Origin of the sequence: Mesorhizobium sp. M2D.F.Ca.ET.226.01.1.1, assembly GCF_004022705.2 — a bacterium.
In the GTDB taxonomy this organism is placed as follows: Bacteria; Pseudomonadota; Alphaproteobacteria; order Rhizobiales; family Rhizobiaceae; genus Mesorhizobium.
This window is the reverse complement of sequence record NZ_RZOY02000002.1, coordinates 670,129-727,799: the sequence shown is the minus strand read 5'-3', so window position 1 is coordinate 727,799 and position 57,671 is coordinate 670,129. Positions and strand designations below refer to the sequence as shown.

At 58.5% G+C, this 57,671-nt stretch carries 45 protein-coding genes and 9 pseudogenes (1 of these 54 running past the window's edge); 16 read left to right on the top strand and 38 right to left on the bottom strand.

Features of this window, described 5'->3' with window-relative positions:
* Window positions 1–775 precede the first annotated feature (775 nt).
* Window positions 776–1,513 (top strand): LuxR family transcriptional regulator, encoded by a 738-nt coding sequence (locus tag EN869_RS07315; RefSeq protein WP_127225496.1) that lies wholly within the window; start codon window positions 776–778, stop codon window positions 1,511–1,513.
* Window positions 1,514–2,043: 530 nt separating this feature from the next.
* On the opposite strand, the gene EN869_RS07310 is transcribed toward EN869_RS07315, so the two are convergent.
* On the bottom strand, window positions 2,044–2,325 hold the full coding sequence (locus tag EN869_RS07310; protein ID WP_126097359.1) for a DUF2285 domain-containing protein: 282 nt from the start codon (window positions 2,323–2,325) through the stop codon (window positions 2,044–2,046).
* Between the two features lie 116 nt (window positions 2,326–2,441).
* Here EN869_RS07310 and EN869_RS07305 point away from each other — a divergent pair, with 116 nt between their 5' ends.
* A complete protein-coding gene (locus tag EN869_RS07305) occupies window positions 2,442–2,675 on the top strand; it encodes a helix-turn-helix transcriptional regulator (protein ID WP_126097360.1) in 234 nt (77 codons plus the stop codon).
* 479 nt (window positions 2,676–3,154) lie between these two features.
* Here EN869_RS07305 and EN869_RS07300 read toward each other — a convergent pair whose 3' ends face one another.
* The gene (locus EN869_RS07300; RefSeq protein WP_126097361.1) at window positions 3,155–3,421 is read right to left on the bottom strand and encodes a DUF2285 domain-containing protein; all 267 of its coding nucleotides are present in this window, start codon (window positions 3,419–3,421) and stop codon (window positions 3,155–3,157) included.
* 109 nt (window positions 3,422–3,530) lie between these two features.
* Here EN869_RS07300 and EN869_RS07295 point away from each other — a divergent pair, with 109 nt between their 5' ends.
* The gene (locus EN869_RS07295) at window positions 3,531–3,749 is read left to right on the top strand and encodes a helix-turn-helix transcriptional regulator (protein WP_029354714.1); all 219 of its coding nucleotides are present in this window, start codon (window positions 3,531–3,533) and stop codon (window positions 3,747–3,749) included.
* 739 nt (window positions 3,750–4,488) lie between these two features.
* On the opposite strand, the gene EN869_RS07290 is transcribed toward EN869_RS07295, so the two are convergent.
* The 7 genes from EN869_RS07290 to EN869_RS07260 form a co-directional block, all read right to left on the bottom strand.
* Window positions 4,489–5,187, bottom strand: a complete 699-nt coding sequence (locus tag EN869_RS07290) for an OmpW family protein (RefSeq protein WP_126097362.1) — start codon at window positions 5,185–5,187, stop codon at window positions 4,489–4,491.
* Window positions 5,188–5,225: 38 nt separating this feature from the next.
* Window positions 5,226–7,388: a prolyl oligopeptidase family serine peptidase gene (locus EN869_RS07285; RefSeq protein WP_126097363.1), complete on the bottom strand. Its 2,163-nt coding sequence runs from the start codon at window positions 7,386–7,388 to the stop codon at window positions 5,226–5,228.
* Between the two features lie 213 nt (window positions 7,389–7,601).
* The gene (locus EN869_RS07280; protein ID WP_126097364.1) at window positions 7,602–8,516 is read right to left on the bottom strand and encodes a hypothetical protein; all 915 of its coding nucleotides are present in this window, start codon (window positions 8,514–8,516) and stop codon (window positions 7,602–7,604) included.
* A 365-nt stretch (window positions 8,517–8,881) separates the two neighbouring features.
* A complete protein-coding gene (locus tag EN869_RS07275) occupies window positions 8,882–9,658 on the bottom strand; it encodes a hypothetical protein (protein WP_126097365.1) in 777 nt (258 codons plus the stop codon).
* A 6-nt stretch (window positions 9,659–9,664) separates the two neighbouring features.
* Window positions 9,665–10,087: a hypothetical protein gene (locus EN869_RS07270; protein ID WP_126097366.1), complete on the bottom strand. Its 423-nt coding sequence runs from the start codon at window positions 10,085–10,087 to the stop codon at window positions 9,665–9,667.
* Between the two features lie 334 nt (window positions 10,088–10,421).
* Window positions 10,422–10,739 carry a hypothetical protein gene (locus EN869_RS07265; RefSeq protein ID WP_126097367.1) on the bottom strand — a complete coding sequence of 106 codons (318 nt, stop codon included), beginning with the start codon at window positions 10,737–10,739 and terminating at the stop codon, window positions 10,422–10,424.
* A gap of 29 nt (window positions 10,740–10,768) precedes the next feature.
* A complete protein-coding gene (locus EN869_RS07260) occupies window positions 10,769–11,878 on the bottom strand; it encodes an XRE family transcriptional regulator (RefSeq protein ID WP_126097368.1) in 1,110 nt (369 codons plus the stop codon).
* Between the two features lie 140 nt (window positions 11,879–12,018).
* Here EN869_RS07260 and EN869_RS07255 point away from each other — a divergent pair, with 140 nt between their 5' ends.
* Window positions 12,019–12,693 carry a hypothetical protein gene (locus tag EN869_RS07255; RefSeq protein ID WP_126097369.1) on the top strand — a complete coding sequence of 225 codons (675 nt, stop codon included), beginning with the start codon at window positions 12,019–12,021 and terminating at the stop codon, window positions 12,691–12,693.
* A gap of 453 nt (window positions 12,694–13,146) precedes the next feature.
* A complete protein-coding gene (locus EN869_RS35025; protein WP_245458613.1) occupies window positions 13,147–13,464 on the top strand; it encodes a hypothetical protein in 318 nt (105 codons plus the stop codon).
* Window positions 13,465–14,183: 719 nt separating this feature from the next.
* Here the strand turns inward: EN869_RS35025 and EN869_RS07245 are convergent.
* The gene (locus EN869_RS07245) at window positions 14,184–15,377 is read right to left on the bottom strand and encodes a TlpA disulfide reductase family protein (RefSeq protein ID WP_245458614.1); all 1,194 of its coding nucleotides are present in this window, start codon (window positions 15,375–15,377) and stop codon (window positions 14,184–14,186) included.
* Window positions 15,378–15,487: 110 nt separating this feature from the next.
* On the bottom strand, window positions 15,488–15,763 hold the full coding sequence (locus tag EN869_RS07240; RefSeq protein ID WP_126097371.1) for a hypothetical protein: 276 nt from the start codon (window positions 15,761–15,763) through the stop codon (window positions 15,488–15,490).
* Between the two features lie 331 nt (window positions 15,764–16,094).
* On the opposite strand from EN869_RS07240, the pseudogene EN869_RS07230 reads away from it, so the two are divergent.
* Window positions 16,095–16,416 (top strand): annotated as a pseudogene (locus EN869_RS07230) (hypothetical protein); the annotation flags it as partial.
* On the opposite strand, the pseudogene EN869_RS07225 reads toward EN869_RS07230, so the two are convergent.
* The 4 genes and pseudogenes from EN869_RS07225 to EN869_RS35640 all read right to left on the bottom strand — a co-directional run.
* Window positions 16,413–17,312 (bottom strand): annotated as a pseudogene (locus EN869_RS07225) (aldehyde dehydrogenase family protein); the annotation flags it as partial. The pseudogenes EN869_RS07230 and EN869_RS07225 overlap by 4 nt on opposite strands.
* Window positions 17,303–17,928 (bottom strand): annotated as a pseudogene (locus tag EN869_RS07220) (type II toxin-antitoxin system HipA family toxin); the annotation flags it as partial. The pseudogenes EN869_RS07220 and EN869_RS07225, both read right to left, overlap by 10 nt.
* A 269-nt stretch (window positions 17,929–18,197) precedes the next feature.
* Window positions 18,198–18,749 (bottom strand): insulinase family protein, encoded by a 552-nt coding sequence (locus EN869_RS35645; RefSeq protein ID WP_335930839.1) that lies wholly within the window; start codon window positions 18,747–18,749, stop codon window positions 18,198–18,200.
* Between the two features lie 49 nt (window positions 18,750–18,798).
* Window positions 18,799–18,855: pseudogene (locus tag EN869_RS35640) on the bottom strand (hypothetical protein); the annotation flags it as partial.
* 604 nt (window positions 18,856–19,459) lie between these two features.
* Here EN869_RS35640 and EN869_RS07210 point away from each other — a divergent pair.
* From EN869_RS07210 to EN869_RS07190, 6 genes and pseudogenes are all read left to right on the top strand, one after another.
* Window positions 19,460–19,798, top strand: coding sequence for a helix-turn-helix transcriptional regulator (locus EN869_RS07210; protein ID WP_167509389.1), 339 nt, complete (start codon window positions 19,460–19,462; stop codon window positions 19,796–19,798).
* A complete protein-coding gene (locus EN869_RS07205) occupies window positions 19,788–21,104 on the top strand; it encodes a HipA domain-containing protein (protein WP_126063913.1) in 1,317 nt (438 codons plus the stop codon). Before EN869_RS07210 ends, EN869_RS07205 begins: the two co-directional genes overlap by 11 nt.
* A gap of 1,200 nt (window positions 21,105–22,304) precedes the next feature.
* Window positions 22,305–22,490 (top strand): hypothetical protein, encoded by a 186-nt coding sequence (locus EN869_RS35020; RefSeq protein ID WP_245460175.1) that lies wholly within the window; start codon window positions 22,305–22,307, stop codon window positions 22,488–22,490.
* Between the two features lie 54 nt (window positions 22,491–22,544).
* A pseudogene (locus tag EN869_RS35015) lies at window positions 22,545–23,078 on the top strand (IS21 family transposase); the annotation flags it as partial.
* Between the two features lie 10 nt (window positions 23,079–23,088).
* Window positions 23,089–23,399 (top strand): annotated as a pseudogene (locus EN869_RS35010) (ATP-binding protein); the annotation flags it as partial.
* Window positions 23,400–23,591: 192 nt separating this feature from the next.
* Window positions 23,592–24,221 carry a hypothetical protein gene (locus tag EN869_RS07190; RefSeq protein WP_126097373.1) on the top strand — a complete coding sequence of 210 codons (630 nt, stop codon included), beginning with the start codon at window positions 23,592–23,594 and terminating at the stop codon, window positions 24,219–24,221.
* 403 nt (window positions 24,222–24,624) lie between these two features.
* On the opposite strand, the gene EN869_RS07185 is transcribed toward EN869_RS07190, so the two are convergent.
* Together EN869_RS07185 and EN869_RS07180 are read right to left on the bottom strand one after the other, a co-directional pair.
* Window positions 24,625–25,098 carry a hypothetical protein gene (locus tag EN869_RS07185; RefSeq protein ID WP_126097374.1) on the bottom strand — a complete coding sequence of 158 codons (474 nt, stop codon included), beginning with the start codon at window positions 25,096–25,098 and terminating at the stop codon, window positions 24,625–24,627.
* Between the two features lie 98 nt (window positions 25,099–25,196).
* On the bottom strand, window positions 25,197–25,652 hold the full coding sequence (locus tag EN869_RS07180; RefSeq protein WP_281015810.1) for a transposase: 456 nt from the start codon (window positions 25,650–25,652) through the stop codon (window positions 25,197–25,199).
* A 793-nt stretch (window positions 25,653–26,445) separates the two neighbouring features.
* Here EN869_RS07180 and EN869_RS07175 point away from each other — a divergent pair.
* Window positions 26,446–26,961 (top strand): DUF2285 domain-containing protein, encoded by a 516-nt coding sequence (locus tag EN869_RS07175; protein ID WP_245329899.1) that lies wholly within the window; start codon window positions 26,446–26,448, stop codon window positions 26,959–26,961.
* Between the two features lie 787 nt (window positions 26,962–27,748).
* On the opposite strand, the gene EN869_RS07170 is transcribed toward EN869_RS07175, so the two are convergent.
* From EN869_RS07170 to EN869_RS07140, 7 genes and pseudogenes are all read right to left on the bottom strand, one after another.
* Complete coding sequence (locus EN869_RS07170) at window positions 27,749–29,224, bottom strand: NAD-dependent succinate-semialdehyde dehydrogenase (RefSeq protein ID WP_126102500.1); 1,476 nt, start codon at window positions 29,222–29,224, stop codon at window positions 27,749–27,751.
* A 405-nt stretch (window positions 29,225–29,629) separates the two neighbouring features.
* A pseudogene (locus tag EN869_RS35635) lies at window positions 29,630–30,355 on the bottom strand (pitrilysin family protein); the annotation flags it as partial.
* A 549-nt stretch (window positions 30,356–30,904) separates the two neighbouring features.
* Window positions 30,905–32,209 (bottom strand): annotated as a pseudogene (locus tag EN869_RS07160) (pitrilysin family protein); the annotation flags it as partial.
* A 1,950-nt stretch (window positions 32,210–34,159) separates the two neighbouring features.
* Window positions 34,160–35,470 carry a HAMP domain-containing sensor histidine kinase gene (locus EN869_RS07155; RefSeq protein ID WP_167509388.1) on the bottom strand — a complete coding sequence of 437 codons (1,311 nt, stop codon included), beginning with the start codon at window positions 35,468–35,470 and terminating at the stop codon, window positions 34,160–34,162.
* Between the two features lie 14 nt (window positions 35,471–35,484).
* Window positions 35,485–36,144, bottom strand: a complete 660-nt coding sequence (locus tag EN869_RS07150; RefSeq protein WP_126097376.1) for a response regulator transcription factor — start codon at window positions 36,142–36,144, stop codon at window positions 35,485–35,487.
* Between the two features lie 619 nt (window positions 36,145–36,763).
* Window positions 36,764–37,198 (bottom strand): annotated as a pseudogene (locus tag EN869_RS07145) (helix-turn-helix domain-containing protein); the annotation flags it as partial.
* A gap of 244 nt (window positions 37,199–37,442) precedes the next feature.
* Window positions 37,443–37,901 (bottom strand): response regulator transcription factor, encoded by a 459-nt coding sequence (locus tag EN869_RS07140; protein WP_245458615.1) that lies wholly within the window; start codon window positions 37,899–37,901, stop codon window positions 37,443–37,445.
* Window positions 37,902–38,655: 754 nt separating this feature from the next.
* On the opposite strand from EN869_RS07140, the gene EN869_RS07135 reads away from it, so the two are divergent.
* The gene (locus EN869_RS07135; RefSeq protein ID WP_126097377.1) at window positions 38,656–39,777 is read left to right on the top strand and encodes a DUF418 domain-containing protein; all 1,122 of its coding nucleotides are present in this window, start codon (window positions 38,656–38,658) and stop codon (window positions 39,775–39,777) included.
* A gap of 1,558 nt (window positions 39,778–41,335) precedes the next feature.
* Window positions 41,336–41,548 carry a cold-shock protein gene (locus EN869_RS07130; protein WP_008874821.1) on the top strand — a complete coding sequence of 71 codons (213 nt, stop codon included), beginning with the start codon at window positions 41,336–41,338 and terminating at the stop codon, window positions 41,546–41,548.
* 228 nt (window positions 41,549–41,776) lie between these two features.
* Here the strand turns inward: EN869_RS07130 and EN869_RS07125 are convergent, their stop codons facing one another.
* The 6 genes from EN869_RS07125 to EN869_RS07100 form a co-directional block, all read right to left on the bottom strand.
* Window positions 41,777–42,247, bottom strand: a complete 471-nt coding sequence (locus EN869_RS07125) for a MucR family transcriptional regulator (protein WP_024505385.1) — start codon at window positions 42,245–42,247, stop codon at window positions 41,777–41,779.
* Window positions 42,248–43,141: 894 nt separating this feature from the next.
* Window positions 43,142–43,684, bottom strand: a complete 543-nt coding sequence (locus EN869_RS07120) for a tetratricopeptide repeat protein (protein WP_081714429.1) — start codon at window positions 43,682–43,684, stop codon at window positions 43,142–43,144.
* Between the two features lie 53 nt (window positions 43,685–43,737).
* Window positions 43,738–45,801 carry a type III secretion system export apparatus subunit SctV gene (sctV, locus tag EN869_RS07115; RefSeq protein ID WP_024505383.1) on the bottom strand — a complete coding sequence of 688 codons (2,064 nt, stop codon included), beginning with the start codon at window positions 45,799–45,801 and terminating at the stop codon, window positions 43,738–43,740.
* A 232-nt stretch (window positions 45,802–46,033) separates the two neighbouring features.
* The gene (locus EN869_RS07110; RefSeq protein WP_024505382.1) at window positions 46,034–46,924 is read right to left on the bottom strand and encodes a hypothetical protein; all 891 of its coding nucleotides are present in this window, start codon (window positions 46,922–46,924) and stop codon (window positions 46,034–46,036) included.
* A 117-nt stretch (window positions 46,925–47,041) separates the two neighbouring features.
* Window positions 47,042–47,284 (bottom strand): nodulation protein NopA, encoded by a 243-nt coding sequence (locus EN869_RS35005; RefSeq protein WP_224570034.1) that lies wholly within the window; start codon window positions 47,282–47,284, stop codon window positions 47,042–47,044.
* Between the two features lie 71 nt (window positions 47,285–47,355).
* Window positions 47,356–47,685 carry a hypothetical protein gene (locus EN869_RS07100; RefSeq protein ID WP_081714433.1) on the bottom strand — a complete coding sequence of 110 codons (330 nt, stop codon included), beginning with the start codon at window positions 47,683–47,685 and terminating at the stop codon, window positions 47,356–47,358.
* 1,348 nt (window positions 47,686–49,033) lie between these two features.
* On the opposite strand from EN869_RS07100, the gene EN869_RS07095 reads away from it, so the two are divergent.
* A complete protein-coding gene (locus EN869_RS07095) occupies window positions 49,034–51,148 on the top strand; it encodes a hypothetical protein (RefSeq protein WP_245454733.1) in 2,115 nt (704 codons plus the stop codon).
* 525 nt (window positions 51,149–51,673) lie between these two features.
* On the opposite strand, the gene EN869_RS07090 is transcribed toward EN869_RS07095, so the two are convergent.
* The 8 genes from EN869_RS07090 to sctN all read right to left on the bottom strand — a co-directional run.
* Window positions 51,674–52,477, bottom strand: a complete 804-nt coding sequence (locus EN869_RS07090; protein ID WP_024505378.1) for a hypothetical protein — start codon at window positions 52,475–52,477, stop codon at window positions 51,674–51,676.
* Between the two features lie 356 nt (window positions 52,478–52,833).
* Entirely contained in the window at window positions 52,834–53,871 is a 1,038-nt protein-coding gene (locus tag EN869_RS07085) for an EscU/YscU/HrcU family type III secretion system export apparatus switch protein (RefSeq protein WP_024505377.1), read from the bottom strand.
* The gene (gene sctT / locus EN869_RS07080) at window positions 53,868–54,686 is read right to left on the bottom strand and encodes a type III secretion system export apparatus subunit SctT (protein ID WP_024505376.1); all 819 of its coding nucleotides are present in this window, start codon (window positions 54,684–54,686) and stop codon (window positions 53,868–53,870) included. The genes EN869_RS07085 and sctT overlap by 4 nt, the downstream gene beginning before the upstream one ends.
* Before the next feature lie 8 nt (window positions 54,687–54,694).
* On the bottom strand, window positions 54,695–54,970 hold the full coding sequence (locus tag EN869_RS07075) for an EscS/YscS/HrcS family type III secretion system export apparatus protein (protein ID WP_024505375.1): 276 nt from the start codon (window positions 54,968–54,970) through the stop codon (window positions 54,695–54,697).
* Window positions 54,971–54,972: 2 nt separating this feature from the next.
* On the bottom strand, window positions 54,973–55,638 hold the full coding sequence (sctR, locus tag EN869_RS07070) for a type III secretion system export apparatus subunit SctR (protein ID WP_029354851.1): 666 nt from the start codon (window positions 55,636–55,638) through the stop codon (window positions 54,973–54,975).
* Window positions 55,631–56,659: a type III secretion system cytoplasmic ring protein SctQ gene (sctQ, locus tag EN869_RS07065; RefSeq protein WP_095769044.1), complete on the bottom strand. Its 1,029-nt coding sequence runs from the start codon at window positions 56,657–56,659 to the stop codon at window positions 55,631–55,633. The genes sctR and sctQ overlap by 8 nt, the downstream gene beginning before the upstream one ends.
* An 89-nt stretch (window positions 56,660–56,748) precedes the next feature.
* Window positions 56,749–57,261, bottom strand: a complete 513-nt coding sequence (locus tag EN869_RS07060; protein WP_032899688.1) for a hypothetical protein — start codon at window positions 57,259–57,261, stop codon at window positions 56,749–56,751.
* Window positions 57,237–57,671: the final stretch of a type III secretion system ATPase SctN gene (sctN, locus tag EN869_RS07055; RefSeq protein WP_024505372.1), read on the bottom strand. It continues 924 nt past the right edge of the window; only the last 435 of its 1,359 coding nucleotides appear in the window; its start codon lies beyond the right edge, outside the window; the stop codon is at window positions 57,237–57,239. Before sctN ends, EN869_RS07060 begins: the two co-directional genes overlap by 25 nt.

Genomic DNA, 57,671 nt, shown 5'->3' with positions numbered 1-57,671 from the left:
CTGTTGCCCAACGACCAGGACCTCTGTGCGGCGCGCCCTGCGGGTGTACCTCCCCGCCGGCAGGGCGCCCTTTTTGACCCACGTAATCAGTATCATTATGGCCCGTGCGGAATCGAGGGTCTGGTAAAGGTCATCTGCACGTTCCGATGCAGATTGAGCTTAGACGTGCCCTTTACATCATTGCAGCGGGCCACGGTCGCCGGTTCCAAAGTGCGGCAATGCCGATGATTATCTTCCTTCACATCACAAAGAGCAGAATAATCATTGCGGTGAATTTTATCACGTCAGGTATATAAAAGGACGATACTCACACGCCACCCCGTTCACAAGGAAAGGCATTTTAATATTGTTGAGACGATTTGCCTATCAAAGAAAAGAAAGCATCGCAACACTTCTTTGCGGATCACGGCGCCCCGGGTGGGGGATGAGCGGCTATCCGAATTGTTATGCTAATGCCGACCCAAATTCCTGCAAAAGCTGGGGTCAATGATGGCTTTTGGTCAGCGCAGGATGATTTCTCCTGGTTTGGTCGGTGCAGGGGCGGTCATGATTTAATGCATGGAGATTCTCTGATTGAGCTGTTGAGATCATGAGGCGTCTGCCAGACGCCCATCGGGTGAGCCCAGCATGATTGGGATGACCGACGAAGATCGAAAGTGTGGCAGCATTCTGGAGCCCGGTCAGCCCAGCGACGCCCGCGGATTCAATCACGTTTGTCGGGACATACACGACGCAGCCGGAAGGCGTGCAGAAAGAGGAAGAATCGAGCGCGACGATGACGAGGGACATGCCACTTGTTTTCGAGACATTCCTAGAAAGACTGTCACAGAGTGTCGATGAGGCAGATTTCCGGGATGCCATGGCTGAGGCGGCCGGACGACTTGACCTAATCTTCTTTGCCTACCTCTCCTTGCCAGCACGGCCTTCCGGCAAACCGAGGCTAATTTCAAACTGTCCACCCCGCTGGACCAGACAGTATCTGGAAAATCAGTATGAGAAACTCGATCCTGTGGTCTTGCGTGCTCGAAATGGCGGCTGCCCGTTTCACTGGGGATCGAATTTCGGAGGCGATAAAATGTCGCCGGCTCAACAGCAGCTATTCGATGAGGCGGCTCAATTCAGCATCTGCTGCGGTTTGACGATCCCAATTGTCGATCTCCGCGGCCGCATCGCTGCGGTTACTTTTGCCGCCGATGAGCCTCGTCCAGTATTTCTTCGGGTCGCTGAGCGGTACGAACAAGCTCTTCAACTGATGGCGGCCTGCTTTCATCGTTGCGTTCGCCGCAAATTGCCGAGCGATCGAACAGTGGATGGGATTTCGCTGACATCCCGCGAATATGAGTGCCTGAGGTGGGCAGCGCGGGGTAATTCAGCCTGGGTGACCGGCCGCATCTTGGGTATCAAGCCACGCACGATCGCTTTTCATTTGGACAATGCCAAGAAGAAGCTAGGCGTGCGAACCCAAAATCAGGCTATAGCCCTTTTGGGGTCCGAAGGGTCCTCAATTCTCTGAGAAGCTTTCTGATCCCCTTGTGCTCGGGCCATTCGATCGCACGCCTTGTATCGAGCGTTGACTGGATGCCAAGATCTTCTGTTCCGCCGGCTCGGGCGATGCAGCCGTATTCTTCCAGTCCGCGCCGGTGCTCATAGTCTATGGGTGCTCGAGCGGGTGTTTCGTCGCTGACGAGCTAGTCGTGCGGTTATATAGTTTCCGAGGATGGCCCGCTTGCATACCTGCCTGCCGGTAATCTCTAAACCCTTAACTTAGGGCGATGGCTGTCGGTTATGCGGCTTGAAAGCGAAGAGGTGGACCCTTCGTCGAGCGCCGGCACGATATGGAGTGCTGCTCCGGGCTAATACCCATCCAGACAGAGCGGAACCTTCTATCACGTCAGACGCTCGGTTGCCAAACCCGATTTCCTGGGAACTTAATTGTGCTCGCCACTGGGGCCATTTTGCCGGGGCTGTAGTGCAGGTCCCGATCAGCCTGACCGTGGCTGCCACAGGAACTGCCTGCTTCTATGACCGAGCACTGCGAATTTGTCAGCTGGCGAACAATTCCTTGTAGCCGCTCGTCACCATCCAGTTCGCACGGTCGAGATGACTACGAAGCGCCTTCCTGGCGCGCTCCGGTTCAAGTGCCGGATCAATGCCGAGGATCAGTTGGGCCATTTCCTCTTCGGGCGCCTCATCGGCTGAGGCGTCCAGGAGCCTCATATAGATGGTAAAGTGCGCCCTGTCGTAGGAGGTAAGACGGTCAGACCAAGGGACTTCGTCGAGCAGTGTTGAGCTTTGAGTCCTATCTGTTCCCGGTGATCGATTCATGTCTGCCGCGAACCTCGCATGTTGATCGCTGGATGCAAGGCAGAATATCCCAAAATGGGATAATCCGAAACGGGGATTAGTCGCTGAGCCGGTCTCTACCTGACCGGTTCACCTAAATGCCCAAATCTCTTCGATCTCCCCGCCACCAGCGGTTTCTGGCCCAGTTGATCTCACTGCGCAATGTCAAAGGGCTGACGCAGGCGCAGGTGGCTGAGAAGCTTGGTCGTCCGCAATCTTTCGTGGCGAAATATGAGGGTGGCGAGCGGCGTCTCGATATCATTGAGTTTCTCGACGTAACTGCGGCCCTCGATGCTGATCCGTGTGAGATTCTGTTGAGCCTGCGCACGTAGTGGGCGCCCGCGCCCTCACCGCGCGTGCCGTGTGCCGGTGGATTGATCCCCGCTTTTCTTGGCTCTGGCGTCTCGACCATTCCGCTGCGCCTCCTAGCGCGTCGTTAGACTCTCGCAATTCTCTCTGTTTGTGCCTTTCCCAGCAGGTGGCGCCGTATCCTTCTAGGCCCGCCGCGGCGTCCCGCAACCCTTAGCCAGCTGTGAGCTTTCAGTAGGTCGTCCATCCGGTCCTCCGGATGCGGTGCGGCTCAGACGGCGCGCCCCTTCCTGTCATGACTCGCCGCCGCACCGCTTCCTGGGAAGCAGCCATTGGCGAGCGGAGGACAAAACGATGAGACCAGCGAAGCGCAGGGCCATCCGCGCCGACTGGAAGTCCTCGCGATCATCTTGGAGCGGCATTCGCGCTGTGGTGATGCGTCGATGCATGGTGGTTGCGCTACTTCGTTGCTTGAAGCGAAGCGACCGCACCGCCCATTTCGTCAATTGGCGAACAAATCCTTGTAGCCGCTCGTCACCACCCAGTTTGCACGGTCGAGATGACTGCGAAGAACGTTCCGTGCGCGCTCCGGTTCGCGTGCCGGATCAATGCCGAGGATCACATGGGCCATTTCCTCTTCAGTGGCGTTGTCGGCTGAGGCGTCCAGGAGCCTCATATAGGTTGTAAAGTGGTCCTTGTCGTAGGGCGTGATGCGGTCCGACCAGGGGACCTCGTCGGCGAACGGCGTGTTCGATCTGGGCTGCAACATCGCTAATTCTATCTCCGGCCGATGGACCCGCGAAGCCCTGTGCCTGCTAAATGTGGATTACATATTATAGTTGATAAACTCAAGCCGCCTGATCCGCTGGCTTGCGTGCATGGATATGCGCAAGTTGGTCGGACGGAATGTGCAGAGGATCAGGCAAAGGAAGCGCCTGACGCAGGAGCAGCTTGCGGAGATTTCCGGGTTCAGTCAGCAGTACATCAGCGGCTTGGAGAAAGGCCGAAGAAATCCGACAATTATCACGATCTATGAACTGGCATTGGCCCTCGGCGTCAGCCACATGGATCTGGTTCGGCCCGACAAACAGGCCTGATGCCCCCGCCCTCCAAGTAGCTGGCGGCCTGATGGCGCGCGCCGGGTGCTTGTGAGCCCACGCTTTTCTTAGGTCCCCCGGCAGCCCCTGCCATTTAGCTCGCCCTCGCGCGGGCGCACCCTATTGGACAGTCGGCCGCTGCGTTTTTGTCAGCTTTTCCTGGGACGTGGGGTGGTCGGCATTCCCTTTTAGGCCCGCCGCGGCCTGCCGCAACCTTCGCTCTCGCTTCAGGTCCTTCTCTTGGTTACGGTCCTTCGGATGCGGTCTGCCTCTTTCAGCGGGCCTAATCGCTTTCTGTCGCCCGCCCCACGGGGACAGGCACGCGAGACTAGTATGGAGCGTTGCGGTTAGCGCGCGAACAGCAAAGGAACCGAAAAAACAGGCAACTGTCGCAGCATGGCTGAACCAGCCATCGTGTCGGCATCTAGGAGTCGCGTGTTCGCCTTGCGCTGACACGAAGCTCAGACATAACGTCCGGGAGACGATGCTGGCAAATAGTCTGGCTGAAGCATTCCACCCACAATACCAAAGCCCGTCCCGATCCAAAGCGCTTCTAAGCCCTCCATCTCAGGCGCGAGGCCTGCTGGCCAGTGCACCTTCTTGGTCCGCCGGAAGAGAGCCCCGCCCTCTCGACAATCGGCTTCATGAGGTCTCGCCCTGCAGTGTCGACCGTAAAAAAGGGCGCGCGAGGCGCCCTTCATTTAAACCGGCAGTCGGGAAGCAGACTTCACTCTGATATTCAAAAGCGGTAGGTGACACCTGCGCCTATCAGCCAGGGATCGAGCTCCGCCTTCCCCGTCAGCTTCGCGCCGGCCACCGTGACGTCGAAGTCCGGCTTCAGGAAAAGCTTCTTCACGTCGAAGTTGAGGCCCCAGTGCTGGTCCACCATGTAGTCGAATCCGACCTGCAGCGCCGTGCCGAACGTGTTCTTCACCTTGAGAGCATCAGCGCTGCCAGTGTCCTGGTTGTAGAAGATCGTGTAGTTCACGCCTGCGCCGACATAAGGTTTGAACGCGCCGAGATCGGTAAAATGGTACTGCAACGTGAGCGTCGGCGGCAGCAGCCAAACTTTGCCGATGTTGCCCAACCCTCCGATCGTCCCTTGGCCCGCGATGTTGGCATAGGTGGTACCGAGTATGAGTTCGGCGGCGATGTTGTCGGTGAAGAAATACGAGATATCGAGTTCCGGCGTCACCGTGTCCGAATACGAAAGACCGGAGCCGGGAAGCGTATCAACGTAGCCCAGATCTTTCGTAACGACGCCCAACGCCCGCAGGCGGATCTGCCAAGGGATTGGCGCTTCGGTGACCGAGGCTCCCGTCTCCGCCAGGACGGTCTCTGCTTGCGCAGGCTCCGCGGCGACGGCCTGCTGTCCCACCATGATCAGGGCCACCGCCGCTGCTGTTGCCCGCGCTACGCCCATTCGCGTTCTCGCCATGAGATTCACTCCTTGATGTTCAGAAAGGATGCACTGCACTATTTCGTCTCCTGCTCGAATGAATTGTTGATGGACCTCAAATGCCCCACTTGCGTTGCAACGCGTTCCGCCGTCTCCGGAAGGTGATCGTTGAAGCCGATTGCGCTGCGGAGAAAATTGGTGCCTAGACTGATGAATGCGGCTTGCTCCCGATTGTCCTCGCCGCAGCCGTGCCCGCCTGCGCTGGCCTCGTAGAAGTAAGCGGGATAGCCAAGAGCCTGCAGTTTTGCGGCCATCTTGCGCGCATGGCCCGGATGGACGCGGTCGTCGCGTTTCGTGGTGGCGATCAGGATAGGCGGATAGGGCTGTCCCGGCGCTGCGGCGTGATAGGCGGAGATTTCCTTCAGGAAAGCCCAATCGTGAACCTTGTCCGGATCGCCATATTCGTCGATCCAGCTCGCGCCCGCCAAGAGCTTGGTGTAGCGACGCATGTCGATAAGCGGTGCTGTGCAGAACAGAGCCCCGAAATGCTCAGGATAGCGGGTCAGCATGTTTGCGATCAGCAGGCCGCCATTTGAGCCACCCTCGGCGGCAATCCGCCTCGGCAGGGTGATGCCCCTTCGCACGAGGTCGGCGGCAACGGCGGCGAAATCGTCATGGGCGAGACGCTTGCCCTCCCTGCGCCCGGCTTCGTGCCAGCGGGTGCCGAACTCGCCGCCGCCGCGGATGTTCGCCTCGACACACGTGCCGCCGCGCTCGAGCCACAGCTTGCCCAGCGGGGAGTTGTAGTAGGGCAGGAGTGATACGCCGAACCCGCCATAAGCGGAAAGGTGAATCGGAGCATCTCCGTTCCCGTTCGCCGGACCAACCTGCGTATAGGGGATCAGCTCATGATCGATAGAGACTGCCTCGTGGCGCGTGACCACCAGTCCGGATGCATCGAAATTCTCCGGGCTGCGCTTCAGGATTGCTGAAGCGCTGAGAGACGGCGCGGCATTGAGATCGAATAGCAAGAGCTGCGGCGGCGTGATCGGATCCTGAGCACAGACCAGGACCTCTCCATTGGCCTCGTGAACTGCCGCATCGAATGACCAGACGTGGACAGTCCCTTCGGCGGGCAGAGTGTCCAGGACTCGGCGCGTCCATTCCTGGTGGCCGGGAGTGAACATCTCGAAACGCGGTACGAGATTGATGAGGTAAGAGATAATGAGCTTCCCGTCATTCCAGAAGAATGACTGCAGGGAGCGCCTTTCCCCTGGTTGAAACAGGGTCTCAAATCGGCGTCCGCCGGCGAGGAAAGAGCAAAGCGAGATGACGATCAGCGCGTCGGCGGGATGGGTGGTGCCTCCCACCGTCCACGGCTTGCGCGGCCTTACCGCCAGCCAGTCGCCGAAGACCCGCCACGACGCGTCACGAGGAAGATCGATCTGCCTCCTCGGCCCGCTCCTGTCGCCGATCCAGCTGATTTCCTCGAAGAAGGCCGGCTTCTCGATGAACCAAAGGCGCTCGCTGCGGCCGGTGCGGTCCGAATGACCAGACACCTTGAGGCTCTCGAACCCGGCCTCGAAGATTACCGGTGTGGTGAGGGGATCCGCGTCACGCTTCCACAGTCGCACGGTGCGCGCATAGCCGGAGCGGGTGGCCATGCCATTACCAAGCGCACTGGAAAGCAGAAGCGTGTCAGGGTCCAGCCAACTAACGTAGCCTTTGGCCTCGGGGAGATTGAAACCGTCGGCGACAAAGCTCAGAGAGATCAGGTCGAATTCGCGATGCACGACCGCGTCGCTGCCGCCGCGCGACAGGCGCAGAACGGCTCTTTCCCGTCTCTCCGGCTCGATGGACGCGCCGTCCCAGATCCAATCCTCTCCGTCGCTAGCCGCGAGAGCATCCAGATCGAGCAGTAGCTCCCATTGGGGATCCGCCTTCATGTAGGCGGCAAGGGTGGTCCGGCGCCACAGTCCGCGTGGATTTCCGGCATCTCGCCAGTAATTGTGGAGGTACTGACCATGGCGCGCGATCAGGGGAAGGTTGTCGCGATTGTCGAAAATGGCTGTCAGAGCCGCGCGGTCGCGCTCGAACTGCGTTCCACCGAAGTGCTTTAGGGTCTTTGCCGACTGGCCGGCGGCCCAGGCAAGTGCCCGCTCGCCCTCTACATTTTCAAGCCAGAGATAGGGATCGTCGTCGGGAGCATCCAGCGTTGGACGGACATCAAATGCGTTCATGTCCGAACGACCTGAGGAATGAAAGTGGAATGGCTTCCGTTTGATCGGGAACGCTCAGTGTTGGTAGCGGCGCCCACATGTTCGAAAAGCGTGATCATTGATGAGTTCTTCCAGTCGGTGCGGCATCGCAGTGCTTTTGCGCATAGGACCGCAACCGACGTGCCAACTGGGAAAATCGTTTCGGAACAATGCGATCGCTCTGGAAGCGTTGTGTCACATGTCCGACATCGTCGAGAATCCGACAACGAGTGCTCCTCCTAATCCCGGGTCAACTCCGGCGCCAGTCGGTGACACCGTGCAGAATTCGAGCAGACGAGCGCCCCCAAGCTCGCGAAGCGCATTGAAATACGTGAGCACTGTCAGATACGGATCGGCGGCATCTTCCCCTTCTTGCGTCGGGCTGGAAGTCAATGCCTGCGCGCCTGCCAGCAGGGTCTGCATGCTCCGAAGAAAGAGGAGTTTAAGCCCGCGACCCTGACTCGCCACACCGACGTAGAGGCGGGCTGGCTCTCGTGCCGATGGCACAGTGCTGGCGAAGAAGCTGTCGGTACGGTGGATGCCGGGTGGCGGAAATACGGCCGTCTCCGAACGATCGAACAAGGCTGCGATCTGTTTCTCCGCCCTTCGGACGGTCGCGGTCGAGGCGACGATTTTTGGACGAATGAGTCCATGAAGACCCGGCCGCGACGACAGCAGGTCGATCGCTGTTTCGTAGAGTGCGGCCGCCGTTCCAAGCGGGCCAGAGATCAGGTGCAGTTCGTCCTGGATGACAAGATCCGGCGGATCGAGCCGATGCCCGTTTCCGAAGGGGCGACCTTCGCCTGGCTCAGACGCGCCGAAGAACCCCTTGTCCGGATCATGCCGATCTACGTGTCCAAAGAATGCGCCGCTCTTGCCAATCCATGGAAGGGAGGCAAATTTGTCCACCGTGGCGATGAGAAATGCGGGAAGACGGCGGTAAATTGGCTCGTCCACCACGAGCACCGGCAGGTGTCGATCCCGCGTGAAGTCGCATTCGGCGTTCTCGCATTTGAGCACTAGATTCTGCGGAGCTGTCCTGTTGGGCGTGAAGTGGAAGCTCTCTGGCTTGAAGGGCTCACCACACCAGGGACATGCCTTCAGTGGCACCGGGGTTTCGTCTTAGGTCTGCTCTGGTACCGCTTCAGCCAGGTCGTCGCGGCGTCCTTGCCGGAAGAATTTCGCGGCTGGATTGTTCGGTGAGGCTGCGCCGCCCACCCAGAGTCCAATCTCGATCGGCCATTCGCCAAGCGTCTTCCGGCCATTGTCATCATGGGTCCGCAGGAGTTCGAGCGCGCAGACGAGACCAGCGGCGTGAGCAGGCGTAACGTGTAGCGCATGATGACGCTGATGCCCGCACCCAGCACGCCAGATCCGCGGAGCCGCCTCGGCACAATCGCATAGGCGGCAAGTCCAAGATATGCTTCCGTCTTGCCGCCGCCGGTCGGAAAAAAAGCAGGTCGACGATCTCGCGCTCACCACTGTTTCGGTCGGTCACGCCAACGAGATTGAGGAGGACGAAGGCTAGCTGGAACGGCCGCCATGTTGGCGGGTCTACATCGCCCGGCAGCTTCTTCTGCCTCGCGCCGGCGGTTGGCCATCGCCATCGCCGTATTCATCAGGCCGAATGCTTCACGCGCCATCGTATCACGCTTAAGGAGATCTATCCCATCGCGAATCCTGCTGCCGGCGGTGTCAACATTTTCCAGAAGCGCCTGGCCCGTCTTTAGCCGTCTCGGCGCAAGCCCTGTCATCAGTCCTTCCTGACTCCGCCGCCACTCGGCGTAAAGTTCAGGCAGTGAATCCAAGGCTGCACTGACCGCTTCGGCTCCGGAAACGGCAGCCCGAGCGAGAGCCTCCATGCCGAACTCGACGCCATCGCTCCTTGCCGGGACGACACGTTCCACCTCCTGCTGCGGAAGGAAATCGGTCCAAACACGCGTCACGGGGAGCGGATCGTTCGTCGCGTCAAGCCGTTCTTGCCAGCCTGCAGATGTGTTGCGACCAACGGCATATTCGCGGACATCGCGATAATGGAGATCGCCCAGCCTAAGGTCGAAATCATCGGACTGGTAGGTGGACAGGTCGCTGCGCGGATAAAATCCATCCGCACATTCGAGCTCGATCCGGGTCTGGAACGCGTAGGCCACGTCCTTGTACGGAGCCTTTGTGCTCCGTCGACGGTTTACCAAGAAGACGGTGATGACGCGCAGACGCTCTTCAGCCCCCTCCGGAGTCTTTTGACGGAGCACACGGTGTCAACGGCGACTTCGATGCCGCCGCCCGGCCTCTGAGTCAGCGCTTTCCGGCAGCAGGATTCCGGACTGGTTCCGAGTGACGTCGAGGACGATCGCGGCTTCGCCGGGAACCCGAACCCAACGGAGGTTCTCGGGCTTTTCTGGCTTTGGCTTGCCCTTTCCCGACAGTTCGGGAATGAGGAGCGCATCGGGCAATGGGGGCTCCGTCTTATAGTTCCCCCATGTTGCGCGCAGCGTGACTTGACTCACCGTTTGCGGAAGAACCACCGTCAACCCTATCGACGACGGAAGAAACCTGTCCCGCGGTGGTTGGTCAGTCGAATCCTTCTCCTCGACCTCCCCCTCGACAGCGGAGTCCAGCATCTCACTGGCGAGAAGGTCGTCGGCGGTTTCTTCGATGGTTTCCTCGCCGTCAGGTATCACAGGCGCAACACCGTCGTAGGCGGGAACGATAAAGCCCCCGGCGTCCCAGCGATTGCTTCTCGGTCAAACTTCGCGTGCGAGATTCTGATCAAGGTCAGGATTCGGGCCGACTAGGTCGCGGCGGAGGATGTCGATCAGCTTGTTTCGTACCTCGAGCGAATTCGTCATGGTGTCGGTCTCTCAAGGTAAAGCTGCGCAGCGTCTGGTCGAGCCATTTTTGGGTATAGGCATCTTTAACAGGACCTTCGGACGATGGCCGATATCGGCGAGGAGCCGCTCCAACGAGACCAGTCTGTCGCGCAAGCCGAGGCGCAGCCCAACGCGAAGACTCGCCTTATCCGGACCGCAAAGGAGCCAAGCGTCGCTGCGCGTGATGGTGTGTCCAGAGCATCTGCTCTCCGGCGTCCAGAAAGCGCATATGGTCGTCACGCAATAGCGCGCTCGCGCGTTCAATGTCGCTGACCGGATGTACGGCTTTAAGTGTCTCTCTCAGAACATTAGCTTCGATCTGCTGTTCGGGCCGCCGCCTCTGGAGCCCTGTCTGGGTTTCGATCTCACACATCTCGACCGTCTCCACCGGGTACCCGCTCGTCAGCGCCTTCCATGCCGACACACGCCAGCACTCGATGATGACGTTGGTATCGACCAGCAACGAACTTCGGTGCCGCGGCATTCACCCGCCTACAACTCGTATGGCGCTTCCACGCTGTGAACTGCAAAGAGGTCCGCAAGATCGTCGATCGAGATGCCGAGCAGGTGCAATACGCGCCTCATCGCCACACGACCCTCATTGACAGCCTTGCCGATCACCTCGACGAACGTCGGGGAGAACAGCGGAAGCAGCGGCTCTTCGGCGGGCTTGCTACGGCCGTTGTTGCGAAGGCGATCTTCGGCGATACCCCTGCCAATATCCTTGTCGATCCAGTCAAGGCCGACCAGCCGCCAGCGCAATGCGGAAGCCGTGACCCTCAATTCATCTGCGACCGCGTTCAGCCGTACGATGAGTTCGTCGCCTGCCAATTCGGACCAATCGCCAACCTTGCCAAGCACAGTTGAAGGCATGAGGAGAGCCGAGGCGAAATTGTCGGCGAGTTGCTCGACCCGGCTACGTTTCTTGGGCACGACATCTTCGACATGATCCGGCGGCATCGCGTCCCAGGTGAGGATGTGGAAAAGCTCGTGAGCGAGGTCGAAATGGCGACGACCCGCAACCTCGCGGCGATTGATCAACACGACATCCAGTTCCGGCAGGCGGCAGGCGGCGCCCGACACGCCTTCGATCGGATCAACCATCAGGACCAGCATTCCGAGATCCCGCTCCATGACCTCGGCGAGGCGAGCGGCAGGCACGTTTCCTAGCTTATATTCGCCGGCGAACCGGTCGCCCGCAGCCGATGCATCCTCGTAGCTGGATTCTTTTGAAAGACCGAGCGAGCACCTCAGCAGCGGAGCTTCCCTGCCCACTTGTGGCGCGAGCGTACGGAATGCCGCGATCACGCGGCCCGCGTCTTCTTCGTAACCCAGTAGGGCACGACCGATGACGCCGTTCTGACGCCAGGAGAACTTACCTTCGCCGACGAGCAGAAACGGATCGGTGAAAAAGTCCAGCGGAACGCGAAAGATTTCGACGGCGCGAACGAGTTCCTCGGCCGAAAGTCGCCGCTCGCCCGTCTCGATGGCGGAAATGGTCTGGCGGTCCTTGAAGCCGAACAGACGCGCGGCCTCCTCCTGCGAGAGGTTGCGCTGTCTGCGCAGCGCTTTCAAACGGATGCTGATGGTGGGAGTCGACATGTCGCACCTCCGCAATCGCTATAATCTTGCGAATTTTGAAATGCAAGGATATGTCGCGATTTGGACCAGCAAAGCCCCCGTGAGGATCGTGGCTGGCCGTTGATCGGAAACGAATCGGAGGCACCTTCAGGTAACGCACGATGAATTTCACCATTTCCCTTTCTGATGCAGCTCGTCACACTATTACGCTTGCCACACTGGAAGCCTATGTTCTCGGAGATGGTCGTCCGCGCCGAACAAAGCTGGAAACGCTGGGGTATCTTTGGGGCTTCAGTCGCGAGGACTCGAAAGGAACGACCCATTTCCATGTCGATCTTATGAGTCTCAGCATTTCAGCCGAGCGATCACGGAACAGCGTGAAGCCCAACAATCAGGCTGTCCGCCTGAAGAGCGAACTGATGGATCGATGGGCACCACACTTGACGCTCATCGGTGATTTCCACAGTCATCCCTATGAAAATCTTGCCGAGGTACGGGACAGTAGTGGATTCGAGTTTTCGGATGCTGACGAAGCAGCATTTCTAGACGACGACTTCCTGTGGGAGCGGGCTAACAGCCAGCCAATCATGCTGGCAATGACAATCTGCAAGCTGGCGCGGGTCCATGAAAAGCATGCCGCTGAGACCATACGCTCGAACATTGCGCATTTCGACGTGGGTGAATTTCGGTTCTGGTTGAATGCCGCTGTTGGATTCCTAGACGCCTCCGGGTCCAGACGCTGCACTGGGAATCGGCCTTCAAACGTGGAACTCAGAATTGATTCTCGCTTCTACAATTTCTCGAGAGACAGGCTCGTCGTTGCTACCGTGCATTGATTTCCTCGCCTTCTCCTATGGGACCTTAAGTTTCGTGCGGAAAAAACGATTATCAAGAACTCGCCGACGTAAGTCCGGAAATTGGCACGCTACAGGGAGGCCTTACGGTTGGAATGATAATGACACTAGAGCTCATCTTATGACTTGCGAGTCGGTTTCCGATGTAACTACGCGAAATATCAATTCGTCACAGCTATGTCCCTGTGGTTCATGACGGCGGTTTCGGGGGACTATTCTTTTGCAGAACGCTTCTTCGACGCGACACCGCCGAGTGGAAAAATCTCTGAGCGTGTTTCCGCTCCAGAAGAGACGTTGGTTGGAGCCGACGCAAGCATTCTAGACTTCATCCGAGACGCCGACCAAAGGCCGTGTCGGCTAGTTGTTTCCTGACGCCAGACCGAAGGTCTCGTCAGCATTTCAGACATGCAGAAATTGCCAGTGCGAGCAGCGTCCATGGCGGATGCGATAAGGAGACGCTTCGAAACGCCGGGCCGCTGGCTGGAGAAGCTTAGCGCCGAAAGAAGAAAGAAGATTTCTCAAGTGATCGCCGATGCGAAGAGTGATGATGGATTTGTGGACGAGATCCTATTCACTCAGTTCTGCGACAAATCTGATGTTGTTCGAAAAGGAATAGAGCTCCCCCGGAGCGCGACATCGGCCGCCGACGTGTTCCGGCGAGCTGAGAAACTTAGAAATGCTGTTGCGCATGGAAATGACTGTGCCTGGCTCCTTCCGCCGCGAAAAATATCGCAGTGTTGGTCACAGATATGATGATTTTCAAAAGGGAGATTGATGGATAGAAGGCTTGCTCTGCACAGTTGCCTTTTTGGTGCGTTGGGAGACTGTCGACAGCGCGGCCCTTGCGTGTTGGATAAAGCCGCAAACCGGTTGCAAGAAATTCCGTTCGGATCGACGAAAATGACGGTGGCCGCCATCCCATGCACCTGCATCATGCCATTCAAGGCCGAGGCTCTGGTCGAGGTCACCTCATTGAGGATGACGGCGGCCTGAATTGCCTGGATCAAGCAGCCAACCGTGGTACGCGACACCTCATTTATTGAATTGAGGGTGGGTCCGGTGTTCCGGCATTGAAGTCCTGATATCAATTGTGCGACAGGCTGCCTCATCGAACCGCTGGCGGAGGCAAGCGTGGGCTGCAGTACCAGATCACAGGCATGCCGCCAGCGAGGCCCTCCCATGTGCTTAATGGCCATGCCGCCAAGATCGAATTCGCTACCGGCATGAAACCTTGGTGTGGTGGAGGTGTTGAGAGGCACCTGCGCCAGGCTGGCGAACGGTTAGTAGCGGGCAAAACCCGTAGCTCAGCTCATAGCCCGCCTAAACAAAGGCGGGCATCGTACAAGGCCGCAGTCCTTCGGACTTAGGTCCAAAAGAGCGGCCCAGGTGATTTCGCAAGCCGGGCGGGGTTTGCGCCGTTCGCATCAAGAGCTGTCCGCCCGGCCAGTTCTGTCCCTCACATAAGCTGGCGGTCAGCCGCAAACGGTATACCAGCTGTCGAATCGGCCATTGTTTGGAACCGCACACAGAGCGCCGTAACAAACCTTCTCACCCTTGAAGTAGGCCAGGAACTGCAGCAAATGGGATATTTCGCGCTGTTCATCTTCGTCCCGGATAAGCTCCGGACCGCCCTGCGACTTCAGTGCCAGTTCGATCAACTCGATCGCCCGATCTTTGTTGCCGCTCTCGTGATAGTAGAGGGCTGCCAAACGATAGGGCAGGAGCTTACGTTTGTCGCTTTCCGGGGGATTCAGTGCCAGGATGTGTTCGGACAGCTGTTTTCCCATCGCCAAGCGCTCAGCAGACGGAAAGTGCGAATGGTCATAGTTCGGAAAGAAGAGCTCGTCTAACGCCGCAACCATCCAATTCTCGGAGTTTCTGTTGATCGCGTCGCGAACGAATTGGCGCATGACGGGCAAGCCGACCTGCATGTCCTTCATTTTGTGAAGCAACAGATTCACATGAGAACGGCGGAAACCGAGGTTGTCCGGCATCAAGGCGATGCCTTCTTCGATCGCCGAGAGCGCCGTCCTCCAATTCTTTTTCTCCACCGCCGCCCGATATCTGTCATTGATCGGCTTCTTCAGCGCTTGTTCGCGCGCTATGGGTTCGCCTTCCGCGATCCGCTCCGCATCGGCGGATTTTGCTTTATCGCTGGTGCGCCAGCTGCCGTTAAGCACCTTCGGCAAGACCTCATCGAGTTCCGTCGGTGCACCAATAAAGGCGATGCAGCCGTCTCGGTCGACCACGAAACTGGTGGGAATCCAGAAAGAAAAGCTGGGCTCCATCCAAAGCTTGTCCATTTCGCCTGTCGAGTCGAATGCGATCCGATAGTTCAGATTCGGGAACTTTTCCGTCAACCAAGCGTCCAACGTGCTTCGGGCCTCATCGGCCGTTGGAGCGCGTTCACTAGCCGCGACTCCTACGATCTCAACGCCGCTTTCCCTGTATTTCTCCTGCAGCTGCATCAGATGGGGCATCCCGTCCACACACGAACCGCACCAAGTTGCCCAAAATTCGACGATGTACACTTTGCCAGGCTCGAAGCTGGTGAGGGGCTCGCCACGCAGCCAGGTTTCCGCTTGAATCGAAGGAGCCGGGGACTCGATCTGCAACACCACGTTGTTCTCCAAAGCCGTTGTCAAAGGTTGTGAGATTTTCTGCACGAGCTTATTTCCCTCTCAGAGACGGCACACGGTTCAGGGGAGAGAACATCCTCGTCTGCTCCATTGCATACCGTCCTGCTGCAAGCGTTGCAAGGTCCATGCCAGCGGGCTCAGCGCGCAAGTGCATGAATATGCTTTGAAAAACCTCCGTAGTGCCCGGATGGCGGTTGGATTGAACCTGACAAATTTCTGCCTTTGTCAGGTTTTGAACGCGCATTGCCCGTGTTTCGCGCCGCCAGAAAAGCGTGGCCCATCCGCACGATCCTGAAGCCCAAACCGTCGAACCCGTGCGACACCGCCGCAATCATGTCGCGCCATGCATCGATGCCAAGCGCCTCGGCGTTGAGCTCGCAGCACGCCAGAGACATCATCGACGAGACGTTCAAGCTCTACCCGGGAACGGGAAAACGGCCCGAGGTTTGGCCTTGGTCGGGACGGCCGAACGGCAATATCGCCGAGAGGGAAAGACGCAGAAGAAGATCATCACACCCGGCGAGCCGAAAGTGTCGGCAAGCCATCGCAGAAGGCAGCAAACATGCAGGCCCAGACGTATCGCTGGGCGATCTGAGGGAGTGGCATACGTCGCGCGCCTGGTGCAGAAATTGCTCGCATCATGCCGAAGTAAGGTCGGCCGCGCTAATCCGCCGGTATGGCAAAGGCGCGCTATTCAGCACGGTCGAGGGCACTTGGTTGCCCGGGAATTGAACCGGCTCATCACTGGTCAGTGACAATGCCAGCGAGTTCATCTCGAACGCCATCCTCTCCTGCGCGGATCAGAACCGGTCGAATGGCATTCCATGCGCATGGCAAGCATCGCTATCGCCTGTGGCGCGCCGACTGCAACACCGCGCGGCCGCACTCCCAAATCGCCTGGCAGACATCGGCCGAGTTCGCCACCACCTTCAACCCGCGACGGTCGCTCGCGCTGCGCTATGCGAAAGGTTCCGCGCCAGCGCCCGTCGCTTCACCCGCCCAGCAGCGCACAACCCACGCCGGAAACGAACCCAAAACTGGAGAAACTCGGGGCGACGTCATTTAGATTCCACCCATGCAGAGGTACTTCATTCCGAGGTAGTCTTCGAGCCCGTGGCGGGAACCCTCCCGCCCGATGCCGGACTGCTTCAAGCCGCCAAAGGGCGCCGCTTCCGAAGACATACGCCCGTATTGATGCCAATCATGCCATCCAATGCCTCGGCCACGCGCCAGACACGCCTCAGGTTCGAGGCATGGAAATAGGCGGCGAGCCCGTAATCGTGTCGTTTGCCTCACAGATGACCTGATCCGCATCGTGGAAGCGGATGATCGGCGCCAACGGCCCGAAAGTCTCCTCTTGCGCAACCGCCATGATGCTGGAGATCTCGGTGAAGACTGTGGGTTTGAAAAAGGTGCCATCCTTGCCGATATGTTCGGCCGCGCATCGAATTATCCCACCTTTGGCAACGGCATCTGCGATGTGGGACTCGATCTTGGCCAAAGCATGCATGTCGATGAGTGGTCCGACGTCCACTCCCGGAGCGAAGCCGTCGCCAACCGATAAGTGCCGGACTTTCTCCACGAACTTCTCGACGAACTCATCGTGAACGCTCGATTGGACGTAAAGCCGGTTCGATGAAACGCGCAAGTCTGGCCGGCATTGCGGAACTTCGCCTGGATCGCGCCGTCAACCGCAGCGTCAATATCCGCGTCATCGAAGACGATGAAGGGCGCATTGCCGCCGAGCTCGAGGCTGACCTTCTTGATCTGGTCCGAGCGCTGGCGCATGAGCAGTCGGCCAACCGCGGTGGAGCCTGTAAAGCTGATCTTTCGGACCTTGGCATTGGAGCAGAGTTCGCGGCCCCACGCGACCACCTTCGGTCGCATAGACCCAGGTTGACGACGACGTCAGGAAAAGCCGGCTTGCTGCGCGAGGGCAAACATTGCACCTAGCCGTGCCACGCCACGATCAGATCGAGCGCGGCTTCGTTGCGTGCGGGTTCTGTGGTCAGTGGAGGGCGGAGGAAAAAGCGCTCGGCGTGCTCGCCCTCGCGATACCGCTGGTTCGCGCCGGCAAGCGCCCATGTCGCGTCGGCAGCGCCCTGGGCGCTGCCGTATTGTTCTATGAGGCGGTTCGCGATTGCCTCGCGCATCGTCTCGCCGATGGATGCCGCGTGTTCGCTGCGCAGGCGGAAAGCTTCGAGGAAGCGCTGGCGCATCGAGGAGACGTCGATCCGGAATTCTCCCATTCCATCATCGACAACCGCTTGAGCGACTGATGGGTGGTCGGGAGCTGCGTTCTGAATGATTTCCAGCAAGCGCAAGCGCGTGCGCTGTATTCGTCGCCCGCTCAGGAACAGGCGGCCATCCCGGGTCGGGCCGAGAAGCACAGCGCTCGCCGCCGAGAGGTAAGCGTTGGGATACAGGTATTTGGCGATGGCGTGCTTGAGTATCATGGCCTCGATATCCTCCCCGGCATCGAGATAGATGCCGCGCATTAACTGGACGAGCTTGCCCGTTTCAGCCTGATAGTGGCTGCGGGTTTTATCGATGTTTTCACAACGAGGTGAAGGGCCATTTCTAAAGTTCCCTGAGATACGGGAAAGCTAGCATAATCATCATATTCAAGAGTTTCTAACTTTCCCGTATTTGGTATACGCAAAAGTTAGAATACTTTCTCGGAACGACGGCATTCTTCGGGGCGGGAAATCGAATCACGGGAGAGAACCTGGTCTGCGAGGGCGCGCAGGCAGTCTCAAGGCGTTCATTCTGCCACACCATAATCGGATCAGCCACACGTAGTTCGGCGAGTCCTTCAGCTATTGTAGAGCGTGGGATTATTCGCTGTCACGGGCCAACGCCCGGCCGAAAGCAGCTTCTTCGCCGCCGCCCTGCCTGGTCGAGGATCACCTGCTCGATGAGGGCCGGGCGGCGCTGGATGTAGTCCATGCCGAGTTTGTCGAGCTGCAACCCGACAAGCGTGGCGGAAATCGACCTGGAGGAACCCAGATTGTCGATAGCATAGGCGCCGATCAGATACTTCTTGCTCGCTTCGAGTTCGGCCGCTGTTGGGCCTGTGTCCACCAGCTCGTTGATTGGTTGTGTTATCAGGTCGAGCGTCTCGGCCGCCCTGTCGGCGCGCGTCGACGTCGTCACGACAAGCATGTTGGAATGCTGGTAGCCTTCCAAGCTGGACGAGACACCGTAGGCAAGGCCGCGCTTTTCGCGCACTTCCTGGAACAGACGTGAGGTAAATCGTGAGCCTCCGACTATATCGTTCATCAGCTGTCCCGCGTAGAATTCCGGGTCGTTGCGTCCAATGGCGGGAAAGGCCAGCTGGAGCGAAGTCTGGTGGAGGGCGTATGCGACCTGCGTCCGCTCGGCGCTTCGGGGTGACATCAGGTACGGGGGCGAGCGCCTGTTTCTGAGGCAAATCGCCGAACAGCTGGTCGAGCCTTGCTCTCAGGGCTTTGGCATCTATGTCGCCTACGACCGCCACATGCAGCCCGTCGCGGGCGAAAGCGGCTTTGTGGAAGGCGCTTAGATCGGAGGGCGTTACGCTGGTCAGGCTCCCTTGGGCGGTCTCGAATACGCCGTAGATTCCGCGCCGCCAGGCCAGCTCGGCGATCGCGTGAGGTTCGCGCTCATTGGCAATGATTTCGGAGAGAAGCTGGGCGCGTATGCGGTCGAAAAGTGCTGGTATAGCCGGCTGCGAGTCCCGCCGCCGAGGATGTCGGCCAGTAGTCGAGCGCCTCGGCCTCGCACCAGGGACCGCCCATCGAATGACTCATGCGAGGCGTCTCAAGGCTGTCCGCGATCCAGCGCCAGATCTCCGCCTCGCCCGAGGCGCGCAGAGCTGGCCGGTTGTGCAGGAGCCGTAGGCAATATTCGCCTTCCTTGTTCGGACGTGTAACGCTTGCGTCTCCCGTCGCATTCTACCTGGCTTTCCGAACGTAGCCGTGATGCGAACTCTTGCTGCATATAAAGTCGAATCAGGGGGATTGAGTCATACGATACGGAGTCTTGACTTTGGCAGTCGCTCTGCGACATTACCTATATAAAGGTCGAAAGATGGTGATATGGATCATGCATAGGTCACGGAGACCCGAATGACGGCAGCGCATAAACGCACCTATTCGCGCTACGCGATGGAAGCGCTTGGCCTTTTCGGTAAGACCATCCGGCTGGGCCGGATGCAGCACCGATTAACCGCACAGGAGTTAGCCGAGAGAATCGGTGTTTCACGCAGCACCCTGCAGCGCATCGAGAAGGGCGATCCCAAAGTCGAAATCGGACTGATGTTCGAAGCTGCTGCCATTGTCGGTGTGAAGCTGTTCGATGCCGACGGCAATGGCATCACAGCCCTCACAGGCCGCATTGACGGTCGCATCGCGCTGCTGCCGAAGCACGTCTACAAGGCCGGCAAGCAGATCGTCGATGAGTTCTAAGGTCCCCAAGTACGACGAAGCCTATGTCTGGGTCTGGCTGCCGGGCGAGACCGCGCCGGTTGTCGCCGGGCGGCTATATGCCCATGACGGACTCGTCAGCTTCAACTATGGCAGGAGCTTTCGTGAACTGGGCAGCGCGATCCCGCTTTATCTCCCGGAACTGCCCCTGAAGGCAGGCGAATTGCCTTTGCTTCCTGGCCTAACCATGCCGGGATGCATCCGCGATGCTGCCCCCGATGCCTGGGGACGACGGGTTATCCTAAACCGCAAATTCGGTGTGAAGGGCGATGAAATCGCGCGGCTCGATATTTCAGAACTGACGTTCCTGCTGGAATCAGGCTCGGACCGCATCGGCGCGCTCGATTTTCAGTTTTCGCCCACGAATTACGAGCCGCGCGCACTGGCCAATGCCACTCTCGAAGAGCTTGTCCAATCGGCGGAGCGGGTAGAGAAAGGTATTCCGCTCACCCCCGAATTAGATCAGGCGCTGCATCACGGCAGCTCGATCGGCGGCGCAAGGCCAAAGGCGCTGATCGAGGATGACGCCGTCAAGCATGTCGCGAAATTTTCCTCGTCTGCCGACCTTTACAGCGTCGTCAAAGGAGAATTCATAGCCATGCGGCTTGCCGCCTTGTGCGGCATCAGAGCGGCATCCGTCTCGCTCGTTCGCGCCGCAGGCAACGACGTGTTGCTCGTCGAGCGATTCGACCGGATCAAGGTCACGGGCGGCTGGCAACGCAAATCCATGGTCTCAGCGCTGACGATGCTCGCGCTCGATGAGATGATGGCGCGTTACGCCAGCTACCAGGATTTGGCGGAGATCATTCGCCACCGATTCACCGCGCCGTCGGAAACTCTGCGCGAGTTATTCAGCCGCATTGTCTTCAACATACTTTGCGGCAACACCGACGATCATGCCCGCAACCATGCGGCATTCTGGGATGGGGCTAAGCTCACCCTCACGCCTGCGTACGATATTTGTCCGCAGGCCCGCAGTGGCCAGGAGGCCAGCCAGGCCATGCTCATCAGCGGCAATAACCGCATGAGCCGGATAGCGTCCTGCCTTGAAGCCGCGCATCACTTCCTGCTCAGCGCGCCGGAAGCTCTTGCGATTGTTGAAGGCCAGCTCCGATGCATTGCGGAGAATTGGCCGCGTGTTAGCGAGGAAGCTACGCTATCCGGCACAGATCGCAATCTGTTCTGGGGCCGACAGTTCCTCAATCCCTACGCTTTTACGGCGCTGGAAGGAAGCGCCGACGTTCTCCGCGCTCTGGCTGACGAACTACGCAACAGTGTTCACGCCTGATCCGGCGCTGGATTTCGGACAAGCTCGGCAAGCGTAAGACGCCCACAATATGGACAACCCTTGCCGTGCCAGGACGAAGATTGAACAAACGGCTCTTCAACAGTGACAACGTGCACTGCGGAGAGATGTGGAGCTGACATCGCAAAAGCCCAAGACGCGCGACTTCCCGCGATACAACTCCACATAACTGAGCGTCTACAAGCGGTGCAGCCAGCCAAACATCCAGCCATCAAAGCGATGATCGTCTGATCTTTTGCCGATGACATCACGTCGGGGAAGACTTGTTCGAGCGCTTGCCGCTTCATATCGATACCGGCCTGGGCGTAGCGCATCGTTAGTTCAGCCCGAGTGGCCTGGCCATCGACTGATGGTGGCGATGTCAACACCCGCCTTGACGAGGTGGATGGCCGTCGTGTCCCGCAAAGGGCGATGATGGATGCTTTTTTCCGCCAGGGTGGTTCCTTCGCCCGCAGCCATGTGTGCGCAGCAAGTATCGAACACCGAACCGGGTGAGCAGTGTGGGGCGGTCGTTGCTTTGCTCGGCGGGACAGGGCGATACCAGACGAAGGTCACAATCGAAGAGTCAGGATCCCTGAACTCGTGCATCCGTATTGAACATCAGCGAAAACAGAGCGTAATCCCGCTGTCCAGAAGGCGTGCGGCGGTCGATACGCGCCAGGACGCTCTTGATTTCCGGGCTCATCGAGATATTCGACAGGTGCCACCCACGCGCTCTCTTGAAGGGAAGTGTCACCACCAGTTGCAGCGTATCCTAATATTCGGGGTGCTCCGAAATCAGGAACCGCGCAAAGGCATGCATCGCCGCCAGCCTTGCATTGCGGGTCGCAACTGCCACGCTCGACCTCAAGTGATGTGAGAAAGCTGCCCATCCTGTCGGTATTGATGTCGGAGACCGCTTCTTTCAAGAATATCTTCCCGCTCTCCCGCGGCATGAGCCCGTGGCATGCTTCGGCCCAATGCTGTGGATTGATGTTTCTTCATGCCACAACCTCGCTGACGAGACCGCCGAAAGGCCCTTCAAAGCGGTCGGTGGCGATCTCTCGCAGCTTTGGAAGGTAGTGCATTGATTTTTCGTGGAATGGGGACCCTGTTTAAAGGGTGATTTTCGTCCAAACGGGACCCTTTAACGATGGGGTCATCAAGATGCCTCCGGCTTGATCGGAGGCATTTGTGTTTTGGATGTTGGTTTTAGAGACGATTGCAAAGATACGTCGGCTGTCGCTGGTCCAGGGGAAGTCGATCAAGGCGATCTGCCGTGAGCTGAAGATCTCGCGCAAGGTGGTGCGCAAGGTCCTGCGTTCTGAGCAGACGGAGTTCCGCTACGAGCGCAAGCACCAGCCCTCCCCGCATGGGAGCCTGGCGTGAGACGCGGGACCGGCTGCTGTCGGCGAATGCGGCCAAGCCGCAGCGGGAGCGGCTGCCGGTCGCTTCGACGGCTTCCATTGCATTCCCCCGTCGGTGTCGAAGACCTGCACGGTGCGCTTCGACAACAACAAATACTCGGTGCTGTCGAGTGCCGTCGGTCGGCCCGTCGAGATCCATGCTTATGTCGATCGGATCGCATCCGCCAGAGGATGGCGTGGTCGTGGGAGAACACGTTCGCTCCTTTGGCCGCAACGAGGTCGTCTACGATCCCTGGCACACGGCGCGCGCCGTTCCTTAGCTGGGTCCTGCGGTCGGCAATGGAGAAGGTGCGGCGCAGCTCAAGGCGGTTGATGACGTCGACCGGCAGATGGTGTTGATCCTCACCTGGGTGCTGACCGACGGATTGAGCGCGGTCGAGGCCGCCTGTCAGGAAGCCATCGAGCACGGTGCATCGTCGGCGCCGGTGATCCTCAACATCCTGGCCCGCAGCCGCGATCCGGCGCCGGGCACGATCCTTTCCATTCCCCAGGCGCTGAAGCTAGCTCACGAGCGGTCGCCGACTGCGCCCGCTATGACAGTCTCAGGAGGACAAACAGCCATGGAACGCACCGAGGTACTGGAACTGATGGGAGCGCTGAAGCTCTACGGAATGCGCAGAGCCTATGACGAGATCATGGGCGCGTCGCCATCAAGCGACGGCACGAGCCCAGGATTGTCGGTGATCTCTTGCAGGCCGAGATATCGGAGAAGCAGGCCCGCTCCATCAAATACCAGTTCGCTGTCGCCAAGTTGCCGCTGGCCAAGGACATCGACGACTTCGACTTCGCCGACACGCCGGTCACCCCCTGATGCGCGATCTCGCCCGGCGGCGCCTTCGTCGCCGATCAGCGCAACATCGTCCTGGTCGGCCGCCTTCACGGGTCACCCAACTCGCGCGGAAGGTCGACCGCATTGCGACGGGCGCGTGTCGACTTCCCAACAATGTCAGACAGGAGGCACAACGCTATCGGAGCGATCGCATTGCCCGAAACGATTTTCCCAGTTGGCACGACAATTGCGGTCCTATGCGCAAAAGCAAACTAGACCTGAGAGCCGCACCGCATGAATGTAGCCTCCCAATATCTGCCGCTTGTGGCGCATCACGAAGCCGGGCACGCGGTGGCCGCCATCGTTTTGCACCGTCAGGTGTTCGACGACGACCGTGAACTCCCTGCTTTCTCAAGTGTTAGTATTTACCCCGACGCCGGTGACGGAGAGTGCGGTGGTGTTGTCGAAGGCGCGGGTTTTTATTCAGCGCAAGGAGTCACCTCGAAGCGAAAGCCGATTTTCGAGGACGATATGGATCGATATTTGAAACGCGATTGTGCGATCCAAGAGATAGTTGCGTGTCTGGCAGGTCCTTTTGCAGAATCCGCATTCGAAGGCTATCTGGACCCGCGCGATATGGCGATGAATGCGTCCGATGGGAATGACGGGAGCAGCGACTACGCGGATGCCAAGCGAATCTATGGTGAGTTGCGGTTCCTGATGCCGCGCCGCCCCCGTTGGAGGCGGATCGAAGATCGCACGGCCCGGCTAGTACTCGATCACTGGTCAGCCATCGAAGCATTGGCCGCGCATTTGCTGGTCAAGCATGATCTCCAATTCGATGAGGCTCTGACGATTGTTGCGCCGCATCTTCCGCCCATGCCAGCAGCTACGCCGCCAGAGCGTCATCCGCAGCCTGCTTGATCAGCCATTCGATGTGATTTGACCACATCTGCAACACCTCGCGCCTCTCCTTGACGTTGCTAAAGAGATTGTAGATTTCGCCAATGTCTCAGGGACGACGCCTTGTGTTCACTATGTGCTCGATGACGTGTGGCAATACCTGCCGCCTGCCGAGATTTGTCGCGAGCGTCCTGCGCAGATCGTGAAGGGTCCCGTTCTCCAAAGCCACCCCGTCAACATTGACCTTGCCGTCTCGAGCCTTCTTGCCCTTCGCGTAGCCTGAGAAGTGGCTTTTTTTGTTGACCCTGGCAGGGAAAACAAACGTGTCATTAGTCTTCGGTGCCGACTGGGGGACCGACACCGCCAGTGTGGACAGCGGAATAAGCGTAGGCTCTTCGTTCTTCGTGCGGTCACCCGATAGTTCTCATGTTCCGGCTTCAAGGTTGAGTTCAGACCAATGCATCGCGGCAACTTCCGTACGCCTCTGTCCGGTCAGCATGAGCAGCTTGACGATGGAGCCGAACGAATAGCCGATATCGCCCGGTTCGGGCTCACAGCCCGTCCATATAGCCGCCAGTTCGGCATCGTTCACCACTCGCTTGCGCTTGACGATCGGGGCCGGATACCTAATTTTCCAAACCCTCGCGGGAAACCGCGATGAGCCGTTGCGGCGGTTTGCGATACCAGTTGAAAATGCCCGCATATACCAGAAGGCCGTGTTAGCCCTTTGCGGGTGACCCCCGGCGACGATCTTCTTGGTGATGTTAGCAATGTCGGTGTCGATCACATGGTGGATAGAGCGACTCCCGAGGGCAGGCACAAGATACCGGTTCAGGCTGGCCTCGACCAGTGCGGTGTTTTGAGGGTCGTTACTCGGCGGCCTGGAGGTGATCGCCATCGCCGTCCTCGGTATCGTCAGCGCTGATATGCGCCTGATCGGCAAGGAAGGCTGGCAGTTCCGATGGAGCTATGCTGGAATTTGGGCGACGAGGCTGATCAAGCGGCGCTCTGCGGCTTCGTTTCGATGACCTGGATTCCGTCCAGGAACCTGGCACCTGCGATGAGTTTCGGCAACTGATTTTGTCCTTTCAATCGTCGCCACTTCCTGGCCGCGGCCAACAGCTTGAAGACCATCAGCTGGGCGGTTTTCGAGGATAGCGAGCCCTTGGTGCGAACCGTGCGATAGCGAACGGTTGCAAAGACGCTTTCGATGGGATTGGACGTTCGCAGATGATCCCAGTGTTCGGCGGGGAAATCGTAGAGCGCCAGCGACGCATTCTGATCTTTCGTCAGGCAGTCGACCGCCTTGGCATACGCCTCGGCCTCCATCTCGATCGCATGCGCAAGCAATTTGCGCGCGCCGCTGCGAAGTACATCCGTCAGGGTATCATCGATTTCGTCGGGCTGACGAAGGCGAACAATGTGTTGATAGTCTCGTTCATGGCGTATCACTCTCCTTGAGAGGTACTGGCAGGCTTCATCACCCGCCTCGATACGCCGCTCTCCTCAAGCCGCCATCATCCAGTTTCCGCCATGGCTCCCCCTGATTGATCCGCTTCACCTGTGCAACTGCACAGGCTGCCCTAGCGGGGAGATTGGCCTCCAATGGCGAAAACTTGCCGCAGGAGACCCTCCGATGACCGTGCCTATGGCGCCGCCGCTACGACAACTTGCCGACAAGCAGCGTGCGATCCACTGCCGCGCTACTGCGCCTTCAAGGGACGTCTGGATCGCGACGCAGGAGCCGATGACCGTTACGGGATCAATTCCAGGTCGCGCTGGCCGTCGCTGTGCCAGTTCGACGGTCTGGTGGCAATTTGGGCACATCTTCTGTCGCCGACAGTGGCGATGGCTGACGCTTCAACGAAACGGGGTCTTCGACGTCTGCTGCCTTCGCCGATGCTTTGCGAAGTGGCATAATGTTTCGACGCACGCAGGCGCGGGCAGGGGATGTCAGTCATGAATCTCCTGACTGGCGCGGATCAGGCCGATTGGCGGGATGAAAGATCATACGACTACACCGCTGGCCTGACGCTGCGGGAGTGGGCTTGGGAGTTCTTACGCCGCAATCCAGCGTTCCAGCGCGATCTGACCGCTGCGCGCCAGCATTGCAAGACTTGGTCTCTCCAATCCTTTCTCGATATGGTCGCGTCGGCCGGCGACCTGTCACGCTGGGGTGTTCTGTTTCGCGGAGTCTTGTGGCCGCGCTTCGGTCGTATTCTGGTGTCCGCTCTGGTGCGTCCATGTGCTGCCGGTCATTGCGGAACGGTTGCCTGCCTCGTCGCCGACACCGCCGTTCGAACTCTCGGCATTGCCCTGTCGTGCAACCGTCCTGCTGGCGCCCGACAAGAGCCAGCATGTTCTTCTTCGCAATGCGGACCACGCGCTGCAGCTCGCCGTCTCGGGCGCGAATATCCTCCACCCTGTTTGCCTGCATACGCAAGCCATCTGGCCCGCGGTGCTTTTAAAGCATCGACTGAGGGGACTGGAGTGCCTCAATGCTCTCAGTCTAGGGCAACAGTTGCCCCCCCGCTTGTTTGCGCCGGAAAAGCGCGGCGTCCGTTTGTCCTTCGTTCTTCGTGCGCTCGACGGTTCGCTCGCCGGAGCACCTCATCGCGAGCTCGCCGAAGTTCTCATCGGTCAACGGCGCGTCCATGCCGACTGGGCGGATCCTCGCGATCATCTGCGCGACCGCATCCGTCGGGCCGTCTCGCGTGGCCGCGCGCTCATGAATGGTGGCTACAGAGATTTCCTAATTTGAAAAGCGACAGTCCGCGCTGTGCGTCGGTGGATGAACGTTCGCTCGCAGCTGTACCCGTCACCAACAGTTCGCCCGCCGACAGGACTGCATGGCGCCTTGCAAGGTGCGCTCTGGTCTAGCTTGTCGATGCCGCAATGAGATGGGCGAGGGTGCCAAGGCGGTGGTTCATTAGGGCCGGCCTCGACCTGGACGCACATCATTGGTCGGAAAGCGGCGTGCACCGCAATGTCGCCATAGCAGCCAAGATCCTTTGAGTCCGGACCTGCAGTCCTGTTGGACCGGCGGGTGCAACAATATGGAGGGATTTGAGGCCTCACACCGCTCCCTGGTCGACAGCTCGGTCAGACATAGCACCCACCGCTTGATTATGGAAATGGTGTGCCTGGAGTGCAGCGAGTAGCGGCTTGCTGCGCACTGTCCTAAGAACAGCAGTCATGACCCGTCTGGGGGTCTGCAACACGACGATTCAACCGCTTGGGCATTGTCGCATATCCCCACAATGTAGAATGCGCAACAGGGCAAAAGCTGATCCATCGGCGGTTTATCAATGCTTTTTGGCTTGGCACGGCACATGCAACGCAATCGGCAAAAGGCGCACGAACTGAGTGGCCCATCGGCCCTAGGAGCGCTGACTTATGCCCTCCCAAGGCATGTCCGGCCCGGCAGCGAGCTCAGTCTCCTGCCGGGCATCCGTGTTTCAGGTCAACGGCGTTTGGAACTTCCAATTAGGTGGCGGCATTGGCCGCAGGCCGCCCCCCGGTGGGGCGGAGAGACAGTGCAGCAGGTTTCAAATCCCGCCCATGCAAAGATATTTCATTTCCAGATAGTCCTCGAGGCCATGACGGGAACCCTCCCGCCCGATGCCGGATTGTTTGATCCCGCCAAACGGTGCCGCCTCCGAGGACATGCGTCCCGTGTTGATGCCAACCATGCCATATTCCAGAGCCTCTGCCACACGCCAGACCCGCTTCAGGTTTGAGGCATAGAAGTATGCGGCGAGGCCGTAGATCGTGTCATTGGCCTCGCGCACGACCTGATCCGCATCGTTGAAGCGAATGATCGGCGCGAGCGGCCCGAATGTCTCCTCTTGCGCGACTGCCATGACGCTGGAAATCTCGGTGAGGACCGTGGGTTCGAAAAACGTGCCATTCTTGCCGATACGTTGGCCCCCACATCGTATTGTGCCGCCTTTCGCAATGGCATCTGCGATGTGAGACTCGATCTTGGCCAGAGCATGCCTGTCGACGAGCGGTCCGATGTCTACTCCGGCACCGAATCCGTCGCCAACCGACAAGTGCCGGACTTTCTCCACGAATTTCTTGACGAACTCATCGTGAACGCTCGATTGGACGTAAATACGGTTCGCCGAAACGCAGGTCTGGCCGGCATTGCGAAACTTCGCCTGGATCGCACCGTCAACAGCAGCGTCGATGTCGGCATCATCGAAGATGATGAAAGGTGCGTTGCCGCCGAGCTCAAGGCTAACCTTCTTGATCTGGTCAGAGCACTGACGCATCAGCAGCCGCCCGACCTCGGTCGAACCGGTGAAGCTGATCTTGCGGATCTTGGAATTGGTGCAGAGTTCACGGCCGACGCGATCACCTTCGGACGCATAGATCAGGTTGACCACGCCATCGGGAAAGCCGGCCTGATGGGCAAGGGCGAACATTGCGCCAGCCACGAGCGGCGTCTGTTCAGCGGGCTTGAGCACGATCGTGCAGCCCGCAGCCAAGGCCGGCGAGATCTTGCGCGCCACCATGGAGGCCGGGAAATTCCATGGCGTGATCGTGCCAACAACGCCGATGGGCTGCTTGATCACTAGCATTCGGCGGTCTGTCGAGGGTGCCGAGATCGTCTCGCCATAGACGCGATTGGCCTCCTCGGCATACCATTGCAGATACGCCGCCGCATGCGATACCTCTGACACGGCTTCGGCAAGCGGCTTGCCCATTTCCGCGGTCAGAATCGCGGCGAGATCGCCTGCATGGTCGATGATCAGCTGATGCCATCGCCAAAGAACGTCGCTACGCTCTCGGGCAGTCAACGCGGCCCATCCCGACTGCGCAACATAGGCCTTGTCTACCGCAGCACGTGTCTCCTCCACGCCCATATCGGGAAGCTCTGCCAAAACTTCGCCGGTCGACGGATTGACGACCTCGAACGTCTTATTGCCAACCGGTCTGCCGAGTGCCGGCAGGCGGTCGATGGCTCCAAACAGGTGCGGGGATTTCAGACGGCGGATCATCGGCAGGCACAGGGGCAATACCGGATTCCTCCTCAACGCAGCGAACATCCAGGTCGACAGGCCGTCGGTGTGTATTCTGCACCAGCGGGTTCGTCCTAGGGCCTCGGCAAAGCAGTTGGTAGACCAAACATACGACAACAGTTCCGTTAGTTTGAGTGCCCGCGGTTCATCAGTTGATGGATTGAGCAGCCGGATGTTTGCTTCATCCACCCGCTGCCTGCTGGTGGCGTGCGAGTGTATTCTGCAAAAGGCGGCATGCATGCTGAGGAGCGCCTTTTCGGCGAGAGGCCCCTGGACCGCCAATGCCGCGCAAGGCCCGCGAAACGACTCCGCGGGTCTGCATGATCTGCTTGGCCCACCGGCCTCCATATTCGCTCTTCCCACGAGAAGCCCCAAGGAAGAAGGAAGGCGAGATGAGTTTCTTTACTCATCCTTGCCGCCCAGCGGCGGGCCGACCACCAAAATGGCGGGCTCGGCCGAAAGCAGCTTCTTGGCCGCCGCCTTGACCTGTTTGAGCGTCACCCGACCGATGCTGCGGGCGCGACGCTGGTTGTAGTCGACGTCGGCATTTTGAATCTGCAAATCCAGGAGCCGGTCTGCAATCGAGCTGGTCGAGCCCAGACGGTCAATGGCATAGGTGCCGATCAGGTGCTTCTTCGCCGCCTTGAGCTCGGCCCCGGTCGGTCCTTGCTGCGCCATCTGCTTTACCACCTCTCGCACGATGCTCAGCGTTTGGGCGGCGCAATCCGAGCGTGTCTCTGTCGTAACCAGAAGCTTGTCAAGGGTCAGTTCAGAGCTGACGTGATAGGCAAGGCCGCGTTTTTGGCGTACCTCCTCGTAAAGGCGGGAAGTCAAGTATGAGCCGCCAAGGATGTCGTTCATCAGCACGGCGGCGTAGAAATTCGGCGCGCTACGCTTCACGCCAGGCCAGGCCAACGTTAGCGAAGTCTGCGGCAGGTCGTAGTTCTCCTCCACCAGTTGACCGAGTTTCGGCGCGACATCGTAGACGGGGACGAGGGTTTGTTGCTCAGGCAAATCACCAAACAGCTGGTCAAGCCTTTCCCTCAACGTGTTCGCGTCAATGTCACCCACCACGGCAATATGGAGCCCGTCGCGAGCGAAAATGGCCTGGTGGAAGGCGAGGAGGTCGGACGGCGTGATGCCGGCGAGGCTCTCTTTTGTGCCTTCTCCCGGCCTTGAACAAGGATGCGCGCCGTAGATCGCGCGCAGCCATTTGCGCTGAGCGATTGCGCCAGGGTCTCGCTCGCTGCCGACGATGCCGGAGACAATCTCGGCGCGGACGCGATCGATCGGCCCCTGGTCGAAGCGCGGCGCGTTCAGCGCGAGCCGAAGCAGGCCGAACGCGGCGTCCTGCTTTTTGGAAAGCATGCACACCGATCCGTAGATGTCGTCGCTTTGCGCGTCCAAACTCATTTCGGCGCCGGCATCGTCGAGCTTCACCTGGAAGGCATCGCTGTCGTAATGGCCAGCGCCTTCGATGAACAGGCCGGCCATCAGTTTGGCCATCCCCTCCTTCCCGACCGGGTCCTGCGTGGTGCCGCCGTTGAAGGCAAAGCCGATGTTGACGATTTCCACTGTGTGGTCCTCCACCAGCCAGGCGATGATGCCCTTTTCGGACTTCACCTCCTGGATGTTCATCGCAGCATGGGGCTGAGCGCCGAGCGTCATCTCTTGATTCTCCGTCTTGGGCAAGAGATAGCCCGTGGTCGAACGGTCGAACGCGAGATAGCGGGCGGCAACTGCTTTGATTTGCGCGGCGGTAACCCTGCGGATGCGAGACGGCCGTTCCTCGACATCTTTCACGGTGCCGCCGGTGGCCAGCGTCGAGCCGTAGATGCAGGCGAGGTCGTCCTGGTCGTCTTCGGCAAAGATCATATCGCGCACAAAGCGCTCCTTGGCCTTGCCCAGTTCCTCGCTGCTGACACCATCCTTGGCAATGCGAGCGACTTCGGCAGCGGCCGCCGCTTCGAGATCGGCCAGCTTGGCATCGCCGCGCGGCGCGCCATAGATGGCGAACCTGGTGTCGTCGAGCATGGTGCCCTGGAAATAGGCGCAGGCGCTGGAAGCGATACCTTGCTGGACAGCGAGCGCCTGGTAAAGCCGGCTGCGGTTACCGCCGCCGAGGATTTCGGACAGCAGGTCGAGCGCTTCGGCCTCGCCCGGCTTGGCGGTATGGTAAGACGGCACCACCCACTGCGTCGAAAAACTGGGCACGCTGACGCGGGCGTCGGAGAGCGTGACGGTGCGCCTGGTGTTCTGCTCGGGCTCAACCGGCCGGATGCGCGGCGGCAGGTCGGGCCCGCGCGCCACCTTGCCATAGGTCTTCTCGGCCAGCACCTTCACCGTTTCCGGCTCGACATCGCCGGCCACGATCAGCACGGAGTTGTTGGGCCAGTAGTATTTTTCATAGAAGGCGGTGGCGTCGACGCGGTTCAGCTGCTCGATCTCCTGCATCCAGCCGATGATCGGGATGCGATAGGGCTGGTTCTGCCACAGCGTCGCGTCGATCTCCTCATGGAGCACGTCCTGCGGGTTGGTGTCGGTGCTTGAGCGGCGCTCCTCGATGACCACGTCGCGCTCGGTCTTGACGACATCGTCGGTGAGGATGAGGTTTCGCATTCGGTCGGCCTCGAAGCTCATCATCAGCTCGAGCGCCGACGGCGCCACTGTCTGATAGAAGGCGGTGTAGTCGGAGGAGGTGAAGGCGTTGTTGGAGCCGCCGATCTCGAACACTGCGCGGTCGAATTCGCCGCCCGCATGGTTGGTCGTCGCCTTGAACATCAGATGCTCGAAGAAATGGGCGATGCCGGATTTGCCCGGCGGCTCGTCGGCGCTGCCGATCTTGTACCACACCATGTGGGTGACGATCGGCGCCCGGTGGTTGGGAATGACGACCACCTCCATGCCGTTGTCGAGCACGAAATCCCTCGCCTTGCCGTCCTCCCATGCGACGGGGATCGGAGCCGGCCCCGCGCCGACCAACTCGGACGCAACGGACGTCCTGCGAAGCCCATGAGTGCGGGGCTTGCTTGGTAGTTCTGGTAGGGAGAGTGGGGTTATGGGCTGCGTTCCTGGCAAAGTGATCTGTTCCTCATTTTGAAGGATCTATGTCTCCCGAACGCCTATTGGGAGAAAGTGGATCGGCACGCGACGCCGAGCCACATGAGCCGTCAGCGTGTTGCTGGGCCTGACGCGAGCCTCATCTTTGGATGCGTCCGGGAAACTTTCGGCATGGTGAGGCCATGGGAAGTCTGCTCGTTATCCATTGGGTGTTTGCGGATACCTGAGCATGCCCCGTGCCAAGTAAGAAAGCCCCGATTCGCAAGGTTTGATCCAACCTTGATACTTGCGATATCCGACATTGTCGGGCATCCGACAGAAAGCGCCTTTCGCCGGCGCGCCGGCTATGACGCTCGCCTCCTCCGGCGTGACGACGATCCTTTGGCGGGCGCCGCGCACACCGATCTGCCCGCCTATCAGCACCGCGACATCGAAGGACAGCGCGATCGTGACTGGATGGGTCTTACGCAAACATGCAGCAGTGCCACCGCGATCAGGACTTCATCCGCCCCACAAAGACCCGAGCGCGAGGGACGACGTGTAAGGCAACATGTCATCCTCGATAATGATGCCGCGCATAAAGAGGTAAGGTCCCTCGTCGTACCGGCGAGCCCCTTCGCTGGGTCTCGCGAGGGTCTGGTTTGCGAACGTCGACCGACAGCATCACGGCATGGGCGGCCCCATCGGTAGGCAAGCATTGACCGTGCCATCAGCGTTGAGGCAGCGCAGAGCCCAATTTCCCGGTGCCAGCCGGTACGTTGGAGCTTCAACTGTGGCCAGCCAAGCGGGCCGAGGCCGTGAAACTCCTGATACCCTGGACGGTCCGGATTGCAACGCACGACGCCTTGGTCTCGCGCCAACGTCCATTGACGCTCAGCGAAGCATCATGCGGACGAGCTGGGAAAGCTTGGCCGGGCCGGCGCCTTCCCAGGCGCACGGGACGCGCGACGACCCATGTGGACCTTGGATTTCACTACGCACTTACGCTGCTTTGGCCTTGTCAGCAGCCTGAGCATAAAGCGTGCTCAGCTTTCAGGGCGAGCCTCTTTCATGTTGATAGCATCTGTCGTCATTCAGGATCGCCCCATTTTCGCATGCCGCTTGCAGCTTTCAGACTGTTGTCAGCCAGGGCCGCCATAAAGGGTCTCGTTTAACGCATTCGGGAGGCTTCATGACTCGACCACATTAATTTCGGGCGGTTCGCCGGCGCTCCGAATGGCACTTAACACCAGATCCTCTCCAAACCCGTGATGATCCAAGAGGAAAACGAAAAATCCCTAAATCAGAAAAAAGCACCGATACGGTCGGCTCCAGGCTGATGAAATTGCGGTCTCACTGGCCACGCACGATACTTGCGATGGCGATGGCCATTGCAAAGGCCGGTCAAGCACCCAAGACGCTGACAAGCACGCCTCCGACCAAAGCTCGATCGTTGGCAGCCTTTCTAGCCGTATACTTGGGGCATTTTGGGCCGGCGATCCGGACGCCGATTAAAACCTGCCGGTCGTCTAAATGGAATGGTTGGTCCGGGTCCTTACTGGACCTGCGCCAACCCGATCGGGCCGGCGCACAGGGGCACCCAGACAATTGGACACGTCGCCTTTGCGCGGCGGCTTGCACTTTCTCGGATGGCCTCTTTTCTCCCCGGGCGAAATCGAGCGAGCGGTGAGGCGGAGCCTTCGATTTTGCCGATCATGTCGTGTCGCTTCGATCGAACTGCTCAGACGATGATAGCGGCATTGATTGCCGCGGCCGAAATGCGTTGTGTGAAGTACGATTTCTACGCCGTATACATACTGCCGTACAGTTCGCCATGTCAGCAGCCTTGCCAGCAATCCGCCCTGTGTCCAAATGTCGTCGAATTCACCGGTGTCATTGAGGAATTCGTATGATCGCCTCGAAACCATCATTGCGACCGCGGGCGGGCGACGCAAGCTCTAGACTGCCACCGATCCGCTGGATAACCATGTTAGCGATATGTAGACCAAGGCCTGAGCCCGCAGCAGGAGTAGCACCACGACTAAATCGCTTTGTAAGCCCTTCGAGGTCGGGGAGGGGCACCACCGGTCCGGCGTTTGCAATAGCGATGGTTCCATCAGTTTGGACGGAAACTGTTGTCGGAACAGTGGGCAGTCCATGTATCAGCGCATTCTCGATCAGGTTACGAAGGAGGATCCCAAACGCATCGACATCCACTTTGCGCATCAAAGTGGGGCAGCCGTCGACGTTAAGATGCAGGCGTCCGGCATATTGCGGCTTTTTCCTCAGGTCGTCGATTTCCAGCCGAACCGATCGGACAAGATCGATCGCGTGATCCGCCATGCCAACCCCCGATTCGGCTTGAGCGAGCTGAAGCACTTTTTCGACAAGGCGGCCAAGGCTCGACAGCGCTTGCTCGATGCCGCGCGCACGCATTTTGGCCGACCCATTGGGAAGCTCGGCCACTAATCTCTGCATCTGAGCGATTGAACCTGCGATCGGCGTGCGCAGTTCATGCGCACTGTTTGCGGCGAACTCGCGTTCGGCCTCGAGAGCCGCCCGCAGACGATCGAGAAGCCGATTGACGGATGCCGCGATTGGAGCCAACTCTGCCGGGAAATCGCCCAAGTCCATTGGTGACAGATTGCCGCCGTCGCGCGATCCGATCTGCTGTCGCAGTACCTCGATTGGCCGCAGCGAGCGCCGGATCACGATCCACCAAACAGCTAAGCTAAAGGGCAGGAGCACGAGTGTCGGAAGGAAGACAAAAAGTGCGCCCTTCGCGATTGTGGTACGGCGGCCATGAAGCGGTTCGGCCAACTGATGATACACGCCGTCTTGGATCTCCTCTGTGTAGACGCGGTAATCAGCGTTTCCCCAAAAGCCGTTACTCAGGGGAGCATCAGGGAAGGGCTGCTGACCCTCTTCCGGTTCAGAAATAAGCACTATCCCGTACTTATTAATAACCTGCTCACGATAGGTAAAGTACTTTTCGTAAGTGGGAAAGTTGTTATTGTATTGATCAACGTGTTTTCCATTCAAGACCTTGATCAGCTCTGGTTGTCTGTACTTTGCGCTCCCCTGGAGCAAGTCATCCGAACTTTCGTTTACATAATTGCAAAAAATGAACGCAGCCATGGTTGGGGCGGCGATCCAAACCAGGAGCGTTGCCCCGCCTAACCACGATAGCAGCTTTCTCGTCATGCTGTTCGAGTTCGTCATGTGACCACGAGCCTGTATCCGGAGCCACGCACGGTTGCTATTCTATCCCCGCCGATCTTCTTGCGGAGCCGGCTGACATAAACCTCCACTGTGTTGCTCTCGAACTCCGAATTGAATGAATAAAGCGCGTGCTCGATCCTCCCCTTTGAAACGACCGAACCGGGCTGGCGTAGAAGGCAGTCGAGCACCGCCCATTCGCGTCCAGACAGGTGGACCTCCTGCCCGTCGCGGAAGAGGCGTCGCTCGGCTGCCTGTATGGAAAGCGTCCCAACCGAAAATTGCGGCTCCGGAAAATGCCCTTGGCGACGTGCCACTGCACGGATGCGTGCCGAGAGTTCCCCCAGATCGAACGGCTTGACCAAATAGTCGTCGGCGCCAGCGTTGAGCCCCTCGATGCGATGCGAAATCCGATCGCGGGCTGTCAGAATGATGACCGGCGTTGTATCAAGCCCCTTGATCAGCTCCCGCAGATAGTCGATGCCATTGCCGTCCGGCAGGTGAACGTCGAGCAAAATAACGTCGTAGCCGGCCACAGCTGCATGACCGCGCGCTCCGGACAGGCCCTCGGCCCAGTCGACCGCGTGGCCACCAGCCACCAAATGATCGTGCACAGCACTTCTAAGGTCGTCGTCGTCTTCAATGAGCAGTATTCGCATCAGGCTGCCGAGCTCCGGTATGAGGGCAAGGCTCCTGCCTTATTGATCGAAGCTGACAGTAGGCTGAACCGGCGCCAGCGAATATCTGGGGGCTTTCAGGCTGCTGTCAGCTACAATTGCAAGAAAGGGGTCGTTAACAAAGCCAAACGAAGAGCCCCTATGAAACCCCTCCTGATCTCGGCACTTTTGCTCAATGTGACCACCGGCGGCTGTACACTGGTTGGCGGGCAATTCGACGTGGCGGTCAACGAATGGCAGCCGCGCCACGCGTCAATGTCCAGGCTTGAAACTGACAGGTGTCTTAAATACGAGGGCACCGTAGCGGGTGCCTCCAGTTATCGAACAGTGCCTAGCAGGTCAGAAGTGCACTTTGACCATAGGGGTCGTCCGTATTTTCGGCGCTCGCGAACAGAGTCGACGGTCAATCGATGCGCCACTGCCAGAGTCTGGAACGGTCAAGTGTTTGTTATCCCCCGTCCGGGCCATATTCTCTGCCGAGGACCAAGAAGGCCCTATTTTCGGTGCCCACGAACAGAGCCAACGGTCAATCGATGCGCCACTGCCAGGGTCTGGAACGGTCAAGTGTTTGTGATCCCCTGTCCCGGCCGTGTTCTCTGCCGAACTCGCCCTTGTAGTCGGCACACCAAAGATCGTTAGGGCGACAGCCGTTTGAAAGTGGTGTCCCCGTCGCCCTGTTGCGCCTGCGCTTGCGGCGCTCGACCATGCCGTGGCGGTCGAGCACGGCATGCACGGTCGAGATCGCGGGCCGGTGCACATCCGGATACAGCCGGGCCAGCCGCTCGCGTATCTTCGGCGCACCCCATGTCGGCTTGTCTTGCTTGAGGCGCACAATCAGCTTCTCGATTTGAAACGGAAGCTGATTGGCGTGGCGATAGGGCCGCCGCGATCGGTCCGTCAGCCCCTCCAGGCCGCTGTCGTTGTAGCGCGTGAGGATCTTGTAGCCGGTCTTGCGCGAGATATCGAACTCCCGGCAAAGCACCGCCATCTTCTCGCCGTCCAGCAGCCGGGCGACGAACTTCAGCCGCTCTTCCATGACGTTACACTCCTTCCAAGGCACCTTGCTCTCCTTGCAAAGGGCCGAAAGTTTAACCCATCTATCCGGAATGAACTGTCACCCATCTCTCGGGAAGGGCAGTCATGGCCAAGGCAACTGGAAGCCGAATTTTCTTTTAGAGTATGAATCAGCGCCGTCTGCCGAAAAGCGCGTCCACGATCTTCCCTTTTGAAACGACCGTGCAGGGCTGGGGCAGACGGTAGTCGAGCACCGCCCATCCGCGTCAAGTCAGGTAGACCTCCTGCCCCTCGCGGAAGAGGCGTCGCTCGGCTGCCTGTATGGAAAGCGTCCCAACCGAAAATTGCGGCTCCGGAAAATGCCCATGGCGACGTGCCACTGCATGGATACGCGCTGAGAGTTCCCCCAGATCGAACGGCTTGACCAAATAGTCGTCGGCTCCAGCGTTGAAGCCCTCGATGCGATGCGAAATCCGATCGCAGGCTGTCAGAATGATGACCGGTGCCGATTCAAGTTCCTTGATCAGCTCCCGCAGATAGTCGATCCCATTGCCGTCCGGCAGGTGAACGTCGAGCAAAATAAGGTCGTAGCCGACCACAGCTGCATAATCGCGCGCTTCGGACAGGTTCTTGGCCCAGTCGACCGCGTGGCCACCAGCCACCAAATGATCGTGCATAGCACTTCCAAGGTCCTTATCGTCTTCAGTGAGCAGTATTCGCATCATGCTTCCGAGCTCCGGTATGAGGGCAAGGCTCCCATCTTATTGGTCGAAGCTGACAATAGGCTGAACCGGCGGCAGCGAATTATTTGGGGAGCTTTCAGGCTGCTGTCAGCTACAACTTGCAAGAAAGGGGTCGTTAACAAAGCCAAACGAAGAGCCCCTATGAAACCCGTCCTGACCTCGGCACTTTTGCTCAATGTGACCCCCGGCGGCTGCATCAGCAAATTGATTTGGGAAACAGGCGCGCCGGTTCTAATGACCGACGCAGGCCGAGGTCTGGAACAGCTGGACCAGCGAACGGCGTCTTCGGTTTTTCAGGCAACAGCCACATGGAAGAATATGATTGGCTCGACCATGCGCCGAGCTTTGTCGAACGGATTGGTCGCGGGCGCACCACCACAGATTATGGCAGGTTTACGCCCTGGCCTTGACACCCGGGGTGATCGTCACCGGCGGAGCCGCGGCGTACTGATCGGATATCCAACGTCGCTGAGTCTCTCGTCGGTGCAGTGGATCTCTCGGCTTAGCCATCATGCAAAAAACGACGGTTCCGCGACACCACTTTTCAGGTCCGTGACACAGGCTTTGTGAGCCGATCTGTTGTTCTTACCCCAGGCTAATGGCTGAACAGCTCTGTCGCCGGCTCGATGCGCCAGATGGCGCGATGTTTTGAACCCTTTCACGAGGCGACGGCAGCAGCCGACCGGCTCTCCTATCGCGGCTCCCGCGATCCACACACCCAACAAGGGAATCTACCATGGTAATGAAGGCACCGGTTGCCGACGCTAGGAATGGGTCGGTAGTAGATCGGCTGGTCGGCATCGACCTCGCTCGGGGCCTGGCTGTCTTCGGGATGTATGCCGCCCATCTCGGTCCCGACCCCGGCGAAGGAGGACTAGTCGGGTTTCTGATGGAACTAACCCATGGGCGGCCGTCGGCCCTGTTTGCCGTATTGGCCGGTTTTTCAATCCTCCTGATTACAGGTCGCAAGGCGCCGAAGTCGGGGATAGCCGGTAGACAGGCCATCGCCAGAGTCGCAATTCGTGCCCTTGTTTTGCTCGCGCTTGGCTCAATCCTGGGCTGCCTCGGTACCCAGGTCGAAGTCATCCTAGAATACTACGGAATTTGCTTCTTGTTGGTATTGCCGCTCCATCGGCTCAGCGCATATCAGCTGGGCTTGATCGCTGCCGCTACGGCATTAGTTCTCCCGCAAGTCCGTTCCTCCCTTCTGTCGGTTGCCCCCAACCTCCTCGACCCGGTCTTCAACCTCATGGTCAACGGCTACTATCCCGCGGTGACCTGGGTTCCTTTCCTCATCGCTGGCATGGCCATCGCGCGCCTTAATCTTAATACGCTAGCAGCGCATTGGCGCCTTGGTCTGGCGGGGGTCGCGCTGGCCGTGTTGGGCCATGGGGGATCCTTGCTCGCGCTGAGTTCCCGCGCTTTGACTGAAACCTCCTTGTGGTGGTCTGACGTTGACGGCGCTTTTGAGCCTTCCAAGTCGTCATTTATAGTCAAGTCGTCATGGATAGCCGCACCTCATAGCGAAACGACGCTTTCGATCGTGGGCAGCACCGGTTGCGCAATGATCATCTTGGCGGCTTGCATGCTCGCTGTGGATGCGCTCCCGCGTCTGCGAAAGCTGGTCTGGCCAATAATCGCAGTCGGCTCGATGTCTTTGACGGCCTATGTGCTGCACATTGCGGGAATAGCCTATCTTATGAAGATAAACATTTTCAAAGACGAGAGCCTGTCCACGCTCTTTGGCTTCGTTGTGGTTATCAGCACTTTTGCGGTGCTTTGGCTGCGCGTCTTCCAGCGAGGACCGGTGGAAGTGCTGATGGGTAGGGTCGCAGATCTCGCGCGTCACATCCGCTGAGCACCGCCGCGCCCCGGCCTCCCGATCACATTACGGACAAGGTGGGGCTTTGTCCAAAGCTTGTTCGCGGCAGGGGAGGGTACTTCCTCCCACCCTGCCGCCTTGTTGATGGAAGCTAAAACGGTCGCGCAGGCGCTAGAGTTGCATCGGCATAATCAGCTTAAACTCGCGAAGTTAAACCCGCGGTTGGTCTATCTCGGCCCGCCTCACCTGAAAGGCTAAGGTATCCGTTTCGGTCAAGGGTTTTAGGGGCCATTTTCGCTGCGCCTTGAGGAGAGCGTTTGCTAGGATGAGGAGCTTTCGCAACAAGATGATGACCTTTGCGGGTTTGCCTGCCGCCTTTAGCGCCTGGTATTTTGCCTTGAGGTCGGGGTTGAAGCGCAGGGCGAAGGCCGGGCATGTAGAGGGCCTGGCGAACATTGGCCCGGCCGCCCCGGATGAAGGCGCGGCCGCTCCATTTTGCCGAGGCCGGCGAGGCTTGCGGCCTTTGGTTCCGAGTTCCGGCATGTCGATGGTGAGTGTGCAGGCGGTGGCATCCGATGCGCCATATGCTGGTCAGGATTTCGCGGCGCTGGACAGCGTCGGGATCGGCTTTCATGAGGGTAAGCATCGTCTGATCGATATCGCTGAGTTCACGTGGATCTGCTTCCAGCCACTCGTTGTTGTGGCGCCTGAGCAAGGCAAGCGGTCAAGGTCTGGCTCTGGTGCTGGCTGCGGTGCGATCCCCGCACGGGCCAGGTGCCGATCGTGTCGACGATCCACCTCGCCGCGGCCAGAGAGCTGCTACTCTCTTCCGCTGTTCATTCTGGCCTCTTCGCAATGAATGTCATAAAATCACCTGTCGCAATTAATGGTTTTTGATTTGGCTCCAACAGCTGGCAGATATCGCCGAGAGTTCCGCAGAGAGCGTCGAAAGTTTTGGCCGCCTTCTTCCGCAGCCGCGCCTTGAGTTTTGAGCAGACCTGTCTTGATCGGGTTGAGATCGGGCGAGCATGGCGGCAGGATCAGGAGCCAGTGCCCCTTTGGCCAACCAGTGGGCGGCGCGTACCTTGCCGACAATCTGGGGTTCCGAACCCGACAGTTGGTTTTCAACCCGACAGTGGCCCGCCTCAGAGCAGGCTACCGCCCTTCGGAGCAGGCAGAAGCTAATCGAGGTTCGCGGGTTCCGGTTTGAATGTGCAGGTCGCTGCGCGCCTGATCTTTCGGTCTGGCGGCACATGACAAAAACCCTCATTTTGGCCGACGATACCCGGTCAGGAGCGGGTATCGCAGTCGAGAAGCGACCCGAGCACGTCCACAAGATGTGCCGAGTTTGCAAGGTGTGTCATTGTTTCTGTCAACGTTCGAGCGACAGCGCACGACGAAACGTCTGGCATACGCCTCGTCTGGCACGCGCCTCGTCTGGCACGCGCCTCGCATATGTTGCAGTTGCTGCTGGAGATCAGGCGATCGAGTGGGCCTTGCAATTTTCCGATTTTGATGCGCCTAAAGTCTCGTGTACAAATCAGGCTGGCGTGAATGGCCTGCCTAAGTTGCGACTTATTACAAAGGAATGGATATGGCGACTGGAACGGTGAAGTGGTTCAACAGCACGAAGGGTTTTGGTTTTATTCAGCCTGACAACGGCGGTCAGGATGTCTTTGTCCACATTTCCGCTGTTGAACGAGCGGGCCTGTCGACCCTTAATGAGGGCCAGAAGATCAACTACGAGGTGGAACAGGATCGCCGCACGGGAAAGTCCTCTGCAGGCAGCCTCAGCAAGGCTGGCTAACGGTCCGGGAAAGCCTTGGCAAGGTTCGTCATCGCCGGAACGCATTGACGGCTCGAAACCCGGGCCGGAGCATGCAAGTTAATGCCGCGGCAGGGATTGCTGGAGCCATCATGAATTACTCTGGAAATGAGGCTCTTGGACGGGAAAGGCGGGGCTCATCCCCGCCCTTTGATTCCGCGCAGATTGGGCCAACGGCTGCTGCGCGTCCGAACGACTGTTGATACGGATTTAGGCTGCGACCTTCTTGCGGGTCCGTTTCGCCGGCGCCGTGGCTGGGGCTTCCGGCTCTTTCGGTTTGCGGCCGAGTCCCATGGTCTTGGCCAAGGCGGAGCGCGCAGCGGCGTAATTCGGCGCCACCATGGGATAATCCGACGGCAGACCCCATTTGGCGCGATATTCGTCTGGGGTCAGACCATAGTGCGTCGCCAGATGGCGCTTTAGCGATTTGAATTTCTTGCCGTCTTCAAGGCTAATGATGTAGTCCGGTTCGATCGACTTTTTGATCGGGACAGCAGGTTTTTTTACAGGCACAGGCTCTTCTGCCGGTATGAGTCCAGCCGTGCCGTTTAGAGCCCCGTGCACTTGGGCGATCAGGGCAGGAAGCTCCCCCGCCGGGACGGGGTTGTTGGAGACGTAGGCTGATACAACATCGGCAGTGAGCTCGATGAGGATGTCGGTCTTGTGGGGTTCTTCTGTCATAAACTTCTCCGGGCAGCTTGAAACACAGTTGGGCGAAGTGTCGCTTCATAGTGGCGGTTGCCGCTGAAAGCAAATGGATCGACGGGTGCGCTGCTCCTCCACCATTGAAGTCTCGGCGACGCATCCCGTCATCGTCCATCGCTAAAGGCAGCGTATTGAATTATGGGAGCGGTCGCGCCCGCCCCACCATAGCGATACAGCAAGACAATCAAAAAAGCCGGTCTTTGCTTGGCCCCAAATCTTTTCTCCTTTCGTGAACGCTGAGCTGCCAAGCTGCTACAGTTCACCTCGCGGGGCAACCGTGCACAACACAGGAGTCGCCCGAGCGATACATTCTTCACTTGCCGCTTATCAGCGCTGGTGATTGCACTTTGCAGCCTGCCTCCGGACCCGCAGCGCTCACGCTGTTGGTTTTGCGCCTGCAGGCGTCGGAAGTCGGATCGCCGCAGCTAATTTCCTCAGGCGGACGAATTCAACAAATCGATTGTTTGGATCGAAGGCATCCACACCATCGATGCCTCTAGAATAGGATCCAGCTACAATCACCGTGCTGTAATGGCAGGGACGGCCAGCACAAGCGCGACACGATCCGGCGGGTCCATCGCTGCGTTACGTATTCATGGCTACTGCATCGGGCGCTCGGTCGACCGCCTTAAGCCAGGTCGCCGCATTGCGAGACGGTGACCGGCGAGGGAGAGGGCGCTCTGGCAACGAAGCGAGGCGGGTGGCCTTGCGGGTGGCCGCGTGATGTCATCCGGCTCTCCTGCCGATCTCTGCCGGCCAGATCTGGAGCAACTGTTTTGCATAGATATGGCTCTCTTCAGGGGGCCATCTATGATGGGAGCCGAGCGCGTGTTCGAGCCGGGGAACAGGCTGCGCATGCACTGTGCCCACCTATTGCGATCGTGCTAACCTTGGTTGTTTGGACTTGCCGTTAAAGGCAAGCGACAGATTGAAGTTATGCTGCACCATCTGATTGCCTGGCTCGTTTTCGAGAGCTCGCCGATACAGGGCCTGTGCCGCGTCATGCCGCCCCTCAATGTCCAAAATCACGCCCTTCGCATTCAATGCACGTACGTTTCCTGGGGCTGCAACCAAGACGCTGTCGAGCACCTCAACCGCTTCGTGCGGGCGCTTCTGGCCCACCAAGGCATTTGTAAGTCGTATCGCCGCATCAACATTGTCCGGGTGCTGCTTCACCTCATCCCGCAAAGCCCGCTCTTGAACATCCTGACCAACTTCGCGCAAAATGCGTTCGCGCATAGCCGGATCGATTTGATCGGCGCTGAGCAACTCGGGGGAAGATGTCTCCTGCACGGAAAGAGCCGGCTTTTGCCAGCTGGCGCAACCGCCCAAAGGCAGAATGGCGAGTACGGCAAAAAGAAGTGAGTTCCGGCGCAGAAACATAGGCGATGGAGAAACTGTATTACTATTCATGTTATCTCTCAGTTATCGGGGAGGCGCGTGGCGTTCAGTTAGGAAAGGTGGGACTACTCTAACAATCCGCTGTTCGATCCGTGCGGGAGTGTGACGGATCCTGCGGGGCGAATTGTAAAGTCGGAGGCGAGGTCTTGATAAGACAGCACGGCGAGATCAACCCCGTTTCGCGTCAGAAAGCCGCGGACGAAACGTCGGACATCCATCGACGTCAACAGAATAGGGCGGGTTTGACCCGGTTCTGCGTTCGAAAGGACCTGACGTATCTGTGATAGCATCGCTTCGCTTTGCCGATCCTCCAGTGCGAGATAGGGGCCTGCATCCGAATCTCGAACCGCGCCACGCATCACATCCTCGCTCTCGCGCTCGACGACCAGGGCGGACACGATGCCCTCCGTGTTGGCATGGCGGTGGCAGATCTGTCGCTTCAAACCAGAACGGACATATTCCGTCAGCAGGGCAACGTTCTGCTCACGCTCGCTCCATTCGGCCAATGCCTCCAACACGAGACGGGTGTGGCGGATTGGGATACCTTCCTCCAGGAGGCGGCGCAGAACATCGGCAATCCGAGGAATCGGCGTCGTGCGTAGCACCTCTTTCACAAGCTCAGAATATTCCTGCTCCATTCGGCCCAGGAAATGTCGGGTCTCTTGGATGCCCACCAATCGCGGTGCGTAGCGGGTCAACGCTGCATGGACGCGCAAGGCGAGGAGTTCGCCGGGAGCCCTATGCTCCGTGCCGGCGCCCGTAAGGGCCTTTGCAGGGGTATGTTCAACCGGGAGTGTGTCCGTTTTCGGCTCACGTCTAAGGGGGACACCGCTCGAGTCGACGTGCGCTACATCGGCTCGGAGCGCCATCTGGTTTGGATCTAAGGCGTCCTGTTCGACTGGCACGCCCTCGACATCAATTCGGAATTGCGATTCAGGCAGCTGCTCGTCAACCAAGACAGGGATGCGAGGAACGATAATGCCCAGATCGGCTGTGACCAGGAGCGAAACGCGCCCAATATGTTTTTGCAATTCGGCTTGATCGACCGCCTGCATAAGATCTGGCGCTAGAAAAAATGCGATCGGGAATTCCTTCGCAGGCGCGGCTTGCTTAGGCTCCGCTGCAGTTCCACCTTTCGCATCGGCAGTGCCGGCGCCCAGCACATCAGCCTTGACAATGCTTACCGCAGCGAACACTGCGGCCAGCATCAGAAAGACGGGGAGGGGAAACCCAGGAACGAACCCCATTACAACCAGGACGCCGGCCGCCAGTCGCAAGGCTCGAGTGCTGGCCGTGAGCTGACTGACCATTTCTGTACCGAGGTTGATCCTCGCCGTCCCAGTCACACGGGTGACGATGGTCGCCGCAGTAATGGAGAGCAGAAGGGCCGGAATCTGCGATATCAATGCATCGCCTATCGTCAGCAGAGTGTAGTGATGCAGTACCTCGCCGAAGGACATGCCCTTGGAGAGCAGGCCGATCGAAATTCCACCCAGCATGTTGATGCAGATAACCACCAGCCCGGCGATGGAATCGCCCTTCACAAATTTCATCGCGCCGTCCATCGCGCCATAGAGTTGGCTTTCCTTCTCCAATTCGGCGCGCCGCCGGCGGGATTCGTTGGCATCGATGTGGCCGTTGCGTAGCTCTGCGTCGACCGCCATTTGCTTGCCCGGCAGAGCATCCAGCGTGAAACGCGCCGCCACTTCTGCCACCCGTTCGGCACCCTTCGCGAGGACCATGAATTGCACCATGGTGACGACCAGAAATATGACGAAACCCACCACGATATTGCCTGAAATGACGAAATCGCCAAAAGTATGAATAATGCTGCCGGCCTCCCCCTCGGCCAGGATCAGTCGCGTCGTTGCGACCGTGAGCGCGAGACGGAATACAGTGGAAATCAAAATAACGCCGGGCAAAGAGGAAAAATCAAGTGGAGTACTGACATACAGGGCAACCATCATCAGCAGTATGGCCAACCCCATATTGAATCCTATCAGGGCGTCGACCACCACGACCGGGATAGGCATGACCATCATCGCGACAGCCAGAAGCAGCATCAACGCAACCATTAAATCCGGGCTGGCCGGCGCACGCTTGATGAAGTCACGCAGGACGTTGGCCATCGAGACACCTTTGCAATCGGTTGAGACTTACTCTGCTGTTACGCCATGAAACGTGGCTTTCGAACTCCGAAGGCGCCTCAGCCTTGGCCAGCGCGTGACCCTGCATGAGAGCCACAAGCAGGCGCGAAATGGCTGGGCAGCAAATGTTTCCAACGCAGCCAGCTTGTCAGCACCGAGCGCGACAGGATGTTTGGCTGGCCATAGAGTGCTGCTTGATGGGGCCTGCGAGCTTTCAATATTGGAGAGCAGCAATGCGGCCATTCCTGCTCAGCAGCACACGGCTGTCCTCAATACGTTCGACCACCCATCCATCAGCCAAAATGGCGCCGACAAAATACTTCTCGCTGTCGATGACAATATATGGTTGGACCCCATGCCACACAGCTTCGACCGCGATTGCGGATGGCGCCTTCTCCTCTTTGATGAGCACTCCGTTCACCAGTGTTAGAGTACCCTTGGTGCGACGATCGAACGATTGCTGAAGCTTCTGCCAGCTGATGACCGATTCAGACGTGACGGTGCCTTCGGCGGTCACAACACCCTTTGCCGACCCAATCTTGACGTCGAGAAGACCCGCTCGATCGACTTCCTCCTGCAGCTCTTGGGCCGCTGCCTCCGTAAGTTCATTGTCAGCGCGGTGACTGATCGTTCTGGACGCGACTTCAGCCCGAAGTGAATTGGGGCTCGATCCACTTGCATTGCCAAGATAGGAGATCGTGCCTGAAAGCGCGCCGATCCCGAGTGAGCTGATTATGACCATGGCGAGCACACCGATCGGTAGGCGCGGTATGCCGGTCGAACCAGGCGGCTCTGCATCCTGCACGGACAAAGCAATGGACATCTCGCCTACGAGCAGGACGACAGGAAGGGGCACAACAACGGACTGGCCTGCGGCGATATTCCGGTTGCCCTCGATACTGAGTCCGGGTGCAAGCGCCTCCAGTTCGATCGACTTGCCAAGAAGAGTTACACGAAGGTGATGCGGTGCCAGTCCCTGCTCGACAAAGACCAAATCGGCATCGAAGCCGCTGCCGATTAAACACTTTTGAAGATCCGTCTTGCCGGTCAGACCGCAATAGTGCCCCGAACGCACTTCGAAACGGAGGGAAACGGCGTCATCCACAGAGCATCTCTCAAACAGGATAGAAGCCGCATGGCAATTGCCATGCGGCTCATTTCGGGACTACGTCGCGTCAATAAGGAGACGCGCTAGGGGGCAGTCTAAAACCCGCTTCCGACATTACGAAACGCGTTCGTCGGCGGCCTTCTTGATGGTCTGGAGATTGGTCGTTAGAGTGCGCAACTGGACACTCCTTTTCGTCGCCTCCAAGCTAACATTGGTTAGTTCCTGCACTTGCGCCTGAAAAGCAGTAGCATCAGCTCCGCTTGTATTGCCGGGAGTGCCACTGTTAGTTTTATCGGTATTGCCGGCGCTACTGGTATTGGTATTGCCTGATTTTTTATTATTATCAACTGCAGCCATGATCATTCCTTTTTCTGTTGGAGTTGTGCCGTCAATAACGGCCTGTATGACCTCACGCCGGATTTCCCGCGTCAGGCATCTTCTGTGTCATCCAAAGCTTCATCGGCCTCAGCCATCGCATCGTTCGCGAATTGGAACGCGAACGATCGCAGGATACTTTGGAAGGCTTCACTTTGTGCTGCAGACTGTGAGTTGTCTTGAAGTTGATCATTTGAAACGGTCCGGTTATCCGCCCGATCGTTCCCGCCAGCTGCCTTGCCATCATTCCCACCAGCTGGCTTGCCATCATTGCCATCAGCCGGCTTGCCATCACCAGAATGCTCGGATTTCGAATCCCCATGGCCCTTTCGGATCAAGGAAGTCCCGAGGTTGCCAACTCCACTCCCAATTGCTGCTATCATCAGGTACTCCGGCATTTGCCATTGGCGGCGACGTGTTAAAGGTTAGCCTCGATCAAGCTAAGGGCGGGAGCTTTCGAGAACCTGACGGCTTTTGACAAAAACCGGCCAGCGCAAAAACGTATGCTCTGCAGGATGTTGCTCTCGCATCGAACAGTCGACCACGATCTCGGCTGTTCGGCCAATCCCGCCGTCCACGCATGCCGCGACCGAATGGCAGCCGCAGCAGCTCGTTTGCATCCTCGATGCTGTGGTGTCGAACAGGAGACACGGTCCACGTGCTGCATGACCGCAATGACCGTATTCTTGCTGGCTCCACGGGCGCACGCAACGAGCAGGAACTCGGTCTTTGCATCACCATTCTCTCGCCTGCACATCACGGCCCGGCGCGGTGAGCTCATTGGCTTCGAGAAGGTCGGCGACCGTACGAACATGGGATGGTCTGCCGGCTTTGGGAGGCCGGTGCGGATCCTCTTCTCACCATATCGAAAGCTTGAAGCGGTCGGATTTTCTTGCCCTGTTCGTGAGAACTCCCATCGTCAGCTAATCGTCAGCCAAGCGGTCTATCTAGGCCGGCCGTGCCTGACCTTCGGATCCAAAGGTCCCGTCTCGACACTTTTTGTAACTATAGATCGAAATGGTCCGCGTGATACGCAACGCACACGCTTCTCTGAAGCAAATGTGTGACTTTGTCGGTGGCGAACGAGAGGAGTGACGCATCAATAAAATCGTCAGGCACGTGTCTAGGAAGGGGAGCTAGCCGAGTTGGTCTGATTTCATTCGCTGTTCCTGGAAATCGGCGGACTGAAGCGCTGATAATCTCAGGACATCGATGGCAACGTTGCGAAAGTCCTGTGAGCTCGGGCCAATCTTGGCCTGCTACTGAGAAGCACTTTGGCGGGAACATTACGCCGTCGCGGGTCTGGCTGACCGTGACGTTAACCGAAAGATGCCGCTGGTCTCGTCAGCCGCCAGCACAATAGCAGCACATTCTCGCCTACTACGGAGACGCAATATGAAGGGCATTGGCCGACCACGGAAATCGCAGGCTGAAACTGGAGCCAGCCGCGCGGGGCGGGCGAGCAGTTCCCTTTCGCAATCAAGTCTTGCTGCGGGAGAAGGTGGACAGTCATTCGATTCCGTTGTGGAGCAGATGCGCTCTGGGGACGCCGATAGGAGGCCCTCCTCCCTTCCAGTTGCGCGCGGTCCAGGCGATGCCCGCGAAAGTCTGCCAGGCGCCTCGATTGGCGAAGATCAAATCCTGAACACACCGCGACGTGGAGCCGCTGCGCCACCACGCGGAACCGTAGCGCCACGTGGCGCAGCCGCAAGGCGGCGCGGTTCTCCCTCCATGTCTGAGGGCGAAGCCATGGCGCCGGTCGGTAGCCAACTATCAACCGCGCAGGTGGAAGGCACCAGCTCATCGTCAAATGAAGATATCAGTCCGACACAGCTCAGAATGAACAGTCTTGTTCAACAACTGACTGATTGCGAGGCTGCGGCCAGGAAAACCGACGTCCCCGAGGAGGCGGTGGAGCTGATCAGTCGGGTCGTCGATGCAGCCTCAGCAATTCTGGAGTACCGCGCTAGCCTGCCTGCGGCTGAGGCGCAGACAATTATGCCAGACGACAAGGTGCGTAGATGTTGCCAGATCGTGTGCGACGCCGCGAATGAAGTAGACAAACTTGGCCTGTCGACGATCACGAAATTGGACAAAAAGACCAAGAAAGCGGCAGGTATGGTCGATAAACTCTACTCCTACTCCCAGGCGGACCGGCAGGAGCTGTTGATTTTAAATGTGGAGAACCACCATACGGCGGCAATTAAGTGGTGGGAAAAAAAGGCATGGCGCTCCGAACGGCAGCGATCCGCCTGCGCTGCCACCGCTAGCCTATCCAGTGGAACGCCCGTGATGCGGGAAGCCGAGCGGTGCGCACTGCGGCTGCGTGCCGGCTCGGTACTGAGTGTCAGGATCTGGCTGGTCCGTGAGCGGATCGGTCTTGCGCGGGCCAAGATTGAACTGCGGGCGAGCAGGTTCGAGCCAGATTTGAAGGAACTCCTCGTCGGTCGAAATGGAGTGGTGCAGCTGATGGCAAGCGCCGCTCAAGAAGCTCTTCGCGCCCTCTCTTTGGCGAAGGGCATAATGGATGATGGCAAAACACTCAACGCTCATGATTGCGCGGTTGTAGAAAAAATCATGGAGCGGCTTTCGGATTTTGGATTGGCGTTGCACGAGGTGCATACCAAGCTAAGCCATACCTACCCAGATGCCGGCCTCCCATTGAAACTGTTCGAACGGATCGTGGACGATGCATGGATCACTGCGCACGATGCCATGCACTTGTTGAACCTGCAGTCTCCGCCGTCAGCCATCATGGCGCCACAGGCCCAGGCGGGCGCTGCGATGCCGGCCAGGGCAGGCGCTGCGATACCGGCTGGCACTGCTGGTACGGCTGCAGTGTCAGAAGGCACTACAGCGCGAAGGAAAGGGAAGTCAAAGCATAAGTCGGCAGCTCGCGCCGGGACTTCTGCCGCCGGGCAGCCATCAACACCAGTCGCTGCGAACGCCGGCACAGTGCCAGCAGCCAAGGTTCTCGCGCGCTCGGATCAAGTTGCGAGTACACAGGTGAGAGCGCAAGAGGTGGCTGCGAGTTCGTCGGGGGCAGGCTCGACAATCGGGGGCGCCGCGTTGTCAATGGAGGTATTGACGGAGCGGCTCAAACGATTGGACGAACTTTTGCAGTTCGATCTGGCCGGTCAGCAAAGCGTCGTCTCCCAAGTGCGCCAGATGAAGCCTGAGGAGGCCGGTAAGGTCGTGGACGATGTGGCCCAGTACCTGCGAGCCCAGGCCATTGAGATGCAAACCTGTCTCGCCGGGTTGCAGGGGCGTAATGTACGCCTGCTACTCACCTCCACCCAGCTACCCAAAGTGCACGAACGCACAGACCAGCTCAAAGGGTTGCTGAACATGGTGCTGGGACAGGCCAACGCATTGAATGAAGGAAAAGCCGGCATTACGACTGATTGCATGAAGACCTACGCATTTCCGGCGCAAAAATACCTGGAACATTTGTGCAATGCCGACGAATTGATGCCGCCGGAGGCACCGGTCGCGCTGCGTGGCGAGCCAGGAAAGCTGTTTGAGATGAAGCTGCAGCCCAAGATGCTGGTCAATGGTGCGATGCCGAGCCCGATGTGGGTGCACATCCACACGAGTCGCCCCGTCATGGCCAGAAACTTGGAAGGGCTGGCTGATTCCGAATTCACCGCTTGCCACGTTAAATCCAACGAACAGCGCGGCTACAATCGAGAGCGAGAGGAAGCCGATGCTAGGTCCGGTCGCGAGAAGGTCATAATTCATCGCGGCAAACTCACCCCCGCTTTCTGTAAGTCCTTGTTGACCTCAGGGCTTGGCCGCCAACCACGCCATTCGCGTGCCGAGCTCCCGTCGGCGCAGGCTGCATGACAGGGCACTCAGAATGCGGCCGGCCACGCTGTGAGTCAGCGAGCATTTCTCCTGGCCAAACCGCGAATGCCGCTGCGCGAGTTGCGGTCCGGCGATTGGAGTCGATCGGCTACCGTCAGGGCCGATTTGCGATGTCGCGTTACCGGCTGTTGACGTGGCGGCGTATCTTGCCTCCCATCCAACTTATCGCCGAGATCGCGCCGCCAAGATCGAGGCGGAAGGTCTTCCTGCGAGCGCGGAGCAGGCATAGCCGATCCGATCGGGATCGGCGCATCGCAACGACCCAACGGTGTGGTGGAGAAAATTGGATTCGGGAGAGCTCGGTTCCAAGAGGCGGAGTTCCGGCCCGAATACAATCCGCTCGCAAGCACCCACGATGCGCATCCGCAGTTTATTGTCTGGGAGATGGGCTGGATTGCTCGGCGGCGCTGGCGCTAAGGCGGGGCTGTCGCCGGACAATTAGCATTCACTGCCAACAGCCTTGCAACCGTCACCAGTTGCAAGGCTCGGCGGCGGGTCGACAAATCACATGAAATCGTCGTCGGACCCGCTATCGCTGCTGTCGCTATCCTCGGTTTTGTGGAGATAGAGTGGAGGTTTGCCTGCACGCTGCCACTCACCGGCACTGTTCTTCGTCCATTTGTCGGGATGCTGCGTAGGGTCAAGCACCAGGTCGCCATGATCCACTTCAACAAACCCCATCGTCTGCGCGCGCGCTTGTGCTTCCGGATTAGCCGCACGCCAATTCAGCAACGGTCGGTCGCCGTCTATCCGAAGTTGATGCTCCAGCAGAATATCGCCCGCATTTTCGACGAGCGGATGGGCGACTTGAAGATCCACTATGGAAGTGACCTCAGTTCGACCAGGAAATTGTTCCCGCCAACTTTCCGATTCGAACTCGTTCATGCTGAATCCGCCTTCCATTCTCAGCAGTCCGGCACTCCGGTCTCCCAATTGGTAACTGAAATATCGCGCGTGCTCCGTATCTCGACGGATGCCATATTGCTGAGCAACGTCCGCGGTGCGCCTGGCTCGTGACGATACGAACTCCGAATACTCTTGAGGATTGTCGGCGATGTGCGTGATTTCATCACCATGAAATTGCCTCACCTGTCTCCTGAAGGAAGTCCTGTTGATCTCCACCACAGGAGGTCGGGAATTGAGGGAGTATGCTTGGGGAGCCGCCGATGATGAGGCGCCGCTACCTTCCGATCCGGATAAGTGCATTCGGGCAAATGTGTCCGCGAACCCTTCGCTTCCTGCATCCGATTGCTCGCCGGCATTATGCGCGCGGTAACTATCGGATGAGCCACCAATTCGACCATACATGACGATTCGTACTCCTATGTTTCGCAACCGAGCTCAAGTTAGCACGGCTGTTCAACATAGGGCGCTTAGTTGACGACTAGCTGACGAGGGCATTCCAACGGCTGCACCAATCAAATCCGCACTGCCGGCCTCAAAACCTCGGACTGCGCCACGCACCGGCCAGCAGAGGCTGCAAGGTCATGCCCGGAGGACTTGCCGTAGTTGCTGGGTGGCAGATCCGAGGGGAGTGATTGCCCCAGGCCCGCGGTTGCGCGGTTGGCCTGACAGAGACACTGGGGCACGGATGGCCAGCCGACATTTGCCACTAGCATGGAGCCAGGTCAGTTTTGAACTGGGCAGTCGTGGACTTCCAATGACTAGGCCAAGCCTGCGGCAAAGAATGCTTTCGCGACAGGCTGGAAATATTGCATAGGAACCGCGTGGCCGAGTTTTGTAGTGCCTATCAGCTGACGCGCTAAGACATGGTCATGGACGATCGTCAGGCGTAGTGCCCGCGCCTCGCTCAACACATGTGAAACGCGCTCACCTTCGGCACGGCAAACTAAGAACGGCACCCCGGTTTCACCGCGAACGTAACGCAGACCGATCAGGACCGCCCTTCCTGTTAAGACCAGCGTGGCGCGATGCACGCCAAGCGCAGGCTCGTCGGCCGCCTCCTCGCGGATGCGACGCTGTTCACCTTTCAACTCTGGCGCTCCTTGCTGATCCTTCGACTCGCGCGTCACTTCGGTATTGGTCATGCGCATTTCGCGCAGATACAACGCGCGCTGGAGCAGAAGATCGATCAGTCCGCCGACCAGCAGTGCGCCGGCGCCAATTCCCATCAGCAATTTTGTCTCCATAAAGATGAGGCCAACACAGCCCATGCCGCAGATCGGCAGAGGGACCATTGTCTTCCACATCCCGAGAAGGACAATGGAAAAGGTTGCGCTGAGAACCAATACCTTGAACATGGTCTTGCAGACTTCGACCATGGAACGAGCAGACCCCAAGCGCTTCAGCCCTTCAAAGGGGTCAATTTTCTTAAAGCTGAGCTTCATCGGCTCCAGAGAGAAGACAAATCCACCATTGGCTAGCAGGCTGGCCAAAATCACCGCGGCGACAAGGGTTCCAAGCAGCGGGCCAACAGCCGCGACTGTGAGTTGGACGAGCACAACCAATGCCTGCGGCACCGCGGTATCGAAAGGTAGGCTCTGCAACTTGGTGGCTAATAGGAGCGCTTCCCGGCATTTGTCCTCGATCACGCTGCCTCTTAGCCAAAGGTAGCCGAGCCCAGCGCAAGTCCCGACCGCGCGGACGAAATCGGAGCTACGTGGCAGCTGTCCTTTTTTGCGCGCTTCACTTAACTTCTTCGGGCTGGCGGCGTGTGTCTTCTCTTCACTTGTGTCGCTCATGGCAGCAATTTGTCGAACCACTCCAGCACGCCGTTGGCACGTGTGACCTCCAGTTTCATGCTCTCCACCAGATAGGCAGCGTAGGTGACCATGAGAACTGGAAAGACAATGTTCTTGATTGCCGGAGACAGTTGGCTCGCCTTAAATTGCGGGGCAAAGCGACGCAGCAGCATCATCGATATATCAATCAGTATCAGGAAGAACACGACAGGCCCCGATACCAATAATGCCGTGCGCATTATGCTGTCGAGAAGCCCCAACAACTCCATTGCTCCTGGCCCACTCAGTGTCGGGTGAAACTGATACACCGGCCAGATCAAGTAGCTGCGGTACAGGACACTGATCAAAGTTTCCAGGCCTCCTGATCCGACGAATATGGCAATCGCAGTGATCCCCAGAAAAACGCCCATCGCGGAAGCCTGACTGTTCGTCGCGGGATCGGCCGAAGCGGTCGGGCTGCTGATGCCGCGTTGGTTGTCGATAAGCTCCCCGGCAGCCTGAAGGCCCCAAAGCGGAATGCCAAGAAAAGTGCCAAGGAGTACACCGACAAAAACTTCCTTGAATCCGAGCAGGGTTAGCTGGATCAGGCGCGTATCAGGATCCAGCGCCGGCAATCCGCCGCTGACGTGTGCCAGGCATGGTAGTGCGAAGCCAACAGCCAAACAGCCCCGGATCAGCCCACTGATCTGCGAGCGTGTGAATACGGGAAAGATCAGCATGATGCCCATCGCGCGGGCTGCCCCAAGACCTGCCGCAACGACGAGTTCGAGAGCCGTCTGGATCAGAATTTGAATATCGGCCGATGGCGCGTCCATGGGGCGGACTAGTAGCTAAGTGTCATTGCGGGAAACTCGGTGAAGATCTGATCGGCTAGCTCTATGAGCGGGGCGCTTAGCACAGGAGCAAACAGCCCAATCACCGCGACAACGACCAGAAGCTTCACGGTGAGCGGCAAGCTTTCATCCTGGATCTGCGTCGCCGCCTGGAGGATGCCGATGACGAGGCCGACAACCACTGATGCAATGAGCGGCGGTAGAATCCAGATCATGAAAACCACCAGTGATTGGCTCATAAGAGTAATGATGCTGGATTCAGTGATGATCAGCCTCCCGGTAACGTATAACTCAGCACAAGCCCATGCATCAATTTTGACCAACCATCAATGGCAACAAACAAGAAGATCTTGAACGGGACAGATATAACAGTTGGTGAGACCATCGACATACCCATTGCCATCAAGATAGTTGTCACTATCAGATCTATAACAATAAAAGGCAGATAAAGTAGAAATCCTATCTCAAATCCGCGCTTCAATTCTGATAGCAAGAAAGATGGTACAAGTATTGCAAAGTCATCAGGCGTGGCTGCAGCGTGCATTTCCTCTGGCCAGACCTTTTCTGTCGAAGATAGGAAAAATCGCCGCTGCTCTTCATTTGTGAATTTCTTGAGATGCTCGCGCAAGGGCTCACTTCCGGCTTTAGCGGCGCTTACCCAGTCGTCGAATGTCTGATAGTGGAGCTTGGGATCCGACATGCGGTCATAGGTCTGCTCAGCAACGGGCGCACTAACGAACATAGTGAGGATCATCGCCGCGGCGTACAGCACCACATTGGGTGGTATGGTCTGGGTCCCGAGCGCATTGCGGACGAGGAAAAGAACAATTGATACCTTTACAAAGGCCGTTGTCGTGGCAACTGCTAAAACCAGCAGACCGAGTCCGGCGGTAACCGCAAGAAGCGCCAGGATTGTCGGCTGAGCTTCACTCATTGCATGCAAACCCGCCACGGAGCCTGATGCCCAGCTCTTCTCCGATGCGGACAATGTCGCCACGCCCGATACGCTGACCATTGGCCACTATGTCGACCGGGCCGTCGATCGGCCATCCAAGTTCAAAAATATGCCCTTCGCCGGCACTTCTTAATTCCCCAAGAGAAATAGGCCAGCGGCCGCATTCAAAGACAAGCACGATCTCGACATCGTCGAGATCCTTAGTAAGCTCCAGTTGCGATCCGGGTTGTGTCATATGCGCACTCTCCAAAGGACACGGTCGCGGGCGGAAAGGCCCCCGCAAGATTAATTCATCGCCGTCAAGATCCGCCTCGGCGCACAACTGGCCGACAGCTAGGGTGATCTGGCCGCGGCCGAACGGCGCAATATCGGGCAACAATGCATCACCGACACATGCGCTTCGAAGAAGCGCCGCAGGAAGGCGAAGCGTGCCGACCTCTCCTGCAACAATGAGCGGGAGCTCTGGAGGCAGCCCGCCCAGCTGCCGCGGCAACTGGGCAAGCAGTTCGCCTAGCGCGCGAAACGCAGGCGGTACTAAGCCGTCAAGTGGCGTGAACAGGAATAGACGGCCCTTGCCCTTGACCGCGCCGAAAATGATGTCGAGTTCAAGATGAGGAGCCAGCATCGTGGCTTCGCATACCCGCACGAGTTGCACGTTCAGACGCGTCGTCTCCTCCAGTCGAGTGACAAGCGGCTCCAGAGCGAGTTCGAGAATTAGCGAAGCAGTTGGCTCGGAAGGGAAGGCCAAGCCGTTCTGCACTGTCGTGATGAACTCCTCTACGAGCGGGCGCGACAGTGACAAGATGACCGTTTCGGCTCCCACTCTCCAGACGCAGTCAAGCATCGGAATGGCAGCAGGTTCCTGCTGCCAGACAAGCCCTGCCGTTCGCACCGATAGCGGCACCTCGTTGATCCGGCTTTGAAACGGCGTGCGCGGCGCTGCTGTATCATTGAGCCACGAGACAACCGTGTGGGACAGTTTCAGAACTGGTTCGAACATGGCGGGTGTGACCGCAGCGCCTATCAAAGACTGCACGGTCGTGTCATTCGGACGACCTCTTGCGACCGTCGGATCCGGTTGCGCGGCATTTAGGCAAGCGACCCCCTCGCATATTTCAGCAGTATCTCATCGTCGGCCTCGATCTCGGCTGCGGCCTCCGAATGAGTCTCGACGGCGCGCCGCACGTCGTCCTCGATTTGTTGCCATTTGTCCCTTGCCGCCGAACATATGACCCATAGCTCCCTCGTCCTGGACGCCGCCATCTCAGCCTCCTCTTGAGCGATTTGGGTATCATCAAGCATCTGCCGTCTGGAATTGATCTCAGCGGCAAGTTGTTCAGTGTGAAGGCGGTGACGGTCGAGCGCTGCGCTAGACAAGTTGTCGAGTGACATCAGATGCTGATAGAGCGCTGCTTCTTTTCTTGAACAATGTTGCTGTATCATTGCAAGCTCCCTAGAGGCATTTTGTACGGCTGAGGCGGCCACATCGCGCTGGGCTTCCTTCTTGGACAGCTCGCCAAGGGCACGACGCTCTTGCATTTCCTTCAGAAGCCGTAACCTCGAAGACTGAATCCAGTTTACGCGGTCAGACGCGACATCCATGCGACCGTCTCCTCGAAATCTGACGCGTCATCTTCGCTCTGGCGCAGAAACTCCCTCAGTTCGTCGATTGACGCGACAGCCCGGTCAGTCAGGGGATCTCCACCTGGCTTGTATTCGCCAACATTGATCAAGAACTCGGTCTCGGCATAGCGCGACAGGAGCTCGCGGAAAATGGATGCTGCCTTGCGATGTGTCCCCGAAACGACTGCATCCATGACGCGGCTGCGACTCTGCAGCACATCAATAGCGGGGAAATGCGATCGCGCCGCAATAGCGCGTGAGAGGATGACATGGCCATCGAGAATACCACGCGATTCCTCGGCGATTGGATCACCCGTGCCATCACCCTCTACAAGCACCGTATAGAAGGCCGTGATTGAGCCCCGCTCACCCATGCCGGCGCGCTCGAG

Bases quoted from the DNA above. Each gene is read 5' to 3' on its own strand.
- EN869_RS07315 (WP_127225496.1), top strand. From the start codon at position 776: ATGACGAGGGACATGCCACTTGTTTTCGAGACATTCCTAGAAAGACTG.
- EN869_RS07310 (WP_126097359.1), bottom strand. From the start codon at position 2,325: ATGAATCGATCACCGGGAACAGATAGGACTCAAAGCTCAACACTGCTC.
- EN869_RS07305 (WP_126097360.1), top strand. From the start codon at position 2,442: ATGCCCAAATCTCTTCGATCTCCCCGCCACCAGCGGTTTCTGGCCCAG.
- EN869_RS07300 (WP_126097361.1), bottom strand. From the start codon at position 3,421: ATGTTGCAGCCCAGATCGAACACGCCGTTCGCCGACGAGGTCCCCTGG.
- EN869_RS07295 (WP_029354714.1), top strand. From the start codon at position 3,531: ATGGATATGCGCAAGTTGGTCGGACGGAATGTGCAGAGGATCAGGCAA.
- EN869_RS07290 (WP_126097362.1), bottom strand. From the start codon at position 5,187: ATGGCGAGAACGCGAATGGGCGTAGCGCGGGCAACAGCAGCGGCGGTG.
- EN869_RS07285 (WP_126097363.1), bottom strand. From the start codon at position 7,388: ATGAACGCATTTGATGTCCGTCCAACGCTGGATGCTCCCGACGACGAT.
- EN869_RS07260 (WP_126097368.1), bottom strand. From the start codon at position 11,878: ATGTCGACTCCCACCATCAGCATCCGTTTGAAAGCGCTGCGCAGACAG.
- EN869_RS07255 (WP_126097369.1), top strand. From the start codon at position 12,019: ATGAATTTCACCATTTCCCTTTCTGATGCAGCTCGTCACACTATTACG.
- EN869_RS35025 (WP_245458613.1), top strand. From the start codon at position 13,147: ATGGCGGATGCGATAAGGAGACGCTTCGAAACGCCGGGCCGCTGGCTG.
- EN869_RS35645 (WP_335930839.1), bottom strand. From the start codon at position 18,749: ATGTCACCCCGAAGCGCCGAGCGGACGCAGGTCGCATACGCCCTCCAC.
- EN869_RS07210 (WP_167509389.1), top strand. From the start codon at position 19,460: ATGACGGCAGCGCATAAACGCACCTATTCGCGCTACGCGATGGAAGCG.
- EN869_RS07205 (WP_126063913.1), top strand. From the start codon at position 19,788: ATGAGTTCTAAGGTCCCCAAGTACGACGAAGCCTATGTCTGGGTCTGG.
- EN869_RS35020 (WP_245460175.1), top strand. From the start codon at position 22,305: ATGTTGGTTTTAGAGACGATTGCAAAGATACGTCGGCTGTCGCTGGTC.
- EN869_RS07190 (WP_126097373.1), top strand. From the start codon at position 23,592: ATGAATGTAGCCTCCCAATATCTGCCGCTTGTGGCGCATCACGAAGCC.
- EN869_RS07185 (WP_126097374.1), bottom strand. From the start codon at position 25,098: ATGGCGATCACCTCCAGGCCGCCGAGTAACGACCCTCAAAACACCGCA.
- EN869_RS07155 (WP_167509388.1), bottom strand. From the start codon at position 35,470: ATGACGAGAAAGCTGCTATCGTGGTTAGGCGGGGCAACGCTCCTGGTT.
- EN869_RS07150 (WP_126097376.1), bottom strand. From the start codon at position 36,144: ATGCGAATACTGCTCATTGAAGACGACGACGACCTTAGAAGTGCTGTG.
- EN869_RS07140 (WP_245458615.1), bottom strand. From the start codon at position 37,901: ATGATGCGAATACTGCTCACTGAAGACGATAAGGACCTTGGAAGTGCT.
- EN869_RS07135 (WP_126097377.1), top strand. From the start codon at position 38,656: ATGGTAATGAAGGCACCGGTTGCCGACGCTAGGAATGGGTCGGTAGTA.
- EN869_RS07130 (WP_008874821.1), top strand. From the start codon at position 41,336: ATGGCGACTGGAACGGTGAAGTGGTTCAACAGCACGAAGGGTTTTGGT.
- EN869_RS07125 (WP_024505385.1), bottom strand. From the start codon at position 42,247: ATGACAGAAGAACCCCACAAGACCGACATCCTCATCGAGCTCACTGCC.
- EN869_RS07120 (WP_081714429.1), bottom strand. From the start codon at position 43,684: ATGAATAGTAATACAGTTTCTCCATCGCCTATGTTTCTGCGCCGGAAC.
- sctV (WP_024505383.1), bottom strand. From the start codon at position 45,801: ATGGCCAACGTCCTGCGTGACTTCATCAAGCGTGCGCCGGCCAGCCCG.
- EN869_RS35005 (WP_224570034.1), bottom strand. From the start codon at position 47,284: ATGGCTGCAGTTGATAATAATAAAAAATCAGGCAATACCAATACCAGT.
- EN869_RS07100 (WP_081714433.1), bottom strand. From the start codon at position 47,685: ATGATAGCAGCAATTGGGAGTGGAGTTGGCAACCTCGGGACTTCCTTG.
- EN869_RS07095 (WP_245454733.1), top strand. From the start codon at position 49,034: ATGTCTGAGGGCGAAGCCATGGCGCCGGTCGGTAGCCAACTATCAACC.
- EN869_RS07090 (WP_024505378.1), bottom strand. From the start codon at position 52,477: ATGTATGGTCGAATTGGTGGCTCATCCGATAGTTACCGCGCGCATAAT.
- EN869_RS07085 (WP_024505377.1), bottom strand. From the start codon at position 53,871: ATGAGCGACACAAGTGAAGAGAAGACACACGCCGCCAGCCCGAAGAAG.
- sctT (WP_024505376.1), bottom strand. From the start codon at position 54,686: ATGGACGCGCCATCGGCCGATATTCAAATTCTGATCCAGACGGCTCTC.
- sctR (WP_029354851.1), bottom strand. From the start codon at position 55,638: ATGAGTGAAGCTCAGCCGACAATCCTGGCGCTTCTTGCGGTTACCGCC.
- sctQ (WP_095769044.1), bottom strand. From the start codon at position 56,659: ATGTTCGAACCAGTTCTGAAACTGTCCCACACGGTTGTCTCGTGGCTC.
- EN869_RS07060 (WP_032899688.1), bottom strand. From the start codon at position 57,261: ATGGATGTCGCGTCTGACCGCGTAAACTGGATTCAGTCTTCGAGGTTA.